We start from the raw sequence: 57,671 nt of genomic DNA on the forward strand, positions 1-57,671 counted from the left end.
TTATGAAAAAGGTGATCAGGGTAGCGGTATTATCAGCAATGTCAACTGCAACCGTTTTCATGCCGCTAAATACAACGTTTGCGGATATGGCATGGAACTTTACTCACTCTATCACGAGAGAAACAGATGATATGATGAGGAAGATGCGTAAAGAAGCAGATGATGCGATAAGGGAAATGGATAAGGAAATTGATATCTCGCGTTCCAGTTTTTCTCGCTCCCGTTGTTCTGATAGAAAACGTGGCTTTTTTCCTGATGATTTCCAAAAATTTATGGATGATTTCGACGGCTGTTCTAATGACAACGACAAAAGCAAGAAACAACAACAACAACATCATCATCATCATCAACATCATCATCATCATCATCATCATCATCATGTTGAAAACAAAACATATCATCACATTGAGCGCGAAAAAACAAAACACAGTAATATTCATATAGACAACTCAGGTGATGCTTTAGCGGTGGGTATTCTTGGTACAATTTTAAAAAAATCAGAACAGCCACAGGTGGTTTATCAAATAGTACCACAAAATCAGGTAGTTTATCAAAAAGTTCCGCAAAATCAAAGAGTTTATCAAGTGCAGCAAACGGTGGCATATAAGCCACTCCAGCAATCATTAGAATCTGATTGGCTTAACTATTGCAAGAAAAAATACCGTTCCTTCAACCCTAAAACAGGAACTTTTCGAGACCGTAATGGTTTGGAACACATTTGTTATGCCCCAATAAATTAACTTCTGTTCTACTAAAAAAGTCTTAAATGGCACAAAAAAACGCTTCAAAGCGTTTTTTTGTTTGCTCATATATTAAAATCTTGAAGAAAAGGATTATTTTGGCGCTCATAGCCTATGCTACTTTTAGGACCATGCCCACAGATAAAACAAACATCATCGCCTAAGGGTAAAACTTTTTCTCGAAGAGAGTGCATCAATTTTTCATGAGAACAGAAGGGGAAATCAGTGCGTCCAATAGAACCACGAAAGAGCACATCACCCAAGAGGGCTAAGCGTTCTTTTTCATTGAAATAAATAACATGACCAGGAGAATGTCCTGGGGTGTGAAAAACCTTAAACACATGTCCAGCAAAATGAACGCACTCACCATCTTCTAACCATTGGTCAGGAATACAGATGCACGCATCAGTGATGCCGTAATTTCTTGCGCTTTCGCTCACGGCATCCATCACAGGCTTATCATCGCGATGTGAACCGATAATTTTTACATTAAGCGCCTCTTTCGCTTGCATTGCTGCTCCCACATGATCAAAATGACCATGTGTTATCCAAATAGCCTCAACGATAACGCCATTCTTTTCGATTACGTCTTGAATCCGCGGCCAATCACCACCGGGATCAACGAGAACCCCCGTTTTACATTCACTATCAAAAAGCAAAGTGCAATTTTGTTGGAATGTCGTAACTGGAATAATATGTATATTAAGACTACCCATAATATCCTTTTCAAAAATAACTTTTTTAAATTTATAAATAAAACTTTCTCTCCTTTAAGGTAAAGGTGCTGCTCGACAGCTTTATACAACTTATGTAAACTTGCATTTTGTGTAAACTAAATTTTTGTCAAGGTTTTTAAGAATGTCCGATCATGTTCAAGTTTTGTGTGATGACGCACCTCACCTTCTTGTGATTGATGACGACACTCGTATCCGCAATCTTTTATTTCAGTTTCTCATTAAAAATGGATTTCGTGTTTCAGTTTCAGCCAATGCTAATGAAGCAAGACGACTGTTGGCAAGTTTAGATTTTGATCTTCTTATTGTTGATGTCATGATGCCTGGTGAAAACGGTATTGATCTTACTCATTCACTCCGCCAAACAAAGGATGTTCCTATCTTCATGCTAACAGCTTTATCAGAAATAGACAATCGTATCCATGGCTTAGAAGCAGGTGCAGATGATTATCTTGCTAAGCCTTTTGATCCTCGTGAGCTTCTCCTTCGTATCAATGCCATTTTACGGCGTGGCTTTCCCCCTCACCAACCAAAAATCGAGCAAATCGTTTTTGGACCTTATATATTTTCAATTTCACGGCGCGAACTCAAAAAAGGGGGAGAAGTTATTAAATTAACAGATAAAGAACAAGAAATGATGGTCATTTTTGCCGAAAATGCAGGCGATACAATTCCGCGCCATAAATTCGCGGCCGATGACAGCAATATAAATGAACGTGCCATTGATGTACAGATCAACCGCCTTCGTCGTAAAATCGAAAAAAACCCAGCACTGCCTATATGGCTCCAAACCGTGCGAGGAATAGGGTACAAACTCTCTATTGAATAGGCACAAGAATGATCAAGCCTTTAAGATTTTTTCTTCGATGGTTAACGAAAAAAATGCCTAAACGGCTTTATGCTCGCTCTTTGATCATTATTATCGCTCCCATGGTACTTCTGCAAACAGTCATTGCTTATGTCTTTATGGAACGCCATTGGCAAATGGTAACCGAGCGTCTTTCAATGGCTGTCGTGCATGACATTTCAGCCATTATTGATATTCTTGAAACATATCCACAACAAGATAACTATGAAGATATCAAGCGTATTGCACAACAACGCATGGGATTAAACATTTCTATCCTACCCCCTTCCCCTCTTCCCCCTCCAGGACCTAAGCCATTTTTTGCAATTCTTGACTATTTTTTAAGTGAAGAAATCACCCGCCAAATTAACCGTCCCTTCTGGATCGATACCGTAGGAGATTCTGATCTTGTTGAAATCCGTATCCACCTTGGTCACAACATCTTACGCGTCTTTGCTCCACGCAGCCAAGCCTACGCTTCCAATACTGCTATTTTTTTAAGCTGGATGGTAGGAACAGCTCTTGTTTTATTGCTGATAGCAATATACTTTTTGCGCAATCAAATTAAACCTATTCAACAATTAGCTGAAGCAGCAGAAAGCTTTGGACGCGGCCGTCCTTTACCAAAAGGATTTCAACCACAAGGAGCTGATGAAGTCCGTCGTGCTGGCATTGCTTTTTTACGTATGCGAGAACGTATTGAACGCCAAATCGAACAACGCACCATGATGCTCTCAGGAGTAAGTCATGATTTAAGAACCATTCTTACACGCTTTAAACTTCAGCTAGCATTAGTAAATACTGACTTTGATATTAAACCGCTTGAGCAAGATGTAAGTGACATGCAAAATATGTTAGAAGATTATCTTGCTTTTGCTCGTGGTGAAGGAAGTGAAAGTGTCAAGACTTTTGATTTAAATGCTCTTATGCAAAAATTCTCCGCCGATGCTCATCTTCACAAACGTCAATTTTCTTACACCATTGAAGGTCCTACAGAAATACAAGTACGTCCCCGTGCTTTCACACGCTTGGTCAGCAATCTTGTATCAAATGCATTTTGTTACGGCACAACCGTTAAACTAACAGCTAACTCTCAACAAGAATCTTTTATATTGATAATCGATGATAATGGACCTGGAATTCATGAAAATATGCGTACAGAAGTTTTTAAGCCATTCTTTCGACTTGATAAAGCGCGAAATCAAGATGCAAGTGGAACAGGACTTGGTCTTTCTATTGCTCAAGACATAGCACGCAGCCATGGTGGCAATATACAATTAGATGAAAGCCCACTTGGGGGATTACGCGCTATCATCGATATCCCCCTATGAGCAATATTTCAGCAAACCATCTGTAAAAATAACAGACTGTGTATTTTAGGCATTCCCTACAGTTTCAAACAAAGTGTACTGCAGTGCCTTGTAAGCACTTTCTCCCGACAAAGCAACCATCTGAAATGCAACATAATGGCTTTCACAGACTTTAAGTGCATGTATCAACAATGTTTCAACCTGTATATGAGATGGATGCATCCCACCAGCCAAAAGAAGACCTTGCCGATAAATAACTGAATTATTCCTTTGCCAGTAATCAAAATGTCCCAACAACAACTTTTCATTAATTGCTAGCAATAAGCGCTGTATTTCAGCTGTTCGAGCATTTTTAATAGAGAGATCAAACGAACAAGCCAAATGAAGTGCTTCATGCTCTTCCATCCATGAAAAAGCAAGACGATAATTTGCGCGCTTTCCTTCCACACAAACGCTAATTTCATCTTGCGCATCCCGCTCAAACGACCAATCATATTCACAGGCAATCTGTTCGATAAAGTCAACAGGGTGCTCTTTTCTCTCTGTGGCGCAAAATGCAAGCCTCATCACAATCCTCAATCATCTTAAAAACATTGTCAACAGAATATAAACCGCCTAAACTGTAACAATATTTTGCTACAATCAGGACCTTTACAACAAACAAATACACATAAAAACATCGACAGTACACAAACACCCAGAACACAATCGCGCTGTTTAGGGCAACCTGATAGTCATAAAACGAATCATCAAGTCTTTTCAGTGTATTGATACAATTTCATAGCGCCAGCCCCCCTGATTCAAAAAAATGTATTTTACCCAAAAAAAAATCAAAAATAAACAAATGCTCCGCTCTAACAGACTCAAGATTAAGCATTTTTTAGTTTCACGCATCATATTGAAAAATTGGGGATATTTTTTTGAAGATTCTTTTTTTAAGAAACTATCTTACTTTTTTGTGTCTGCGTTTTTTAAATCATCTTTTTTTAAATCATCAAGGCGCCTTTTCAAATCAGCATTATCAGCATGGATTTTCAGCACCATCTCCTTAAAAGTCTCAAACTCTTCGCGAGAAACAAGATCAAGTTTGTTTGCTATCTTTTCAGCCTGCACACGAAAAGCTGTTCCAGCTTCACGTCGTATACCTTGCGCGACGTCAGCAGCATCTGTTGCTAATTTTGCTAATTCATCAAGAATACGATTTGATCCATTACGCATAACATTTTTCCTTAAATTTTAATTACTAACGCACGCATTATAGCGTATTCTCATAACATTTAGATACTGTAATTTGTTCCTTTTACCCTATATTTTATATACTGTGCAGATTTTTCATGACGATTTTTTAAGATTTTTTAATATTTCTTTTATCACCATTTTTTTACCGCGATAAACCAGTGGAAATCTATCCCCCTTTCTGACTAGCCTCCCTACTGACTTGACCATTGCGCATTCATCTGTCATTTCTGACCATTAGAGTCACTTCATATTCATCTCGTATAATGTAAGATGCTTAATTCATGAACAATCTGTCTTGTCCAGCCATTGCTTTTCCGTCTTTTCTTGATCCTGTCATTATCCAGCTAGGTCCCATAGCACTTCATTGGTATGGACTTGGTTACGTGGTGGGTATTCTTTTTGCTTGGTGGTATGCGCAAAAATTATTAAAAAAAACATCTCTATGGTATAGAGACCACCCTCCTATGGATAAAGAAAAGATCGGAGATTTTGTTGTCTGGTCTGCCATAAGTGTTGTTGTCGGAGGGCGTTTAGGACAAGTTCTTGTATGGGATCCCATTTACTATTTTAACCATCCAAGTGCTATCATTGCCGTATGGGATGGGGGAATGTCCTTTCATGGCGGACTTATTGGTATTATCATTGCCATGATCTGGTTTGCCCGTAAAAATCATATTAACATACGAGCCATGTTTGATATCATTGCTGCAGGTGCTCCTATTGGTATCGGCATTGTACGAATTTGCAACTTCATTAACCAAGAGTTATGGGGCAATATTACTACACGTCCTTGGGCTGTTTGTTTTCCTCTCGATCCTCACTATCTACCGCGCCATCCAAGCCAACTTTACGAAGCTTTCATGGAAGGATTTCTTCTCTTCATCATCTTATGCCTTATCATTTTTGCCTTCAAAGCATTAAAGCGCCCTGGAGCTGTTGCAGGAACATTTATTATAGGCTACGCAGTAGCGCGCAGCATTTCTGAAGTTTACCGTGCGCCTCAAGAAGATCCAGAATGGTTTTCAACTCTTTTCCATTCTACTGGTTTTACCTATGGCATGGCTTTATCTCTTCCCATGCTTCTTTTAGGATTTTATCTTCTTCTCCATGCCTTTAAATATAAATCGACAGAAAATGGCCAATCTAAAAGAAAAAATTAAAGAAATTATTGCCCTTAATGGACCAATCACTGTTAGCCAATATATGACGTTGGCACTTACAGATCCTCAATTTGGTTATTATCAAACACAAACACCTTTTGGACGTACCGGTGATTTCATTACAGCACCTGAAATAAGCCAATTATTTGGAGAAATGATCGGGATTTGGGCTCTCGCAAGCTGGAACGCTCATGGTTCTCCTCGCCCTTTTATCCTCGCTGAAATAGGTCCAGGACGTGGAACTCTCATGGATGATGTTTTGCGTACCATTCAAAAATTATCCACGACAGCATTTGAATCTGCTGAAGTTTTTCTCCTTGAAATAAGTAAAAAGCTTGCAAAAGAACAAAAAAAGCGCCTTTGCCCTTATCAAAAACAAATCCATAGCATTGAAAATTTTAATCAAATTCCTTCAAAACCTCTCTTCCTCATAGCTAATGAATTTCTCGATACACTCCCTATCAACCAATATATTAAAGTCAATGGAGAATGGAAAGAGCGCTGCATTACAGTCAATCAAGATGGAGATCTCATCTTTATTGCTGCCCCGCATAAACTTCCCTCTTCTTATCTACAAACCTATTGTTCTAAAGTGCCTGACGGAACAATTTTTGAATATGCCCCCTTACGGCATCAATTCATGCAACAAATCAGCCACCATTTAGTGCAAGTGACAGGTTCTGCTTTGCTCATTGATTATGGTGCTGCTGATCTTGCATTTGGCGATACCTTGCAAGCACTGTCAAAACATAGATTTCGTGATATTTTTGATGCCCCTGGTGAACATGATTTAACATCCCATGTTGATTTTTCTTTTTTAAAAAACATAGCCCTTGAACAAGGTTGTTTTGCTGAAATCTTCGAGCAAAGAGATTTTCTTTTAAAAATGGGGCTACTGGAGCGCGCAAAACAGCTTGGAGTTGGCAAAAGTGCTCCTTTGCAAGACAAAATCCGCCAGGACATCGAACGGCTCGCTGGTCAAGATCAAATGGGAAAATTATTTAAAGTTTTACATTTCAGTGATAAAAACATCTCCATACCTCCCCAATTTTGATGATCGGCGCTTTTGTCAATAAGCACATCATTATCTGAAATATTCATTGACAAATATGAACATCTCCACCCTCACTTCAAATAATCTCCATAAGGAACTTTTATGAAATCTATCCCTCATCCCATTCTTGCAAAAAATCTTTCTACTTTACACCCCCATGGGATAGAACATGGTTTTTTTACTCGTCAAGGTGGTGTTTCAAAAAGCCTTTACCAAAGCCTTAATGTTGGCCAAAGCTCAAATGATCACCCTGAACATATTACACAAAACCGCACTTTGGTCGCTCATTATTTTGATGTTGAGATACAAAATTTAGTCACTGTCAATCAAATACACTCTTGTGAAGTCGTTGTCGTTGATAAAGCTTTTATCGGCTCCCCTCCTAAAGCCGATGCTCTCGTTACCACCACACAAGAACTCGTAATCGGCATTCTTACAGCAGATTGCGGACCCATTCTGTTTGCTGACCCACAAGCAGGTGTCATCGCTGCAACTCATGCTGGCTGGCGCGGAAGCTTAAATGGAATTATCGAGAAAACAATTGCTGTTATGGAAAAACAAGGAGCCAAAAGACAATCAATAACAGCAGTCCTTGGACCTTGTATTGGTCCCTATCACTACGAAGTAACAAGTGAATTTTACGACCAATTTATTGATTGCCACTGCAAATACCAAAAATATTTTATAAAAACAGACAAAATAAATCACTTTTACTTTAATCTGTGGGCATTCATTATGAATCAACTCATCGAAGCAGGCGTTAATGCTTCTTGTGTAGAGCTTTGCACCTACAAGGATGAAAAGCGTTTTTTCTCCTATCGCCGTGCAATACACCGCAGCGAACCTGATTACGGACGGCAAATTTCTGCTATTGTGCTAAAAAATAAAAGATGATCCTCTTTTATGCTTTAAAACAATACCAAAACTGCAAAACTAAACTTTTTACCCAAATGTAAAAATAAATCCCATTGTACTTTGCTTTGCTTTTTTACAAAATTATTTACCAGCCCATAAAATATGATAGCTTTTGCTCTGAGTCATTTTCAATGTTTGGTTATAATGATTGAAGGCAAGATGATACTCCCCTTCATTCATCTTAAATATGAAACATTCCCCATATTGAAAGCATTTTTTTATAAAGTAATAACCAAAAAGCTTAATCAATACGTATTTCTTTGCCTCATGGAGAAAAAACTTTGCTCTAAAAGAAACAAACTTTTGGAAAAAGAGAAAACATACCGCATAGCTCTTTAACAATAATCAATAAAATTGTAAGGCTTTTGTAATTGTTCTCTTGCAATTTAATAAAAAGAAATTAAAAACCGTGTCGCATTCCCACCATGATAATTCAGAGGTTCTACTATGAAACTTTTCTGCGGAAATTCTAATCCACGCCTAGCTGAAGATGTTGCAAATTATTTGAACATCCCCTTAGGAAAAGCCACCGTAAAACGTTTCGCTGATCAAGAGATTTTCGTAGAATTGCATGAAAATGTGCGTGGACAGGATGTGTTTGTTTTGCAATCTACATCCTATCCAGCCAATGATCACTTGATGGAATTACTCATCATGATTGATGCGCTTCGTCGTTCTTCGGCACGTCGCATCACAGCTGTTATCCCTTATTTTGGCTATGCCCGCCAAGACCGTAAACCTGGTCCGCGTACTCCCATTTCCGCAAAACTTGTTGCCAACCTGATTACTGAAGCAGGGGCCCATCGTGTTTTAACATTGGACCTTCATGCAGGACAAATTCAAGGTTTTTTTGATATCCCTACGGATAATCTTTATGCTGTTCCCGTCATTTCTCGCGATGTCAAAGTGCATTATTCTCTTGAAAATGTTATTGTTGTTTCACCTGATGTGGGTGGTGTTGTACGCGCACGCTCGCTCGCCAAGCGTTTGAACAGTTTGCTTGCTATTGTAGATAAACGTCGTGAACGTCCCGGTGAATCAGAGGTTATGAATATCATTGGAGATGTATCGGGAAAAGATTGCCTTTTGCTTGATGATATTGTTGATTCAGGTGGAACTTTATGCAATGCAGCAAGTGCTCTGCTTAAACATGGTGCCAATAGTGTCACGGCTTATATCACGCACGGTGTTCTTTCTGGTAATGCAATCGAACGAATTACTAATTCAGAGATGAAAGAATTGGTTATTACAGATTCAATTATGCCAACACAAGCTATTGAGAAAGCCCATAATATTCGTGTTTTGCCCATTGCCGACCTTATTGGGGAAGCAATTGCAAGGACAGCAGCAGAACAATCGGTTTCCAGCTTATTTGGTTAAAGGGGTTCCTTGGGGTCTCCTGGTGCTGTTTCAACACCAAGATCAGGAAATGCAACAATACGTTGGCCACTAAAATGCGTATGAATAACAATAAGACCACGCTCTTCAAAGTAGGTTAAAAGTCGGCGTGCACGGCTTAAAGAATGAGTCCCATAAAGACGTGCTAAAAATGCATCGGATGGACATGGCTTTCCCCCTAATGCAGCCTGTGCTACATTCAAGAAGACTCCTTGGACATCTTCTTCTAAACTTTCTGATATCTGCAAAATATGTTTCCAATGTTCACTGACAGCCGTTTGTTCATCAACAAAAGCCTGAGCAATAGCCAATTTACGCCGAAATTGTGAAAGATTAAAAGGAACCTTTGACATACCATGGATACGACAACGAACTGAAAAATCTTGATAAAGCACCGCTGTTGAACGATAAAAAGCCTCAGAATCTTCAAGAATTTCCCGAATAATATGTTCTGCTTGGCCGTCACACTCAACATCAGAAAGTTCAGGAAATAAACTCGGGGTTTCTTCCAACAACTCTTGTTTTTTATGCACTACCTCCTCTAACATCTCGTGCATTGATTTTTCCCTCATCGGCTCTCGTGTTTGTTTAAATGGCTTTAAAATTTCCTCTGGTGAAGCAGTAAAAACGAGCTCTTGCACATCATCCCGCTCTGTTGGAAGTGGCATTAATTTAGGGCTAGAAGAGCGTGCCAAAGTTTCAACAGAACCGATAATGATTGGTAAGGGACGTCGTGATAAAGCGGGACCTAAAGCTATAAAATTCCCCCGCTCAAGATCTCTAAACATTTCCGCTTGGCGGCGCTCCATTCCCAAAAGATCAGCAGCGCGCACCATATCAATATCTAAAAAAGTCCGCCCTATTAAGAAGTTTGAAGCTTCAGCAGCAACATTTTTGGCCAACTTAGCCAAACGTTGTGTCGCAATAACACCAGCAAGACCACGTTTACGCCCTCGACACATAAGATTGGTCATAGCACTAAGAGAAATCTTACGTGCTTCATCAGAAACTTCTCCTGCCGCAGTTGGAGCAAACAATTGTGCTTCATCGACAACGACAAGCATAGGATACCAATAATCACGTTCCACATCAAACAGTGCCCCAAGAAAAGCCCCTACAGCACGCATCTGTTGTTCAGTATCCAAACCTTCAAGATTAAATACCACTGAAACCCGATGTTGTCGAATGCGATGGGCAATACGAGTCAATTCTAATTCACTACGTTGAGCCTCTACAATAACATGACCAAATTTATCTGCCAAAGTTACAAAATCGCCTTCTGGATCAATTACACAATGCTGCACCCACTTAGCACTTTGCTCCAAAAGACGGCGTAAAAGATGTGATTTCCCTGAACCGGAATTACCTTGTACAAGAAGACGTGTCGCCAATAATTCTTCCAGATCAAGAAGTGCTGGCATCGATTTATGCAAAGCACGACTCTCTGACATCTCACCCAAGGCAATCTCAACCTTCATAACATCTCCAGTGTTTGATTTTGAACATATCAGTGCCAGCGCATATTGGCTGATTCTCCATCCACACCGTAATTTGTAACATTTCCTCCTTTTTAACGGTAGAAATCATCGATTTTTCCCACAACTCTTGCATCTATGAATAGTTTGAATTATAGAACAAACTTCTGTGTAGACACCCTTGGAGGCAACGCAGAATGGAGCGATCGCTGTTGATTAGCGCATATCTTCATATCCATGCAAAAACTATTACTGTTTTTGAAGGATCTCCAATCATGTAAAAAGGACTTAAATTATGAGCAAAAGCTACACTCTTAAGGCCGAAAAACGCGAGCGGGTTGGTAAGGGGTCCTCCCGTGAACTTCGCCGCAACGGTCTTATTCCTGCTGTCATTTATGGTGAAAAACAACCTCCTTTGGCAATAACAGTTCCCTATAAAGAAATTTTCTACAAAATTCATGCCGGTGGCTTTCGTACCACCATTGCAACGATTATTCTTGACAAGCAAAAAATTATGGTTTTGCCAAAAGATTATCAATTAGATCCCGTGCGTGACTTTCCCCTCCATGTAGATTTCTTACGCATTTCAGCAAAATCCGTTGTAGAAGTGAATATTCCTGTCCACTTCCTCAATGAAGATACAGCACCTGGACTTAAAAAGGGTGGTGTCCTCAATATTGTTCGGCACGAAATTGAATGTACGGCTCCAGCAAGTGCTATTCCTGAAGCTATTGAAATTGATCTCGCCAGCTACTCTATTGGTGATTCTATTCACATTTCAGCAGTGCAACTGCCAAAAGATGTAACTCCCATCATCCAAGATCGAGATTTTACCATTGCAACCATTGCAGCTCCTGCTGGCATGGATGTCAGTGATGAAACTTCTGAACAAGAAGATGATGAAGAAGATACGCAAACTTCATAAAACTCAAAAGGCGGGAATTTTTTCCGCCTTAATTTATGAGACATTACCCTTACTCATACTTTGACTGAAGATACACATGTGGCTTATTGCTGGTCTTGGCAATCCTGGTTTACAATATCAAAATAACCGCCATAATATCGGTTTTATGGCTGTTGATGCCATCTATCAGTCCTTCTCTTTTTCTCCATGGACGAAGAAGTTTCAAGCAGAAATCTCTAATGGTTTCATAAATAATGAGAAAATTTTTCTTATAAAACCGCAAACTTTCATGAATCTCTCTGGTCAAGCTATCGGTGAAGCTTTGCGATTTTATAAATTAGATCTGAAGAATTTGATCATCATTTATGATGAGTTAGACCTGTCACCAGGAAAAGTTCGTATAAAAATTGGTGGAGGAAATAATGGGCATAATGGTATTAAGTCTATTGATGCCCATTGTGGTACTAACTATTGTCGTATACGCATAGGAATTGGTCATCCTGGAAGCAAAGAACTTGTTCATCAACATGTTCTGGGAAATTTTGCCAAATCTGATCAAGAATGGTTATCCCCTCTCTTAGAGACAATTGCAAAAAATATCGCTCTCCTTATAAAAGATGATAAATCCCTCTTTATGAATGAAATTTCACAAACGATAAAAAACAATCAAAACCATTGACTTGCGTATCACAGTCGCGTGAAGCATATGGATAAGAACTCTTGAAAAAAGAAAAAAATGCCTCTTATACACTTTCTCAAAGGCAAAATCTGTTGGCAACCTGAGAAGATAGAAAAAAATAAGAATACAAGATTGTATACACTTTTGAAAAAGAAAGGCTTATATTCTCTTTTGAGAGAAAGAGAAGATTGAACAGCAAACCAAAATACTCAAACGGCTCTCTCCAATCTTCTCCCCCAAATTAAAAAAATTCATTTGGCTGAATGGTCGACTGTAGCGGATCATAGCCATTTGATTGTTGACTATAAACTGTAGGAATACTCCTATTGTTTTGTAATACCACAACACGCGAACCAACGGGAACACGATCATAAAGATCAATAATATCTTGATTAAGCAAACGAATACACCCACTTGAAATAGCACGCCCAATTGACCACGATTCGTGTGAGCCATGAATACGGAAAAGTGTATCTTTCCCATTTTTGAACAAATAAAGTGCCCGCGCACCTAATGGATTATCGGGTCCTGGTGGCATTCCTTTCCCAAGATGACCATAACGTTCTGGTTCTCGAGCCATCATAGCTGCAGTAGGAGCCCAATTTGGCCACCGACGCTTGCGCTGTACAACCCCTTCACCTTCAAATGCTAAACCTTCCTTACCGACCCCAATCCCATAACGTAAAGCCTTTCCATTTTCACCAATAAGGTAAAGAAAACACTCTTGCGTATCTACAACTAATGTTCCAGGTGGATAAGAAGTATAATAAATCACTTCTTGTCGCCAAAACTTTGGATCAATTGTCGCAAGATCAACAGCAGGTAACAAATAGGTTTCATTCGTTACAGGACCATACAAAGCCTGTATTTCTGGTGGAATGTATCGAACTTGTTGAAAAGGAACCGATGACATATCTGACTGATGTGTAGCACATCCAGCTAAAGCCAAAAGTGCTGCAATTAAAAAGGCACAACGAGATAACACTCTTCTATTTTCTCCGATTAATTATTTATGCAGATTTGCATACCATGAAAAACTTAGCACATTATTAACATTAATTCGAAGTTTTCTTATCCTTGAGACTAAGGAGAGCATTAAGATAAGAAGAACTAAGGTAAAAAAGCAGATTATCTGTTACTTTAGACTTTTTTCTCACTTATCGCAACACAAAGACTATAACTCTTCTGAAAATATGCTATAAAAAAGGAGCTATCTTGACTATAAAATCAAAAGAAAAGAAAGACTCTCATGGGCTTTAAATGCGGTATTGTCGGATTACCTAATGTTGGGAAATCAACTCTTTTTAATGCATTAACAAAAACAGCCACTGCACAGGCTGCCAATTATCCTTTTTGTACCATTGAACCCAATACCGGTGAAGTTGCCGTTCCAGATTTACGAATGGAAAAAATTGCATCAATCGCTGGTTCAAAAGAAATAATTCCTACACGCATTAACTTCGTCGATATTGCGGGGCTTGTACGAGGAGCTTCAAAAGGCGAAGGTTTAGGAAACAAATTTTTAGCCAATATTCGCGAAGTCGATGCCATTGTTCACGTTTTACGCTGTTTTCAAAATGAAGATATTACCCATGTAGAAGGACGTATTGATCCTGTTTCTGATGCCACAACCGTGGAAACCGAACTCATGCTTGCCGATCTTGAGAGCATTGAGCGACGAATCGTACAAATCCGTAAACGTGCAACCGGAAAAGACAAAGAAGCTCTCACAATTTTACCCATTATGGAAAAAGCATTAAACATACTGCAACAGGGAGCCCCTGTCCGGTTATTACTCAAAGATATCTCTTCCGATGAACACCACATTCTTAAGAGTTTAAATCTTTTAACCTCCAAGCCTGTACTTTATGTTTGTAACGTAAGCGAAAATGACGCCGCTCATGGAAATAGCTTTACCCAAACAGTTGAAAAAATGGCAACAGAGCAAAATGCGCAAAGCATTATCATTTCTGCTTCTATCGAAGCGGAAATCACACAACTGAGTGATGCTGAAGCATCAGAATATCTCAATGCTCTAGGACTCTTTGAACCAAGTTTAAATCGCCTTATTCGTGCTGGTTACCATTTACTTGATCTCATCACTTACTTCACCTGTGGGCCTAAGGAAACACGAGCATGGACAATTACGCGTGGTACAAAAGCTCCCCAAGCAGCTGGCGTTATTCACTCAGATTTTGAGCGCGGTTTCATTCGTGCCCAAACCATCAGCTACAATGACTATATTGCTCTGGGTGGAGAAAGCGGTGCAAAAGAAGCAGGAAAAGCCCGCGATGAAGGAAAAGAATACATTGTGCAAGATGGCGATGTCATGTTATTTAAACATAATACTTAAATCCTCACTCTGTCTTAATAGTTTATCTTGAAAACTTTGTAATAGGTCCTTGGAATCTTGTCGCAAAAGCTCCCAAGTGTTTTTTGAACAAAAAAATGTTGCTAGCATATTATTATGATAGCAACAGTTTTATCCATTAAAGAATGGGAATATAAAATTAGCGTGTCCAACGCCCTTCGTATTTAAATGTTGGAGCGTCCTTTAAAGAATCCTTTGTCGCATTTGTAATGAGTTTCCATTTACCATAATCATTTGTCATCTGGATTGTTTCTGGAGAAACGACCACATAACTCTCACCTATGCCAAGAAAACCACCAACAGCAACAACAAACCCTGCAATATTATTTTCACGTAAAATAATATCTTTTACTTCACCAATATTTTCATCTTCTATATTATATACATTGGCGCCTATAAGGCTGGAAGCAACAAAATCCGTTGCTAAAGGTGTCACATAACGCACAGACTTATCTACCCCCACCTGTACAATACCCGTCGAAGAGATCATTTCAGGTTTTGAAGGCACTTCAAAAGACTGAGCGTAAGTACTAGAAACCATCAAAATTGACATAAGAGTAGTACATGCAATTTTTTTCATTTTAACATCTCCGTTTTTACTTTGCTTTTACTTTATAAAACCTCAATGCATCATAAACAGATTTGTTCCTTATGCTCTTTATACTCTATGCTCTTTCAAGCCTTGTCGCTTTATCATTTTCTCTTTATTTCGTCTTTTGTTTCTTTCTCTAACTCTTCTTCTAAACCACACCAAATACGATTTTTTAAAATATAAACAAGCCCTGCAAAAACGATTAAAAATAAAATAACACGAAAACCGGTTTTTTTACGAATTTCCATATGAGGATCGGCAGCCCACATCAAAAAAGCAGAAACATCGCGCGCGTAATGTTCAATGATTTCTGGGGTTCCATCTTCATAAGCAACCATACCATCACTCAAAGGAGGAGCCATAGTTAAAGAATTACCGGCAATAAAATAAGGATTATACCAAGAACCCTCAGCAATTTTCATATTTTCTGGCGCCTTCTGATATCCTGTTAAAAGAGCTGTAATATAATCTGGACCCGCTGTATCATAATGAGACAATACATCAGTAATTAAAGCAGGAAACGGCAAAGATACACCACGTGCACGTGCCATCAATGACAAATCTGGAGGATAAGCACTATTTAAAATAAATCTTGCTTCTTCTTCATGTGCAAAGGGAGAAGGGAAATAATCCGTTGCAACCCCAGCACGTTTAAAAAATTTTCCTTCTCGATTAGGACCATCGCGCACTTCATATTGCCCCGCCAAAGCTTTAATCTGTTCTTGATCATACCCAAGAGCTCTTAAATTGCGAAAAGCCACATATTTTAGCCCATGGCAGCTAGAACAAACTTGTTTATAAACCTTTAATCCACGCCTCAATTGCGCCTTATCATAAAGCCCAAATGGACCTGAAAAACTCCATTCTTGTTTTTTAGGAATCCTTAAAGGAAAAGAAGTAAATTCCTCCTCCTGATCAGAGGCATCTCTCGCTAAACTCTGAGCAGAAAAGCTCATAGCAACGATAACAATCAGTCCGACAAAAACATTTACCATAGTCTCTTTTTTTTCTGTTTTAAATCTTGCATAATTGAAGAAGGAAGAGAACATTTTTTTTCAAAGGCTGGCAAAGTCGGCAAAATAACCAAAAAGAATATAAAATAATAAACCGTAGCCAATTGCGTCCATAAAAGGATTTTGTCATTTATTTCTCTTGACCCCAACCAACCAAGGAAAACGACATCAATAACCAACGCCCAAAAGAAAATTTTATAAACAGGTCGATATCTTGCTGAACATATTTTAGAGCGGTCTAACCATGGCACAAAAATTAAAATGCAAATCGAACTGACGAATAAAACAAAGCCCACAAAAGTGGAAGGGAAAATACCAATATCAAAAGTTATAGCACGAAGTATCGCATAAAAAGGCAAAAAATACCATTCTGGAACCACACGAAGAGGTGCTTTTAAAGGATCTGCCACATTATAATTTTCAGCCTGCCCCATATAATCGGGCATATAAAACAAAAACCAGGCAAAGAAGATCAGAAAAACAGTAATAGCAAAAATATCTTTGATAAGCGCATAAGGTGAAAATGGAACCGTTTCCTTATCTGATTGTATAGCAAGACCCGTTGGATTGCCTTGCCCAACACAATGGATTGCCCAAATATGCAGCCCCACAAAAAGAAGCAAAACAAATGATAAAACATAATGGAAAACATAAAAACGATTCAACGTTGGTTGTCCTACGCCATAACCACCCAGAAGTGTCTCATGCAACCATGTCCCCACCAAAGGTATCGTTTTTAAAAGCCCTGCAATCACTGAAGCCGCTGAAATAGACATCATCCCCCAAACAAGCACATAACCAAAAAATGCTATTGCCATCATGATGATATAAATTAAAATACCTGTAACCCACACCATCTCTCGCATATTTTTATAAGAACCATAATAAAGTCCACGTGCCAAATGGATATAAACAGCAATAAAAAAAAACGAAGAGCCTACAGAATGCCATGGACGAAAAAGCCAACCAAACTGCCCTTCACGTCGAAATCGTTCACTAGTTTCAAAAGCCAAATGAATATCTGGAACATAATGCATAGCCAAGACAATACCAGTCAAGAGCTGTGATAAAAGCATAATGGTCAAAATACCGCCAAATGTGTAAAAGTAATTAAGATTACGCGGAACAGGAAAAATAACAAATGTATTATAAAAAAAACGAGGAAGAGGAAAACGCTTATCAAACCAACGAGCAAGAGCATTTTTAGGATAATAAGGAGGAAACCTTGTCATAACCTTATCCTATTTTGAGCAAAGTATCAGAAAGAAATTGGTAAGGTGGAATAGCCAAATTATAGTTAGCTGGACCTGACCGCACTCTTCCAGCGGTATCATAAACAGACCCATGACAGGGACACAACCATCCTCCAAATTTACCCGATTGCCCAAGTGTTACACAGCCTAGATGCGTACAAAGATTAATAACAATAAGCCAATTTTCACGTCCTTTACCTGCTGAACGCGCAAAATCTGTTGCTTCTTTTTCACCTTCAAGATTAGGATTGCGCGCTTGACGATCTTTTAGAAGACTCAATTCAGTAGCGCGCGCATCAGCAATTTCTTTTGTCGTACGATTTCGAATAACAACAGGCTGTCCTCGCCACTTTACTGTCACCGACATCCCCTCTTCAATACCAGAAAGATCAACCTCAACAGAGGAAGATGCCAAAATAGCTTCATCTGGACGCAACTGACGGATAAAAGGCCACGCAACCGCTCCCATTCCAACTGCTCCTGCAACAGCTGTTACCAAAAACAGAAAATCCCGCCTCGTTTGCTCACTCATGGCCTTAACTTAAAGAGACTATTTGCTAAAACATTCTTCTACCATACCCTCTCCCATTGTACAATGCTTGATCACTCAGTTGCCTCAACCATGAAACCATCCCCGTAAAAAACTCCTGCCATTTGTATGGTCTATACAAAAACTGTTTTGTAATGATAATTCATCGTTTTACAGAATAAATGAAATCCTGAAACACCGTAAGTTTCTTTCATTTCAAACCTATTCATATTAATCAATCAAAATTACTCCCCTTCCTGTGAAAAACGGAGATAGTGTGTAAATAAACACTCCTAAAGAAAGAAACATAGTCTTGTTATGACCAGGTCTCAGTAAATAAGTTGAGCTTATCGATTATTTCTTTAACACATTTACAGCATCTCTCCCTCCCTCAATTCCAACTGGTTGAATGAGTATTTTTTCCGCTTCTGCTTTTGCATAAAAAGCATATTTTGTTGATTTTCATTAAAATGGATGATCTAACCTTATTAAATATCCCACTTTTCAACATAATGAGCCAATCCATTTTATGTATCGCTCAATAAAAGGAAGTCCCTAATAGGGAGCTTCTCTCTTATCCCAAACAAACCTGTGTACATAACTTTTTCCCTGAAATTTAAAGTGAATAAAAATTAAACCTAAAAAACATGTATTTCTCAAAGCATATTTTTCGAATAAATTGTGGCGCTTCTTTACAAAGTCGAAAGAAAAATCATATTACAGAGAACATGACACTTCATATAGCTCTTTTCCAACCTGATATCGCTGGTAATACTGGAACGATTTTACGTCTTAGCGCTTGTTTTGGTTTACATGTGCACATTATTGAACCCGCAGGCTTTAATCTGTCGGATCGTAATCTCAAACGCGCAGGATTGGATTATCTCGAATATGCTTCCTTAGAACGACACATTGATTGGCAACATTTTATAAGCTCCATGAAACACTTTAACCGCCGTCTGTTGCTTTTAAGTACAAAAGCAAAAACATGCTATACGCAGATATGCTATCAAAAAAATGATGTTTTACTTTTTGGTCGTGAAACAGCTGGGGCTCCCGATTATGTTCATGAAGCTGCCGATTACACATTGAAAATTCCTATGCAACCACAGGCACGCTCTCTAAATCTCGCCATGTGCGTAGCCATAACAACGGGAGAAGCATTACGCCAAATTGGTTATCATGAAAGAAACTGTAATCTATAAAAACACAACAATTCCCTTAAAATAATTAATAAAACAATAAAAATGCATGAAATATGGTTTTAAATAATTAAAAAAATCTTTTTATAGAATATAAAGTGCATAAAGTTCACTAATACTTTTGGAACAACTTACAGAATGCCTATAAAAAACCATAAATTATCACGAAAAACAATATAAACATATCAAGAACAGTTAGAGCATATAACGCTTATCATTTTCCAACAATCAGGTGCTGATAAAATAAACATTTCTTAGTGCCCATCACATCCATTTCACATCACCACCTATGAATAATTAAATACTCCTCATAGTAAAAATCCATTGGATATCCCCCTCTTTATGCTCATACAAAGTGCAAACCGCTATCATTATTCTCTTTATTCGTTTTCACTTTCGAGAATCCTTATCTTTGAGATGGTTCATAAAAGACATTTTTTCTCTCTGTAATCATTTTTCCTCACACGGCTTCCCCACTTGTAACGTGTAAGGCTATAATTTTGATTGATGTGATATGAACAGGTTTGAAATAACCTTACAATATTCGGAGCTCTTGTTTCACATGAAAAATAATGAATTATTATTATAAATCAATTTTTTCTAATAATGCATGGCGATCCATTAAAAATCCGCTTTCGACCCATATCATTTCTAACTCTTTAAGCTTTTTTCCTAAAAGCACACCTTTAGCAAAACCTTTCTTTATTAAATCGTTACCATTAATGGGAAAAGTTGGAATCTGCCATTTTTTGGCAAGCTGATGAAGCTTGACATAATCCTCTGCTTTTTGCAAAGCATCACTTTTTTCCAGGTTATCGAGATGTGATGCAGCGACAGACAACGATAATTGATCTAAAACTGGCTGTCGTCCATGAAAATAAATCAGTTTTTGCACAAAATGATCAGAACAGTTTTGGTTTATTATTTCTAACTCTGCCCATTCTTTTAATCGTGTTGTTTCTTTATGGGAAAAATGCAAGCGCTGTGCCATTTCATGAAGACGTATGGGGTCAGGAGGAAGAAGGCTTTCTAACCGTAACAATGGATCAACTTTCCAATCAAGAGCCTGTTCTGTCTTCACCAATGCGTGAATTGCATCAATACCCCATCGTTCTGTTTCAGGAAAAATGAGTGCCAAAATTCTGCTTTGTCGCATCCATAAAAGAGCACGCGTTGGATCAAACGCCGCAAGAAGCTTTTTCATTTCTGCCCAAATACGTTCAGAAGAAAGTTTTTTTAAACCGTGTTTTAAACGAACACATGCCTTCAATCCTTGTACATCAGGTCGCCCTGCTCCATACCATGCAAAAAAGCGAAAAAAACGTAAAATACGCAAATAATCTTCGCAAATACGATCTTCTGCAATCCCAATAAAACGAACTGTTTGGCTAGCAATATCACTCAAACCTCCCACATCATCATAAAGATTGCCAGCAGCATCACAATAAAGCGCATTTATCGTGAAATCCCGCCGTTCAGCATCTTTTTTCCAATCACGACCAAATGCCACTTTTGCATGACGACCATCTGTTTCAATATCGCAGCGAAGCGTTGTAACCTCATAAGAACATGAATGAGCAACTACTGTTATTGTACCAAAAGCAATCCCTGTAGGAATAGCTTTAAATCCTGCTTCTTCTACACGTGCAATAACCTGTTGCGGCAAACAGGTTGTTGCAATATCAATATCACTAATAGGCTGCCCTAGCAGTTGATTGCGCACTGCTCCCCCTACAATACGCGCCTCTTCTCCCTCCAAAGACAAAACACGAAGAAGTGTTTGGATATCCCTTTGTTGTAACCACGCAACCTGTTTGAAGTCCTGTCTTATATTCACCCTTTAACCTTTCAAAAAAGTTGTCTTCATTGCTTTAAAGATCTCTCTTCATACAACAAAATTTTTAAGACATCCCTTATAAAACACGTCTATTCCTTCCAAAAAACTTTTCTCTTCTTGTATACGAATATGAAAAAAATGGCATATGATACTTCATTTCTTCTCATTTTCTGTTACAAACAATAAGATATCCATTATCATGCAGAGAAAATTACCATTTTTGCGACAAACGCCTTAAGGAAGAAATATGAGTCAACATGATCCATCATCCAATTCTGTAAAAAAGGTCAATATCAATCATGAGGCTCAAGTCATTATTGATGATATTGATACGGCACACAAAGAATTGGATATTTTACAACAAGAAATTGACAAAGTTATTTTTGGGCAAAGTCAGGTAATCGAATATGCTTTAATCGCTATTTTTGCTGGTGGTCACGCCCTTCTTGTCGGTGCTCCAGGACTTGCAAAAACACGTCTTGTTGAAACATTGGGAACAGTCTTAGGACTTGATGAAAAACGCATCCAATTTACTCCTGACTTAATGCCATCGGATATTATTGGTTCTGAAATTATGGATTCCGATAAAGACGGTAAACGTTCTTTTCGATACATTCAAGGTCCTATTTTCACGCAACTTCTCATGGCCGATGAAATCAATCGTGCTTCTCCACGGACACAGTCAGCCCTTTTACAAGCTATGCAAGAATATCATGTTACTGTTGCAGGTAACCGTTATGATTTGCCAAAACCTTTTCATGTTCTTGCAACGCAAAATCCTCTCGAACAAGAAGGGACCTATCCACTTCCTGAAGCACAACTGGATCGCTTTTTGATGCAAATCGATATTGACTATCCTGACCTCACAACAGAGCGACGGATCATTTTAGAAACAACAAAAGAAAAGAAATCAAATGCAAAACCAATTTTGTCCGCCAAAAAATTGCAAAAAATTCAAAATATCGTTCGCAAAATGCCTCTTTCAGAAAATGTGATCGAAGCTATTTTAAAAATTGTCCGCTCAACTCGCCCTCATAAAGACAATAGCCTTGCTAATACTTATGTTTCTTGGGGACCTGGTCCACGGGCATCACAAGCCCTTTCACTTTGTGTTCGCGCCCGTGCTCTTTATTATGGACGCTTAGCCCCATCACTTGATGATGTTGAAGCATTGGCCTATCCCGTATTACAACACCGCATGGCTCTTAATTTTTCTGCCCGTGCTGAAGATGTAACTGTAAAAGATATTATCAATAACCTTGTGAAAGATGTTCTTTGAATGGCTATTGGCAAAAAAGTTTTACAAAAGCCTCCATTGTCACTGGCAAATGAACTGCATAAGGATACTGGCAAAATGCCATATTTCCTTTTACAAGCACGTCATATCGCTAATACACTGATAACCGGATGGCATGGACAACGCAAACGCGGTAATGGGGAAAACTTTTGGCAATTTCGTCCCTATGTTGAAGGAGAATCCATTACCCGCATTGATTGGCGTCGCTCAGCGCGTGATGAAAATACATATCTCCGCGAACACGAATGGCAAATGACACAAACCGTTTGGCTCTGTCCTGATCAAAGCGCATCAATGCATTACTGTTCGCGCTTTTCTAAAATCTCTAAAGGTAATCATGCCATTATTCTTACCCTTACCCTAGCATCACTTCTTGCTCGCAGTGGCGAACATATTGCTATTCCAAACTTAATGTCCCCCACAATGACATCCAATGTCGTAGAGCGAATAGCCTTTGCTTTAGAAAATCATTCAGATGAAAATTCATTTCCGGATTTTTCAACGATTACACGCTTTTCACATGTCGTTATAATGAGTGATTTTCTCGACTATCCTGAAAAAATCATCCAACATTTAACCGTTTTAACTACAAAACAGGTGACAGCTCATTTAATTGAAATTTCTGATCCCGCAGAAGAAAGCTTTCCCTACGCAGGTCACACAGAATTTTTTGATCCTGAAACGAAAGAGAAACATGTTTCCACAAAAGCAGAAGATCTTCGTAAGAGCTATTGTAAACTATATCACGCAAGGCGACAAGAGTTGGCAAATTTTTGCGCACGTCAAGGATGGTCTTATCACGTTAGTACAACGGATCAACCTTTAACAGAGACCATTTTTCATCTTGCAAATACAATGGGCGACTCTCCATTGCAAAAAAGGAGGGCCCTTTGAGTTTTGCTGCTCCCTTTCTGTTACTAGGGCTTTTGTTCCTACCGGTTATTTGGTGGCTGTTGCGGGTAACTCCTCCATCTCCGCGTAAAGAGCTTTTTCCTCCGTTACGCTTCTTACCCAAACCAACTCATCATCAGGAAACAGCAAAACATACACCTTGGTGGTTGCTCTTGTTGCGTTTAACCATAGCGGCACTTGTTATCATAGCGTTAGCACGCCCCACGTGGGATCAAAAACCAATCAGCTTTTCCGGATCTCAACCCCTTGCACTCATTATTGATAATGGTTGGGCTTCTGTAAAAGAATGGAAAAAACGCATCTCTATCGCTGAAATGCTCCTTGCTCAGGCAGAAAAACAGCAAAAAAATATTTATCTTATTGCAACGGCTGAAAATGATATCTCCAATATAGAGCCGCAACCCGCCAAGATTATAAAACAGCATTTAATGCATTTGCAACCGCGTCCTTGGCCTGTCAACCGTGTGCACGCACTGAAAAAACTCAGAAAAATAACCAAAGGAAAACCTCTTGATGTTGCTTATTTAAGTGATGGATTACAAACAAATGAAGATGAGCAAGCTTTTGCTTTGCTTGAAGAATTAAAACCTGAAAAACTCTTATGGTATTTGGCTGATATTTCCGATTTAATCGGCATAACATCCGTAGAAAATAACGATGGAAGCATGGTCGCGCGTATTATCCGCTCAACAACACACGGCAAAACTTCCGCTACACTCAACCTCTACGATTCAAACAATCAACTTCTCGGTCAATTTACGAAAAATTTCTCTGAAGGAGAAACAACAGCTCTTGTTCCTTTTGATGTACCACTTGAACTACGCAATGATATCGCTTGGATAAAAATGAATAATCAAAACCATGCTGCTGCAACCTTCTTGGTAGACAGCCATAACAAGATAAGCCGTGTTGCTCTTCTATCACCCGATACCAATGAAATGGCACAGCCTTTACTTTCTCCATTTTATTACATTATCAAAGCATTACAGGAATATACACAGCTTATAACCGCCGGTGGAAGAGAGCTTTCAACGGATATTGATTATTTGCTTAAACAAAATCCATCTGTTTTCATTATGAGCGACATGGTTAACATACCTGAAAAGGCAGAAAAAAAACTTTCTGATTTTGTGAATAAAGGGGGAACACTCATCCGCTTTGCAGGAGAAAAACTCAGTAGTGCAGAACATTATGATAGTCTCCTTCCGATACCGCTACGTCAGGGGCAACGTTTCCTTGGAAGTATTATGTCTTGGACGAAACCACAAAAGCTTGCCCCTTTTGCAAAAAATAGCTTTTTCTTTGATCTTCCTTTCCCAGAAGATGTCACTGTCTCGCGCCAAATCCTCGCAGAACCAACCCCAGATCTTTTTGAAAAAACGTGGCTTAGCCTTTCGGATGGAACCCCTCTTATTACCGCAGCAAAACGTGGTAAAGGAACCCTCATTCTCATTCATGTTGCTCCTGACCCCACATGGTCTAATCTTCCTCTTTCTGGCTTTTTTGCACAAATGTTGCAAAAACTAATCACATTAGGGTCTAACGAAAACACAAACCTAACACACAGAGAAAAAAGAACAATGGTACAAAACCCGTGGCGAACCATAACCGCTGACGGACAATTACAAGTACCGCCCTCTCATGTTGTTCCACTGGTCTTTGACTCTCAAAATCCACCCCATCCTTCCTATAATACTCCCCCAGGACTTTATGGTGTTAAAAGCGATTTTTATGCACTCAATCTCTTAACTCATTCGTCGCACTTGATGAAACAATCATCATTGCCAACTTCTCTTAATAAAAGCCCTTTATCTTACGATACAAAAGAAAAAAATCTTATCGGTCCACTTTTAGGATTAGCCATCTTATTATTCGCCTTTGACAATTTTCTCATTTTATGGATGGGAGATATTTTTTCTTTCATGAAACGGCGTAATATGTTTCTCCTCCCTTTTATAAGTCTTATTGTCTTGTTTTCATATGATCCAACTCTTCATGCACAAACGAAAGAAAATCATCATGATAGTGTACAAGCTGCTGGTGCAACACATCTTGCCTATGTTATAACCAATAATCATGAAATTGATACAACGAGTAAACGTGGTCTAGAAGCGTTAAGTCAATTTATCGCAGAGCGCACAATGCTTACCCCAGGCTCTGTTACAGCACTTGATCTCGATAAAGATGAACTCTCTTTTTATCCTCTTATTTACTGGCCAATTGATGTTAAGAGTCCTATACCTACCCCCAAAAGTCTTGAAAAAATAAATAACTTTATGAAACATGGGGGAACGATTTTATTTGATACACGCGATCAGATAAAAAGTAATCTTAATCTTGAAGGAGATGCCACTCCAGAAACGCAACGATTACGAGATATCTTAAAAGAGTTAAATATTCCATCCATTGAGCCAGCATCAACGGATCATGTTGTTGCACGTTCTTTTTATATTATGCCAGATTTTCCTGGTCTCTACCGTGGTTCACCTTTATGGATTGAATCCTCATCAACAAACAAAAAAAATAAAAATTCTCTTGCTAGCGGTGATAATGTAAGTTCTCTTCTCATCACCGCCAATAACTTTGCCGGTGCTTGGGCACTCGATGAAAAAGGGACATGGAAATATCCCCTTGTTCCCAATGATCCAATGCAACGTCTATGGGCATTTCGTGCAGGTTTAAATATTGTCCTTTATGTTCTTACAGGAAACTATAAAGCGGACCAAGTTCATGTTCCAGCACTCTTGGAACGCTTTAAAAGAGAAAGAAGGCAATGATATCATTTTTCACTTTTCAGCCTTTTTTACCACTCATTTGGATTCTGTTCTTAAGTGGAATATCGATGCTTTTTGTCGTTGTTGGTCTTGTTACGCAACGTCAAGGTTCTTTATTTCGTCTGATGGCATTAAGCGCCCTCATCCTTGCTTTGCTCAATCCAATGATCATAAAAGAACAGCGCGAACCACTGAAAAGCACAGTAGGTATTGTCATTGACCGCAGCAAAAGCCAAACATTTGGAACACGTACAAACGACAGTGATGAAGCGCGCGCGCAATTAACGCAAGCATTGGCGCATTATCCACAATTTGAACCACGCTTTATTGAAGCTGGAAAACTTTCTGATAATCAGTATGCGCCCTCAACGAATTTGTTTGATGCTTTAACACAAGCAGTATCTGATGTGCCGCCCTCTCGTTATGCAGGAACCATTTTTATCACCGATGGACAAGTACATGACATCCCTGACCTATCAGACCTTCATCATAAAGCACCTCTCAATGCTCTGATTACAGGACACTCAGATGAATTTGATCGCCAAATCAAGTTTATTTCTCCTCCACGCTTTGCCCTTGTCAACAAACCACAAACGCTCTCCATTTTGGTAGAAGATAAAGGCCCCGCCAAAAAAACAATACCACAGAAAGCAAATATTACACTAAGCGTCAATGGACAAGACATTGGCCATTATTCTGTAACTCCTGGCGTGATTTTTCAAACTGAAATTACCCTTCCTCATGCTGAAAAAAATATTATCCAAGTGATAACCGATCCACACAAAGGTGAACTAAGCTTTGAAAACAACCGCGCCATAACAATCATTGAAGGAATCAGAGAAAATTTACGCGTTCTTCTTATTTCAGGTGCTCCTTATAATGGAGAACGGACATGGCGAGACCTTTTGAAAGGTGACTCCAATATTGATCTTGTTCACTTTACTATTTTACGTCCTCCCACCAAAGCAGATAATACGCCCTTAAGCCAATTATCCTTGGTGGTCTTTCCGACAAGAAAACTCTTTGTTGAAGAGATTAATAACTTTGATCTCATCATCCTTGATGGCTACCAGCACTCTGCTGCTCTACCCTTAATCTATTATGATTATATCGCCCAATATGTACAAAAGGGGGGGGCATTGCTGATGGTAACAGGACCTGAATTTACAAAAAACAACTCACTTGCGAAAACACCTTTAATCAGCATTCTACCGGCATTGCCCAATGGAACTATTATTGAAAAGCCTTTTCGCCCCACATTAACCAAAGAAGGTGAGCGCCATCCTGTCACAAGGGGCCTTGCAACACTTAACCTTCCAGCTTCTCAATGGGGGCAATGGTTGCGACAAATTGCTATTCAAAACATAAATAACGGAATCGCCCTCATGAAAGGAGCCGATGAACAACCACTTTTACTTCTCGCGCATGTTGGTAAAGGACGTGTAGGCATGTTGCTCTCCGATGAAAGTTGGCTTTGGGCACGAGGTTTCGAAGGCGGCGGTCCTTATGCAGCTCTTTATCGTCGTATTGCCCATTGGCTCATGAAAGAACCAGAGCTTGAGGAAGAAAAATTAAGTGCAACCAGCAGCCATCATCATTTAACAATTCGCCGCCAAACTCTAAAAGACCATCCAGAACCCGCTGAAATAACCTTTCCCTCTGGAAAAAAAGAACATATCACTCTCACCAAAGAGCAAGAAGGTCTCTTCAGCGCAACTGGGACCACTGATGAAACAGGAATTTTTACCATTAAAAATGGCGATTTAACAATACTTTCTTCTGTAGGGATGCTCGATAATCTTGAATTGTTTGACTTAATTTCAACACAAGAAAAACTAGCCCCCATTATTAAACACACCGGTGGTTATATCGGACGGTTACATCCTGAGGGAAAAGAAAACATTCATCTTCCTCCATTCAAGCTGATTCAATCAAAAATAAACCCGTCTTCTTCTCCAGCACATTCAATTGTTCTGAAAGAAGCGACAGAAACCCGTTTAATTAATACCTTTTATTTTTCGATATTTTCTGGTTTCTTGGCGCTGCTTGCTTGCCTTTTACTGTTGAGCAGCATGTGGTATCGTGAAAGCCGTTGAAAAATCTGAAATTTCATATAATAGTCTTAAAATTCAGCTTATTTTTTTGTGTATTTTCTTGTCTTTTACAATTAGATAAAAACATTGATCTATAATGATAATTTATCATTATTGTCATATTGAGTTATTATTCCCTGTAAGATTTTTCTTTTTTGTAATACTTTCTATATTAAATTAATTAAAATCACTCGCTTGCACATCATTAAAAGAGATCTGTATGAATAAACACCTTTGAAGAAAAGAGTAAAGTACCTCTTATGAATCCTCTTAAAGCAAGGATTTTCACAAAATTTGGAGGGAATAGTATGATGGTTTTACTTTGCACCTTGTATAAATGTAAAATGGTGGCGCATAATAAGCCTTATAAACGAGGCTTTTCATAGCATTGAGAACTTTCGTGAAATGCGATCAAGCGCACTGGAAAATATTTCTTCAAAACAAATATATGAATGTACAACACAATGATACTTTATTTGGGATATTCCTCTTGAATCGTTCTGTTTTGCGTGAAAAAATCTCCCATTAAAAGCAATACATGGCAGCCAAAAACCGTAAAAATTCCTGATAAATACAATACATTCTTTTGCATTTTATACTGAATAATTAGATTTTTTATGATAATGTGTGGTCGTATGAAAGCTGTTTAAAAGTCTTAAAACTTTATGACCATCATTTTAAAGTCTATCCCATCATAGAAAAAACATATCGGCTGCCAAGAATGATATGTTGTATTATGTTGTTCTTTTCATAAAAAATACAATACAGCGTTAATTCTTCAAAGAATTTTCTCATATTTTCAACAAGCTATTTTTCATTTTACAATCCTTCTTGCCTTTAAGTATCAACTTATCTTATGCTTATTCTCTAAATCATTTTTAATACTCTACGAGCTTTTATGTTTTATCTTGCCCATATATCGGATGTACATCTTTCCCCTCTCCCGCAACCTTCCCTTTTTGAACTTTCTGGGAAGCGTCTTACCGGTTATCTGAATTGGCAAAGAAAACGTAAGAGTCAAATGGTAACAAATGTCCTAGAAACTTTAATAGATGCCTTAAACAAAAAAAAACCTGATCATCTTGTGATCTCTGGTGATCTTGTTAATCTTGCTCTAGATAAGGAATTTGAACAAGCACATCGTTGGCTACTTAACTTAGGACAACCTCAAGATATTTCCTTGACATTTGGAAATCATGACGCCTATGTCCGCGGTGCTTTCCAAAAAGCATGTACTCTTTTTAAACCTTGGATCACAGGTGATGTCCCTCAAAAAAGCGCCTTTCTTTTTCCTTATATGCGCATTCGCAAAAATGTCGCCATCATAGCAACTTCTTCAGCCATCGCGACACCACCTTTTCAAGCTTCTGGTTATTTTGGTAAAATGCAAGCGCAAACTTTACCGCTCTTTTTAAAGGAAGCAGCACAGCGTAACCTTTTTCGTGTCGTCATGATTCACCATCCCCCCTTTCCCAAGGCAACATCTTGGCATAAAAAACTACGAGATATAAAACGTTTTCTAGACGTTATCAAATATCACGGTTGCGAACTTATTCTTCACGGACATACTCATTTACCCACATTGAATTACATTGAAGGACCAATTAAAAAAATTCCTATTGTTGGTGTTCCTTCCGCATCACAAGCTTTTGGTGATAAAAAACCACCCGCAGGCTTTAATTTATTTTCCATTGAACGCTTACAAAATCAATGGCACTGCCAATTGCAACGTTATAGCATTATCAACCCCCAAAACGAGATTGCATGTACTGAAACAATTAATCTTTAAACACCTTCATAGTTGCCAAAACAACCAAAAACGAAAATATTTTTATTTCATATCCCTTTGGAAATCATAATTTTTATTTCCCTTTTTCTCCTTAAAAGACAAAGTTTCACTTTCTCTGTCGATAAATCAATTTCTCTCAGAGAATTCCATCTGCTACCCCTCTTATATAACTGGCTTTACAAACTCATTGGTCTACTTCCTTCCCGTCCTAAAGGACGAAAATTTCTACCACACCTGATCTATAAATAATCCAGATTCTTGTCGCACGGATTCCACCTGCTAATTGTGCATGTAATTTACTTCACAAAGCTCTACACACAAATCATGCCTTGAATTTTATCATACACTCCTCCAAAAGCATCTAATGCGTAAAATCCTTATATCACTACAGTGATGGTATTTTATAGAATAATAGAGAAGTTCATTCAGCTTCTATACCTGAAAATCAATGACTAAAAAATCACAATAGTAACTAAAATATATAATTTCAATAACCCAACCTACTTGTAATTCACAAACAAACGATGCTGATTGATTTATCGTAAATAGATTTGAAATTATTCCCTCCTATTTCACTCGACATTTATTATTGTACATTTACAAGATTTATAAAAAATAATAGATTCTATTTCGATAACAGGCATAGGTAAGAATGTTTTTTATGCCTCGATAAATTTCTAATTTGCTATCTATTTTTCCTATAAATTACTTTATAACATCACATAAAATATCTAGTAATAATAAAAATTATAATATGAATTTTCATTATTATTGAGTTATGTTGATGATGTAATTTTACGTACTTTAGAAATTTTTTTGCGATTTTTTTGTTATTAAATAAAATATTTTACGATAACGAAAAACAGAAAAGTCGATTGTATGAAAGGTATTTCAAATAAAACAAAACGCCATTAAGTTGCCAATTCATGGTTTGTTAAAAAAGCATCTTTTAAAGCACCCAAATCCATTTCCCCACGGCACCTATAAATGATGTAATGATAAGTCCATTTAGTAGCACCATCTTTACATTTATGAAAAAACAAACTAGTATCAAATCTCACACTTCCCCCCCCCAATCTAGCGACAGCCTTTGGCACTTGAGATGGTTCATAAGAGGCATTTTTATTCTTTCTTTAATGTTTTTTATCTCACAGCTCTCCCTTCTTTGACGTACAAAAAACATGCTTTTGATTGGTTCAACATGGTATAGGTTTAAAATGAGAAAATCTTATGATACTTGGGGCTCTCACTTAACATGAAAAAAGTAAATTATATTTACAAATCAAAGTATTGTTCGAATAAAATAGTGGCTCTTTTGAGTGAAGGATTTTTTCCAGAACATATCTAAACAATAAAAGCCTCATTCGAAAATGAGACTTTTGAATTTTTAATTCTGCAAAAAATTAAAATTTATAAGCTACACCCACGCGGAAATCGTTTGTTTTGTAGCCCATTTCAAATTTATCATGCACGAACTTCTTTTTACCAAAATCTGAATAACGGTATTCTGCACGCACAATAACATTATCAGTCATTGCAAAATCAACACCACCTCCGAGGGTATAACCAATCATGGTCTTTTTTTCATCATGCAACCAATCAGAAAAATTAACTGCTCTGTTGTTGCTGTCAGCAACTAACCCAAAAATATTCTGAAGCTGCGTATAAGCAATCCCTCCAGAAACATAAGGCATCACACGCTCAATCGCAAAACCAACTTTCACCCGCGTAGCACCAGCCCATTTTTGTTTTAAAGTATGGCGTACAGCTTCAATAGGTATTGTCGAATCCTCCTCATGAGAATCTCTTGTTAGATTTGTTTCTTCTGAAGAATCTTCTTCAGTTTGACTTTTTTTTGGTCGATTAATATCTTTTGTACTCTTTTTATCAGACCACATAATATCCGTATCAATACCTATAATAAAACCATTATCGATATCAATATTGGAACCTGCATAAACTCCCCCTATAAAACCAGAAAGTTTAGGTAAATCCTCCTTTCCAATTGGATTCCATATCCCCGTCTCATCTTTTAAATAACTTGCAGTTGTTTTACCTGAAAAGCTACCAATCTGTCCTCCAAGATAAAATCCTGTCCAAGAAAAAGCAGGAGCTGCAATAACAGGAACAGGCTGTTCAGGAGTAACGATATCCGCCGCCTGTACTACAGAAATTGAAATTAAAGAAAAGATAGATGTTGAGACTAAATACTTAGTAATCATAATTGCTCCTTTAAAAGCTAATGTGATACATAAATAATAGTAAATAGTTTCACAGTTTTTTTTTAAAATCTATAGCAAAAATGACACAGTTATAAAAAAATAAAAGTAGTTTTAATAAATAATATTATAAAAAAAATTAAATATGCTTTATATTTCCATTAATTATTAAATATTAGCTTTTATATCTTCATATTAATCATGATTATCCACAATTATACAAATAATTATAATGTAAATTTTTTGAAAAAATGAGATATGTAATCAATAAAGATTTTTATCATATTGATTTTAATATTTTGGTATTATTAGTGTAATGAGACATAATCTCTATAAGTTTTTATATAAATATGTACGATAAAAACACTCTTGCATATATTCTTATGTTGAATATCCCTTAATTCATAAATGTATCTGATATACCGCTGCTTAATAAATGACCCATATGCTTTTATCATATACAGGAGATAAGATTCATAAAGAATATCATTCACTAAACTCGTCACTCATCGCTTTTTGTATAAAGAATGACACCTAGAATAGCACATTTAACAGAGAAATTTTTTCATCACACTTGAGAAACCAGTAGAGAACTTCACTCTAACCCTCTCAAGCGTTTAATGAAATAAAAGACAAAAATTAATATATAAAAATCGAATTAATAATTTTTATTATTCTTATAGAATTATTTTAATGTTTCAGAATTTTTGTAAAAACTGAACAGACTAATTGCCCAGTTTCTGCAATTAATTTTTCAACACGAAGCAAATCAGGTTCCCCAACACTATTTAACAAAAGGTCACTTAATCCAGGTGGCATATCATTGGGATCAAGAGAATCATTTAAGCAAAGCCGTATAATTTGACTCAAATTTGTATAAAGATGATAGGCATAATGTAAATCAGCAATACATGACTGATTAAGAAAACTGTTTGGTAAGTGATCTAAAATATCAGCTGTTGTTGCTCCAATTTGAAACTCAATGACATGCGTAATAAGAGAAAATTGAGCAATAAACTCCAAATCCATAATACCACCAGACATCGTTTTTAAATCCCATTGATTTTTTGGCGGCTTTTCTTTTGCAATCAAGGAACGCATTTCACATACTTCTTTTGCAACTTCCTTCTTATCACGAGAAATAGCAATAATTGCACACACTTCATTTTCTAGCTTTTGTAAAAAATCAGGATCTCCTGCAATGCCTCGAGCCCTTGTTAAAGCAAGATATTCCCATATCCATGCTTCTTGGCGATAATACTTTTTAAAAAATGGAAAAGAAACAGCAACAGGTCCTTTATTGCCTAACGGCCGTAACCTTAAATCAACGACATAAAGAACACCTTGGCTTGTAAGAGTGGATAAAGCAGAAATGAGGCGCTGTGCTAAACGCGTATAATATTGAGAGATATAAAGAGGCTTTTCTCCATCAGATATTTCTGCATCATCATCGTGTTCATAAAGCAAAACGAGGTCAACATCGGAATCTGCTGTTAATTCGCGACTTCCAAGCTTCCCCATACCCAATATGCCAACACGCCCCCCTTTAATACTACCATGAAGACGAGAAAATTCCTCTTGAACGGCAGCAAATGTTTTTGTAATCATAAGATCAGCAAGCGCAGTAAAAGCAAAACCCGCTCTTTCTCCTGTAATTGCACCATTCAAAATTCGAATACCAATTAAAAAACGTTGTTCATCTGCAAAAATTCTTAAATGGTCGAGAATTTCCTCATAAGAAAGAATATTTTCAAGAAAATATTCAAGCCGTTTTTCTAAATACGTTTTTGTTGGTAATTCTGAAAGAATATTCGGATCTAACATTCCATCAAAAACATGGGATCTGCGTGTAATAATTTCTGCAAGACGTGGAGCAGCACCCATAATAAGGACAAGCATATCCAAAAGAGAGGGATTAGACTGTAAAAGACTAAAAAGCTGAATTCCTGAAGGTAAGCCCTGTAAAAAACTATCAAAACGCAACATCGCCTCATCAGCTCGTTTTGTCCCACCAAAAGCTTTCAAAAGAGCTGGTGTTAATTCCGTTAATCTCTCGCGTGCTTCGGCTGATTGCGTTGCTTTATAACGACCACAATGGAGAGTACGCATAATACGACAAATATCACTTGCTCTTTCAAAGCCTAAACGGCTTAACGTTATTAATGTCTCCGGATCATCTTCTTCACCTGTAAAAACTAAATTACCAATTTCTAAACCAAGTTCTTGCTCATTCTCAAACAGTGCTGCATAATGTTTTTCAATAACCTGCAGTGTTTTTAATAAATCACGGATAAAACTGCTACTGTCCTGATAACCCATTAAATAGGCAACACTCGTGAATTGAGCAATATCATTTGGAAGAAGGTGTGTTTGTTCATCGCAAAGCATCTGAATACGATGTTCCACATTTCGAAGAAAAGCATAACTTTTTATAAGGCTATTTCTTGTTTTCTCACTGATCCAACCAAGCGTGTGAAGTTCTGCTAACATTGCCACTGTCTGACGTCCACGTAATTGAGGAAAACGCCCACCGGCAATGAGCTGTTGTGTCTGAACAAAAAACTCAATCTCACGAATACCGCCACGACCTAACTTTATATTATGCCCATAAGCTGCAATTTGACCGTAATTTTTATGCGCATGAATTTGACGTTTGATCGAATGAATATCAGCAATAGCAGCGTAATCTAAATATTTCCGCCACACATAGGGAAAAAGCTCTTTAAGAAAGTTAAAACCTGCCCTCTTATCGCCAGCAACTGGACGTGCTTTAATCATGGCTGCTCGTTCCCAATTTTGCCCACGCCCTTCGTAATACCGCAAGGCAGTCCTTACTGGTAAGGCCAAAGGAGTTGATCCTGGATCTGGACGAAGCCGAAAATCAAGACGAAAAACATATCCTTCCGCAGTGCGTTCTTGAATGATACGGATTAATCGGCGTACCATTTTAGAAAATACGTCAACACTTTCAGAAAGATTACCAATATGAGGTGATGTTTCATCAATGAAAACAATAAGATCAATATCAGAAGAATAATTAAGTTCCCCTGCTCCTAATTTTCCCATCCCTAAAATAATTAAACCACAGTCTTTTTCTGGATTCTCACGGCTTAATAAATTGATCTTACCATGATCATGCGCTTCTCTTAATAGAAAACGCAGCGCTACACTTAATGCTGCTTCACCCAAACGTGTCAACCAAGCACATGAAACTTCGTAAGTAAAAACACCACTCAAATCAGCTAAAGCAATGAGAACATGCGCTTCTCGTTTTTTGCGCCTTAAAGCAGCCATCAATGAAGTTTCATTTATAGTTTCATCCTTATCAATAGCCGTAATATCATCTATAATTTCGCTCAGCCTTGTTTCTATATCAACATTCAATAAAGCACTAAGATATGATGGATTGGCAATTAAAACCTCACGCAAAAAAGGAGATAAGGTCATAACTGAACTGATAAAATCAATCTGCGTTCCACTCTCTGAAATAAGGGAAACAAGCGATTCTAAACCTTCTTTCCTTGCTTGTTCTTCCATGTCTTTTAACCATTGGGAACCACTTTTATCGAGAGGGCGTAAAGGGAGAAGCTGTGTTTTTAAAAAAGCTTGTTTCGTCTGCGCTCCCTTGAAAAGCATTTTGCCTTCCTTTCTATTGCTTTATACTTTTAAAATAGTTGTTACGTATGAAAAGAGAAAAGTGAAGAAAAATATTTTTAAGGAAATAACAAAACAGCCCTAAGCCCTGGATTTGCATTTTCAAGTAACAATTCACCCCCGTGAAGCTTCATAACTGCTTTTGCTATGCTTAAACCAATCCCAAACCCAGGTTGTGTGCGGCTTTCTTCAAGACGAACAAATCGTTCTGTCACTTTTTCAAGTTTATCCTCTGCTATTCCTGGTCCATTATCGCTCACAACAACTAATAAATGTTCATCACGATATTCCATTGATAAGCAAACCTCCGCTTTCCTTTCACCTTTAGACGCATATTTAATAGCATTATCTATAAGGTTAAAAATTGATTGTGCAACAAGCTCACGATTCAACTTAAGCTCTTTATCAAATATATTCCCCAACCGAAGTAAAACACCTGACTCTTCAGCAAACGGTTCGTAAATCTCAACAGCATCTTCAAGGATCAGTTTCATGTTCATCATTTCAAGATGCTCAATTGCACTGCTGGCCTCAATACGTGAAATCATTAAAATCGCATTGAACGTACAAATAAGTTGATCTGATTCTGTAATAACCCTATCAAGGACCTGACGATATTCAAGCTTTGTCTTATTTCCTGAAAGCGCCTCTTCAGCGCGATTTCTAAGACGCGTTAACGGCGTTTTCAGATCATGAGCAATATTATCTGATACTTGACGTAAACCAATATTTAACTCTTCAATGCGGTCTAACATAACATTAAGATTAGTTGACAATCGATCAAACTCATCCCCTACTCCAGAAACAGGTAAACGCCCACTAAAATCACCATCCATCAGGCGCTGTGATGCAGCCGTTACATGATCAATCCTTTGTAAAGCTCTCCTTCCAACAAAAAACCATATAAGTAAAGCGCCTCCAACCATTGCAGCAAGTGCAATGATCACAGCTTTACGAATAACCACTGCAAAACGTTCTGGCTCATCCAAATCGCGTCCTATAAGAATCTTCATAGCATTAGGTAAATCAACAATAACCGCCAAAGCGCGATGTTCACTTGTTTTGCCATGTTCTCCAAAACGGGAATACAAAAAAGAGGTAGAAATAAAACCACTCTGATTCAAAAGACCTAATTCAATACGTGCTACATTTCCTGCTAAAATACGCCCCATAGAATCCGTGACAAGATAAAGAAATGCTCCTGGTTGTCTTGAACGATAATCAATAGTGCGCATTAATAAGGATAATCCCCCATAATTATAAGCATTTTCAATATACTTTAATTCTTCATGTAAAGCCTGTTCAGTTTGCTCTGTTAACAATGAAGCAGAAAATGCCGTCATATAAATAGAAAGCCCTGTTGCCACCAATCCAAACAATAAAATATAAAGTGCTGAAAGCCTTAGCGCCGTCGTGCGCATTATATTAATCAAACGATTCATGCTTTGTTATCTGGTGCTTTCAGCATATATCCAGCTCCACGCACAGTATGGAGAAGGGGAACATCAAAATCTTTTTCAATTTTGGCTCTCAAACGGGAGATATGGACATCAATGACATTCGTTTGTGGATCAAAGTGGTAATCCCAAACATTTTCCAAAAGCATAGTGCGTGTAACAACCTGCCCCGCATAGCGCATCAAATATTCGAGTAAACGAAACTCTCGTGGTTGCAATAGGATGTTTCGATCACCCCGCTTTACCGTATGTGCTAACCGATCAAGTTCAAGATTACCTACACAATACACAGTTTCTGCTTCTTTAGGATTTTTCCGCCGTTGTAAAACTTCAACACGCGCAAGAAGTTCAGAAAAAGCATAAGGCTTTGTCAAATAATCATCTCCCCCTGCACGCAACCCCGTTACACGATCATTAACTTGCCCTAAAGCCGACAGGATAAGAACCGGTGTTTCATTGCCTTTAGCGCGCAATTCAGCAATAATAGAAAGACCATCACGATGCAAAAGCATTCGGTCAACAACCATAACGTCATAATTTTCCGTGGTCGCTAAAGCGTACCCCGTATCCCCATCATAAGCAACATCAACAGAATGCCCTACTTCTAAAAAAGCCTTTTCGAGATAATGCCCCGTCTCATGATCATCTTCAATAACGAGTATCTTCATAAAACGTATCTCCATTATTTTATTATGTTGTAGGACAAACATTTAATAAACATTTGTCCTACAACTAAAGCCTTATTTTTTCAAAATTGGAAGAGCAACAAAACGATTTTGATCATTTGTTCGCACTTGTAAGAGTATAGCCTTTCGTCCTAACTGCTGAGCATTTTTGATTGTGCTAACAATATCAGAGACTTTTTTAACCGGTTTATTATTTACTGTCACAATGGTATCACCAGGGCGTATCCCTTTATCTGCAGCATCTGAATCGGTATCGACATCCGTTACGACAACCCCTATACCATCATCAGAAGGTATAACAATCAGACCATAATCTTCCAATGTTTCATCTAAATCACCCCGTTCATTTGAATGTTTTGAAGCCTCCTTCTTACTTTCATCTTCAGACATTGAAGCGAGTTTAACCTTGATACTTTCCTCCTTACCTGATCTCCAAATCCCTATGGTTACCGTTTCTCCTGGTTTAATATTTGCAATACGTTTCGCCAGATCACGTGCATCAGCAACCTTTTCATTATTCACTGAAATAATTACATCTCCCGCTTTAATACCAGCCTTTTCTGCCGGTCCTTTTAACGGATCAGTGACCAAAGCACCTTTGGCTTCTTTCAAACCTATTGAATCGGAAATCTCCTTTGTTACCGGCTGAATCTGAACACCTAACCAACCACGTTGAACTGAACCTTTTTCAATAAGTTGTTGTACAACCTGTTTTACAGTAGCTGCCGGAATAGCAAAAGCAATCCCAACATTTCCTCCAGAAGGAGTAAAAATTGCTGTATTAACCCCAACAACCTTTCCATTAAGATCAAACGTTGGACCACCAGAGTTTCCTCTATTAACAGCAGCATCAATCTGAATAAAATCATCATACACACCAGTGCCAATATCACGTCCACGTGCAGAAACAATACCTGCTGTCACAGTTCCACCAAGGCCAAATGGATTCCCAATGGCAACAACCCAATCCCCAACACGAAGCTTTGAATCATCACCAAAATCAACATAGGAAAATTTTCTTTTATCACTTACTTTTAACACGGCAAGGTCGGTTTTGGGATCTTTCCCAATAAGCTTTGCGTTCAATTCTGTACCATCATCAAGAACAACAGTATAACTTGTTCCGTCAGAAATCACATGATCATTGGTTACAATGTAACCATCAGACGAAATAAAAAAACCCGATCCAAAAGCAATAGGACGGAGTCTCCGTGATTGGTGGGGAAATTTATTTTTAGGTTTATCAAAATCATAAAACTCTTTAAAAAATCTTTTCAAAGGATGCTGGTCTGGTAATTGATCAAACCCTGGACCACTAAAAAAGTTGCTAAAGAACCTATCTTCTTTCTTTTTATTGCTCTTTACTTGTACTGCTACAACTGCTGGTTTCACTTGAGCAACAATATCGGCAAATCCCTGTTGTTGCATTAACGAAGTAAATACAGAACTTGCATGAGCCTTTGTCATCAACAAGCTTGATGTACATCCACTAAAAAACAGTGCACTTTCCAATATCGCAGAAAAACTCACTGCGACAAACGTTTTAAAGAAAGCCTTTTTAACCATTTACTCTATGCTCCTATTCAATCATACCTTTATTCCAATTGCGATCACTTATAAAATACTAGACCTTACCGTTTTCTGTCTAAATTATTAAAGTTTTGTAAGGTTTCAGTATACCCTAATATAATTATAATAAGATTGTATGCTCATTGCAGATGAGCCGATTTTTTCTTTTATGTAATATCTTTTTTAATGCAATGGCATTTTTGACTGTTCTTTTTCATTCAGATAACTCATTATTTTCTCATGATTATTCCGTTTTAAGTGAAAAAATATGATATTTGCGCCAATGATGATAATAATCAAAGGCGAAAACCATAAAAACCAAGTTATTTTATTCAATGGTGGTTTCAAGAGAATAAATTCACCATATCGTTCAACAAGAAAGTCAGTGACTTGCTGATTACTATAGCCCATTTTTAGCCTTTCCCGAATTAAAAGCCGTAAATCACGTGCTAGAGCAGCATCTGAATCATCAATTGATTGATTTTGACAAACCGGACAACGTAAATGTGATGAAATATGGCGTGCTCTCGCTTCAAGAACCTTATCCTTTAAAATCTCATCCGGCTCTACTGCTATTGCTAATCGAAAAGGAAATGTTGCAATTAAAAAAAATAAAATCCAAAGATTTTTTTTCATCTCAATGTTTTTTCCAAAAATTTAAAGCAAGCAGTACCCTATTGTACATGCCAATGCGAAACCAATATCCCAGAAGAGAAAGACATCCGCCTATAGCCATCATGAATGCCCCTAACCAAATACATATTACATAAGGCTTCCACCATATGTGTACAACAAGACCCCGATTATCGGTATGTCCTGGTACAATATATAGCTGCGATAAGCCATAATTTTGAAGACCAACTTCTGTTGTTGATGTATTTTGGCTTGAATAAAATCGCTTTGAGGCTGTTACATGACCCACAATGTTTTTATTTTCATATATTTTAAAATAAAACTCCATTGCCGAATAATTCGAACCAACACCATCATACACTGCATCAAAATGAAGCGTTTTATCCGCTATCGTCACCCTATCCCCTACGTTCATGATTAAAATACGTTCTTGCCCAAAACTTGCCACACAAACAATACCAAATAATGTAACACCTAACCCCATATGTGCTATTGCTGCACCAAAAGTAGACCATGGCAATCCAAGAAATCTCTTAACGCGTACTGAAAAAGCTCTCTTGCCATATCCACTCTTTCCCCATAGATCCGCTAAACTGCCTAAAAAAACAAATGCTGAAAGCCCAATCCCTAAAACTGCAAAAATATCACGCAAAGATGTCGCATAAAATATTATAAAACAGACGATACCAACCAATACAAAAACAAACCATAACCGTTCAAAAACTGCAAGAAAATCACCGCGTTTCCATGCCATCATTGTCCCAAACGGAACAAACAACAACAACAAAACCATTAGCGGTCCACAGGTAAGGTTAAAAAAAGCAGCCCCTACAGAAATTTTTTGTCCTGTTAATATCTCAATAAAATAAGGATAAAGCGTACCAATCAATACTGTTGCTGTTATTGTTGTAAGTAACAAGTTATTTAAAACAATAAACCCTTCACGTGAAATTGGTTGAAAAAAAATTCCTGTTTTTAAAATAGGAGTGCGCAAAGCAAAAAGAAGAAAAGCCGCTCCCGTAAAAAAAAATAAAAGCGCAAGAATTGCTTGCCCCCGTGCTGGATCAACAGCAAAACTATGAACAGAAACTAAAAGCCCCGAACGCACAAGAAAAGTTCCCATCAGAGAAAGGGAAAAAGTAAGCAGCGCTAAAAACAAAGTCCAACTTTTCAATATTTCTCGTTTTTCGAGAACAAGAGCAGAATGTAAAAGAGCCGTTCCTGAAAGCCAAGGCATAAACGAAACATTTTCAACAGGATCCCAAAACCAATAGCCCCCCCATCCTAGCTCATAATAAGCCCAATAGGAGCCAACCATAATACCCAATGTCAAAAAACACCAAGAAAGTAAAAGCCATGGACGAATCCCACGCGCCCAAATTCTATCAACATGTCCCATAATCAATGCCGCAACGGCAAAAGAAAAACAAAGTGAAAAACCGACATAACCTAAATAAAGTAGCGGTGGATGAATTGCTAATGCGATATCTTGTAAAAGAGGATTGAGACCATTTCCCTGTAATGCTGGTGGATTCACACGTAAAAATGGGTTGGATACAAAAAGAATAAATAAAAGAAAAGCACTTGTAATCCAACTTTGGCAAATTAAAACAAGCGTCTTAAAATCTTCTGGAAAATGTTGGCTAAAAAAGGCCATCAATGCACTAAAAAAAGCAAGACTTAAAACCCATAACAACATAGAGCCTTCGTGGTTGCTCCAAACACCTGTAATTTTATAGAGCATCGGTTTTTCTGAATGAGAATTTTCAACAACGTTCAAAACAGAAAAATCAGATACAACATAAGCATAAATTATCACTAAAAAAGATAAAAGCAGTAATGTAAAAGTGATATATGTTAGAGGAACAGCTGTTTGCATTAACAAACGCTCTCTCCACCAAACACCTAAAGCAGGTAAGAACGCCCCTAATAAGCTTACTGAAAATGCTGCAGCTAAAAAAATATGACCCAGTTCGACAAGCACAATCGAATTATTTCTCCATACCGTAATGTTTTTTCAAACGATCAGCTGTTTCTTTAGGCATATAAGTTTCATCATGTTTTGCTAAAATACGTGTCCCTATAAAAAAACCCTGTTTATCGAAATGCCCTTCTACAATCACCCCCTGACCTTCCCGAAAAAGATCCGGTAAGGCACCGTTGAAAACCACTTTTTCATGTTTTTTATTATCCGTTACAAAAAAAATAACGCCTCTCTCTCCAACATATTGAACAGTTTCCTTTTCAACAAAGCCACCCAAACGCAAAGGGCGCCCTGTTAAAATATCTTCTCTTGTAATTTCAGAGGGCATTCTAAAAAAACTGACCGCATGACGCATTGCATATACTATAAGACTTGCTGCAATTGTCATAACCAAACAACATAATAATATGATCAGCAAGCGCCTTTTTTTTCGCTGCTCTAAAATAACCTTCAACGAAGAAGAATTCTTTAAAGATTGACTTTTCATAGACACTCTACGAAAAAAATTTAAATACGTTATAATTAAGTATCAATATTTTATTTTTTTAAGAGCTTTGCACATCTTCTACATAGGTGCAACTTTTTATCCAATACCTCACCTTTGCTAACAAACTTATCAATATCTTTCTTCCTTTTTTAGTTTTACAACCAATTTTTATTTAACCTATAACCACTTATATCGCGCTCTTTACATTCTTCATTTCTATTCCTTAATCTTCTTCACAAACACCTACTTCTAAGAGATTACTTCTCTTGTCTTTCTAAACAGCACTTCCCTTTATATTTCATCATCTCAATTGGCGATGATTGCTTTTCTTTGTATGCTCACTCGATAAATCACGTAACTGAATCATCATTTTTTTTACACGTGATTGTCCTGAAAAATTTTCAGGCATTGTATCAAGAAAGCTTTGTAAAAATTGCACTGCCTGCGCAGTTTTTCCTGCTTGATGCAATGCATCGGCCAACAATAAACGTGGATAAAAATCTGTTGGCGCTAAATCTGCTGCTTTTTGAAAAGCATTTTGTGCTTCTTGTGTTATCACTCCCCCTTCATAACCAACCAATGCTAAACCATATCCTACAAGCCTTGGAGCTGTTTCTCCATTCAAACGAAGTGCGTCTAAATAAGTATTCACAGCCTCTTGAAAAAGGCTTTCTTCGAGATACCCTACCGCTAACGCATCTGCTAGCTTGCCATCATGAGGTGCACGGAAAAAAAGCACTTGTAAACGAATAAGCTTTTCTTGCTTACTAAGAGTTTTAGGATCCTTATCCATTAATTCGCTAAAAAAATAACTTTTCACTTCTGGACTGCCTGTCAGACCATAAATATTCCATGTCATAAGAAGAACAAATAAAATACTTAAAGCCTTAAGAATATTTCTTTTTTTATTATGCATATAAAGCTTGTTAAACTCAATCGTATGCTTATGACTTCTATAGCCATCCACGGTTTGAACTTTCCATTCTTTCTTTATATCATCGTCAAAACGTAGTGAAAGAAAAAGAACACTTGCCAGAAAAGTCAGAAAAAATGCTGCAAAAATTAATAAGAGCATATCATTTTTTTCCAATACGCACAGAGAATGACTCGCTTACATTTTACCATCTTCATGAGAAGAGTGATGTGAATTGATAAAAATTCATTTTTTCATGGAAAATATTATAAAATCTATTGTCCATTTTTCTTATATATATCAATTAAACAAAGGAACTAAAAACAATGTTTCCCTACTCTTTATGTATTATCTGAAAATACTGCTTTACAAACTTTATAGACATTTCTTGCTTAAGGCGAAAATATGTTATTCTCCCATCTTAGGTAATAAAACTTTTGCATACAACCCACCCAAATCAGAACGTGATAAAAAGAGCTTGCCACCATATTCACTGACCATATCTGAAACAATTGCTAGCCCTAAACCTGCCCCTAGTTTACTTTCATTAAACCGCCGCCCTCTTTTTAATGCTTCCTCCATTTTGTCTTCTGTTAAACCAGGGCCATCATCTTCTACAAAGATACTAAAATATTCTGTTTCTTCAACATTTTCTTCTAAACAACAAGAGATCAAAACCTTTGCTCGAGACCACTGAGTAGCATTTTCAATCAAATTCCCTATAATTTCTTCTAAATCTTCCTTCTCTCCAGAAAAAACAATATCATCAACATCCATAATAAATTGAATTTGTTTTTCAGGATTAAGCTTTTTCATAACTCGCACTAAACGTTCAAGCACACTGCGAACAGACGTATGATAGACAATACTATCGCATTGTGCTGCAATCCGCGCACGCTGAAGATAATGATTGATTTGAGCTTGCATTATTTGCGTTTGCTCCCTCAACAAACAAGCCTTTTCTCCGCGCATCTTATCTGTCTCATTCATAATCACGGATAGAGGCGTTTTCAATGAATGCGCAAGATTACCAACCTGTGTGCGAAATCGCTCAATAATACGCTGATTATTATTAATGAGAGCATTCATCTCTTGTACAAGCGGCATTACTTCGCTTACTAAATCCGTATTCACATAGTGAACTTTTCCTTCGCGAATATCATTCAATGCGCGTCGAATAAGCTTCAACGGTTGAAAACTAAAGAAAATAATAGCAATATTAATAAGGACACTCCCGATACCAAAACTCCAAAGAAAAATTTGCAAAGTTCGCTTAAATTCCTTTACCTGGGCATGAGCTTCATCGATATTCCCAACAAGCCGAAAACGTGCAATATGATTTTCATTATCAAGAACAACATCACTCTCAATCACTTGTAGCTTTTGACCATTGTTCCCCTTTATCCGATAAGAGCGAAAGAACTTATTGTCAAAAGGTATATCAACATCACTTGGTGTAAATATCTCGCCTGTTCCCAATGAGGGGGATGTCAATCTTCCTTTTAAATTATGGGATATCGCAACAACTTCCCAATACCATCCTGTTGTTGGATCAGAATAACGAATATCATCAATCCCAGCCCCTCCTCTCAAAGTACCTTCCGATGACACCGTCACTGTTGCAATAAGACTGTAGAGTTGAGCAGAAAGAATACGCTCTAGGCTTTGTTCAGTTGAACGTTTATAAAATAAAATACTTACTGCAGAAATCGATAAAAGAGAAATAACAACCCATAATGTTGATAAGACCATAACACGTAAACTGAGAGATCGAGTAATTACAAAAAAGAACCTCCTACACCAATTATTCTCTTCGAAAGTATTCATTAATCACCTAGCGTTCTCACGCGATACCCCATTCCTCGAATAGTTTCAATCAAATCCACTCCAAGCTTTTTCCGTAACCGACCTACAAAGACTTCCACCGTATTCGAGTCCTTATCAAAATCCTGATCATAAAGATGTTCAGTAAGCTCTGTTCTTGAAATGACCCTGTCACAATGATGCATGAGATACGAAAGCAGTCTGAATTCATAAGATGTTAGTTTAATCAACTGACCATCCACAAAAACACGAGACGTCTTCGTATCCAACAAAACATTTCCGCAACATAATGCACTTGTCGCATGTCCCGTAGCGCGACGAATTAATGCTCGTAAACGCGCCATCACTTCCTCCAAATGAAATGGCTTCACAACATAATCGTCAGCCCCAGCATCAATACCGTGCACCTTATCAGACCAACGGTCTCGCGCCGTTAGCATTAAAACAGGCATGGTGTGCCCTTCTTGACGCCATTTTTCAACAACACGAATACCATCAATATACGGTAAACCTATATCAAGTATCACCGCGTCGTAAGACTCTGTGCTCCCTAAAAAATAAGCCTCTTCACCATCGAAAGCACTATCGGAAACATATCCTGCACGTCTTACAGCTTCTGCTAATTGATGATGAAGATTCCGATCATCTTCAACGATTAAGATACGCATCACAACACCATCTGCCAAAGACTAATCAGCAGGAACAAAAAACTCAACACGACGTAACTTTTCCCCATTACGGGCTGGTACAACAATCACAATTGCACACATGCCCTTTCCATCCTGAACAACTGGGTTTGAACGGACGAGAACCCCGCTCTCTTGCGCAGCAACCTTCTTACCTACTTCAGCACACCCAGAAGCTAGAACAGAATCTGCTCCTAAAAAAGCTGCTATTATTACGAACAAGAATTTTTTTTTCATCATAAATATTTCAATAACCCACCTCTTCTCTTCCTTGATAAAGGATAAAAGAAATAATGGTTTTTTTGGGTCGATTTAAAAATCACAAATGGAAATAATTTATCCTCTATCTTACAGAAGAATGCATTAACATTACTTTAAATTTTAAAAAACTCAAAATAAAATATTTTTAATAATGAGAATAAAGTTTATTAGATAAAATAATAAAATCTTAATACACTACCTTACGAAAAATGAATAATTCTAAAATCAACTCTTTCTCTGTTAGCACTATAGCAAAAAAATACTTCTACTCCATATAATTATTGTAGATTTGTTTGGTTGTATTTCTTTGCCATAGGCTCTCTTTAAATGTTTGATTTTTTTAAAAAAAAGAAAAGGCAACACCGTAAGCCATTTCACAGTCCTGCTCTCATTGAATTAGACGCACGATTAGATACAGCGCTTTATCACATTCGTTCTGCTAACAGTTTTTTCTGGAAAAAGGCAAAAATCATCTCACAAAATTTTCATCTTCAAGGATGGAAACGTTTTATCGTTGAAGTTCTCGATGAAATACTGACATTAGGGTTGATGGGATTTACTCTTTTCACTATTTTGGGCATTTCTGTTTTTGAACTGACCAAAACAGATTGGTCTTCTCCTAAAAACTTTTCCATTCTTTTTCTAGATCGCTATGGAAATTCCATTGGACACCGTGGTGCACTGCCGGCGATCTCTGTCCCCGTTGAAGAAATGCCTGACACTGTCATTAAAGCGGTTCTTGCTACAGAAGACCGTCGTTTTTTCGATCATTGGGGTATTGATTTTCAAGGACTTACACGAGCAATTTCACAAAATATGCAAGCTAAAGGTGTAGTGCAAGGTGGTTCAACTCTCACACAACAATTGGCTAAAAATTTATTCTTAACAAACGAGAGAACCATAACACGTAAAATCAAAGAAGCTTATCTTGCTCTTTGGCTAGAAGCAAATTTTAGCAAAAAACAGATTTTGCAACTTTATCTTGACCGCGCCTATATGGGAGGAAACAATTTTGGTATTGCAGCAGCTGCAAAATTTTATTTTGGAAAAAACATACGTCATGTATCTTTAAGTGAATCTGCTATGTTAGCAGGGCTCTTTAAAGCTCCAACAAAATATGCTCCTCATAGTCATCTCTTTGCTGCTCAAACACGTGCCAATGTAGTCCTTTCTAATCTTGTTAATAGTGGCTTTATGACGAAGAGCCAGATTATCAATGCGCATCGCCACCCTGCTAGGGCACTTCCCCAAATAGAAAATAATCAGGCTGATTATTTTCTTGATTGGGCATTCGAGGAAGTCAAAAAAATGCGTAATCAACTTCCAAGCCATAGTTTAATTATTCAAACGACCCTTGATCCAAATATTCAAAAAGCAGCAGAAGAATCAATTGCATATCATTTACATCAATATGGTCAACAATATCGCGTAACACAAGCTGCCACTGTTATACTCGATAATAACGGTGCCGTATGCGCAATTGTTGGAGGACTAGATTATAAAAAGAGCCAATTTAACAGAGCGACACAAGGCGGACGGCAAACTGGTTCTTCATTCAAACCTTATGTTTACGCAACCGCACTAGAACACGGACTGTCTCCCTCAACAATCGTTTTAGATGCTCCCATCAATTGGGGGGGGTGGACACCAAAAAATAATTCTGGTCGTTATTTGGGGAAAATTGATTTAGCAACAGCTTTAGCTTTTTCCATTAATACAGTCCCTGTGTATCTCACCTATCAATATCTTCACCGCGATACCCAACCCATTATAGATCTCATCAAGAATATGGGGATTAACGCGCATATTTTATCACACAAAACGATGGTTCTTGGCACTTCCAACATGACCCCCATGGATCAAGCAACTGGCTTTAATGTCTTTGCGAATGGCGGGATAGCTGGTAATCGTCATGGGTTCACGCAAATCAGAACAATCGATGGACATGTGGTATGGGATTTCGAGCATAACGGAAATAAGTTACACCGAGTTCTCAGCAGACAATCAGCTGCCTATATGAACCAAATGATGGTGGGTGTCACAACACGAGGGTCTGGTAAGCGTGCTGCTCTGCCTATGACTCTTGTCGCTGGGAAAACTGGAACATCACAATCCTATCGTGATGCTTGGTTTGTTGGCTTTACAGGCAATTATACTGGAGCGGTATGGATGGGAAATGATAACTTTTCACCGATGAATCGTGCTTTTGGGGGTGGAGTTCCTGCCATGATATGGCATCGCATCATGCTTGCTGCACACCAAAATATTATGCTCAAACAACTCTATGGTGTTAAAGATTCTCTTCTTCCTTATCATCCCCCAATACTTTCCTCCCATGTAGATTCTGAATTTTTTCCCCCAACACCCTCTACGCTTTCTCCTGAAACATTGAATATTGTGCGATTGATTAACAAAGATCTGAAAAAACCATCTGCAATTTCTTTGAAGATGAAAACAACTGGAGATTCAACATTTTGAATTCAAAATATTCTATGATGTTTTTTAATATCACCATTTTCTTTTTTATCTTCGCTTTTTCTATTTTATGTGGAAAATTGAGTGTCGATTATGTACTCAATTCCTTTCATCATTTTGGACTCTTTAGAATTGGAAAATGGAGTGCTTATCCACAAATGGGAACCGCCAATATGGATCCTTATACCCGCGCCCGCACCGCTAAACAAGGCATTGTTTCACTCGGACGTACTGAAGGTATTCAATTCCAGATTTGGCAAGATAACCAAGGGCGTTCACTCCACTCTCGCTGTCATTATTTGCTCAAAGGAACCATCCCTGAAACCCGTTTTTTTACCCTTTATACAGCTGACAAATCCCTAAAGCCCTATACTTCATCCAAAGAAATACCTTTTGAACTCCATACGAACGCTGTTACTTATGAGCGTGATGGCTCATTACACATCAATATTTCACCTACACCGCAAGCCGGCAATTGGCTTGCAACAGTTAGTCAAAAAGAATTCGGGCTTATTCTTACCTTATACGATACCTCAATCATCTCTGCAACGGCATTACAAAAGCTTACAATGCCATCAATAGAACAAATTCCATCAGGACAAATAAATTGTGACTAGATTCATTTATATCGCCCTTCTTGCAATCATTGGCGCTATTATCGTTCATGTTTGCGTTCTCTTTCTAATCCCCTATTGGGCACAAAATAATATATGGACAGCACTTAAAAAATCCGGCGCCCCTTATCAATTTGTTGCTTTTACTCCCGATAATCCTATTCAACAATCTGCTGATCCACTCTTTCTTCTTAAAGTCTGCAGATTTAATCTTGAAAATGGACCTGTTCATTTAAAAGCTTTGAAAACACGACAATTTTGGTCACTCGCTGCTTACACCCACAACGGAATTATTTTCTATAGCCTTAATGACCGAACAGCCCCTGATAATACACTCGATCTTATTATTGGAAAACCAATACAAATAATAGAACTCAAAAAATCAAAACCTAAAAAAAATGCTAATTCAGTTTTGGTTGCTAAAAATTTGAATGAAGGTTTTGTCATTTTACGTATTTTTGCTCCTTCTTCACTTGCAAAAAAGGAAAGTGAATCTTTCCTTTCATCTGCGACCTGCCGCATATTTTATGAATAAAAACGGACTAACCTCTCATTTGTACAACACCTTACTTTCTGTACGAAATAAACGAAGCCTATCAAAATGGTTATCTTTTTCCTCTATTAATCGAATATTCAAATTCAGGTTTGTCTGATTGTAGATCCCTAAATTTTTTATTGAGGTAGAATGAAATCTCTATTGCACATAATCATATCCTATTTGATACGCATCATCTGACAGAAAAAACTCCCCGCAATCAGAAGAGAAAAATCAAAATTCTAAATAAATATGCTACTAACAACCGTAAAACTTGTTATTTGAGTTTATTTCTTTTTATTTACAAACGTTTCCATAAAGTTCGCATCAATGACATGATAAACTATAGAAGAAATACTGATTACCTTCAATAAAGTGCGAATATAATCGCTGGAAACTTATAAGACATTACGCATCCTTGACCTCAAAAATAAGTGCTTTATTTTTCTCTTGTAAGCAGAAGCTTTTTGCAAGATATGCACTCTGAAAAAACTTGGCTTATAGTTTACAATTGAGGGGAAAAAACTTCATGAAGAAGAGATATGTTCGGTTCGTTGCAAGAGCAGCAGTATGGTCCCCTCGATTTGGTGGATTGGCGTTCTTTATTTTATTATTTTCAGTCATTTTACAACGTTTTTCCGTCATTAACGTAACCGACTTCATAATTTTGATAGGTATCTCTACTGGCTGTGTGATTATTTCTCTTTTTCTTGCTGTAAAAGCACTTTACAGCTTATGGGTCTATGGAGCCCTAGGGGGAATGAAAGCTTTAAAAGGAATCATTTATTCATTAATAACTGCTACACCATTGATGTTATTTTTTGGACTTTGGTTTACCTTACCGGCTCTTTACGATATTTCTACCGATACACAAAGCCCGCCAGCTTTTTTTCGCACAATACGTCCCAGCGATGCTTTACCGCTCAAGAGTGTATTGACTGAACAAGCAGCAATACAGATCTCACAATGGCCAGAAATGTCAGGGCGCCGTTATGATGGCTCACCTGATCGTATTCGCGAATCTGTTCTCAATGTTTTAGCAGCCTATGATTGGCCTGTTGTAGCGCAAAGAGAATTCAAAGGCGAAGAAAATGAAATTTACATTGAAACAATGGCAAAAACTTTTTACCTTGGTTTTATTTCAGACATTGTCATTCGTTTAACTGATGAAGGGGATACCACTTTTGTTGATATGCGTTCTGCTTCTCGTTATTTGCCAAGAGATTTGGGGAAAAATGCTGCTTTTATTATCGATTTTATGGATGCACTTGATACAGAAATCGCCTCACTTCCTCTTTCTGAAGATAATGAGTAGAGGTTAGAAGTATAGTAAGTTACATTTACTAAATTAGCTTATTTCAAAAATAAATTTTGAGACGTGCGGAAACGCACAAAACAGTTATCGTCTCTCGACGGCCATAAGCATTACTGACAAGTTCTTTAAACACCCAAAAGCAACTTATAGCCTCTTTTTAGCGCGTGACATATAGATAAAATATTTGAATTCAAATTCTAAACTTAAATACTATAATTGATTTTACATATATTTTTTATGCTCAGAAATCGCATCATAAGAGTAGTCAAGAAGACTTCTCTAATAAGGAAATTAAGCATTTCTTACAGGCTTATTTTTCCAATGAAAATAGAAAAACCCACCCTCATCAAGAAAGATGAAATACATTTATCATAAAATATGATGCATATGTAATATAGTTACAGAAAAAATCAACAATAAAATACACCTAAATTCATCTATATTTTAAAATAAATTATTATTGCAATTTCATAAAAATTTATAATTACAAATAATAGAAACTTATTTAAATTAAAATCATTTTTTATAAAACATAATTTAAATATAAATGCTAATATCTAATATATTTAAACGCAACATAAATAAAACAAAACGTCAAAAATAACAAAAAGAACCACCCAAATGTCTTAATCGCTTCCTTTATACTATTTTTCCAACTGTCACCACTGTATCTATAAATTAATAAAAATGAAAATATAAAAACAAATACTGAAAATAAAATATCAAAAACATTATTATATAAAGATAATAAATAATCATTTTTCATATAAATAACGTATACAAATAAAAACTGTTATAGAAAGTAATATAACAAATATAATGAACAAAAATGTGCTTAATAACATTTTTTTCACAATTTCTTTGTTACTATAACCTTTAAATTTATACCGTAAAAACATTGCATAGAAAAATATAAATAAAGCACATGTATAAGATAATAATTCTGCAATAATACGAGTAATATCACTCATAAAAAAATCCAAATTAAATATATATAAAAACAATAAACATTAACATATATTAATTCATACAAAAATTAATAAATTAAAATAATATAAAAAATAATTTATTATTATTTAATTATTTTTTTTCATTAAATACTTTATATACATAATACAATTTAAATAAATATACTTAAACAAAAAAATGCAAAAAACAATTCATAAAATATATTAAAAATATAGATAACAAATAAAATTTCCAAATTAATAATGAATAATCATTGTTCATATAAATAACGTATATAAATAAAAAATGTCATAGAAAATAATATAAATAACAAAAATATTCTTAACAAAATTTTTTTCCAAATTTCTTTTTTACTATAACCTTTATATTTATAATATGAAAACAATGTATAGAAAAATATAAATAAAGCACCTATAGAAAATAATAATTCTATAATAATACTAATAAGCTCATTCATAAAAAAATCCAAAATAAAATATCTATTATCATACACAAAAATATCCCTGAAATCAGTTTAGCCATAGCTTTAAAGTATGTTTACAATATCACTGATCTCAGAAATATCTTACTAGCTATCTTCTAAATAAATTAGAAACAGCATCTCTCCACTTTACGGATGACATTGCTTGTACTTATCTTTAAAACCGCTAATAACTCCTCCTAATCCGCCTGCTACTACTGCTTCCGGACCACCTAATAAACCAATTAATGCTCCTGCGCCTCCCTTTATGGCTGCTGATTCAACATAATCGCTTACTTCACAACTTGGATTCGGATGGCATTCATTGTACTTATCTGCCAAGGCGTCACCAGCTCCTGCTAGTGCACCTCCTATTACGTCTCCTATGAGGCCGCCTGCACCTTCTGCTTGGGAATGAGCGCCTGCGCTACAATTATCTTCTTCTGGAAAAAGCAAAATTTTTAGATGTGAGTTAATAATTGAATCATGTAATGAGCATGCTATTTAGCAAAAAATCAAATATAATTTGTAAAAATATATAACTCATAATAAATAATAAAATAATGATAATAACGTAATTCTATATTATTTTAAAATTCCTATATATTTAACTAATAAAATTCCAAAATAATATAATATAAAAAACGTAATTGTTGATAATATTTTCCTTTTTATACTCCAGTTCTTACCTTTAGATCTATTGTAAAAAAAAATTGAAAATCCATATATAAACGTTACCAATAAGGCGCCAGTAAAATTATTCATAACAAAAAAATCCAAAATAAAATATCTATTGTCTTAAACAAAAATATTCCTGAAATCAATTACCATAGCTTTAAAGTATGTTTACAATATCACTGATCTCAGAAATATCTTTATCGTTATTTTCTAAATAAATTAGAAACAGTGTTCTTCCACTTTACGGATGGCATTGATTGTACTTATCTATCAAACCGATAGCAGCTCCTAATAATCCGCCTCCTACTACTCTAGGTAGACCAGCTACTGCACCCAGCCCCTCCTCCTAATAAGGCTCCCACGAGACCGCCTGTGCCTACTGTTTGAGCATAAGAGCCTGCGCTACAACCATCTTATTCTGGAAAAAGCCAACTTTTGGGATGTGAGTTACTACTTTAATCATCTGATGATGCATGCTATTTAGCAAAAAAATCAAATATAATTTGTAAAATGTATAAATTATGATAAATAATAAAATGCTGATAATAACGTAATTCTATATTATTTTAAAATTCCCGTATATTCAATTAATAAATTTGCAGCATAATATAGTATAAAAAACCTAATTGTTGATAATATTTCCATTTTTATACTCCAGTTCTTACCTTTAAATCTATTGTAAAAAAACATGCAAAGTCCAAATCCAATTGCTGTCATTAAGGAGCTAGTAAAAGTATGCATAACAAAAAATCCAGACTGAAATTTCATCTACTTTATGAATGATTTAATAGAGAGAGCAATAAAGTATAATTCAAATAATAAACTTAACTCAAATAAGTATAATTTTATATATAAATAATTTTTTATAAAATTCCCATATATTTAACTAATAAATTTCCAGCATAATATAATATAAAAAACATAATTGTTGATAATATTGTCCTTTTTATACTCCAGTTCTCACCTTTAAATCTATTGTAAAAAAACATGCAAAATCCAAATCCAATTGCTGTTACTAAGGAGCGAGTAAAAGTATTCATAACAAAAAAATCCAAAATAAAATATCTATTATCACACACAAAAATATCCCTGAAATCAGTTTAGCCATAGCTTTAAAGTATGTTTACAATATCACTGATCTCAGAAATATCTTACTAGCTATTTTCTAAATAAATTAGAAACAGTGTCCCTCCACTTTACGGATGACATTGATTGTACTTATCTTTAAAACCGCTAATAGCTCCCATTACTCCGCCTGCTACTGCTGTTTCCGGACCACCTAATAAACCAATTAATGCTCCTACGCCTCCCTTTATGGCTGCTGATTCGACATAATCGCTTACTTCACAACTTGGATTCGGATGGCATTCATTGTACTTATCTATAAAACCGTCAGCAGCTCCTTCTAATCCGCCTATTGCTGCTCCTTCCGGACCAAATAATGCACCAGATGCTAGTCCTATGCCTCCGTGTATAGCAGCTGCTTCAGTATAATCGCTTACTTCACAACTTGGTGCCGTATAGCATGCATTGTATTTATCTACCACAGCGTCACCAGCTCCTGCTAGTCCACCTCCTATTGCTCCATTGACAAAGCCAGAACCGACACCTTTCGGTCCAGAAAAAAGACCTCCAACTGCACCAGCAATACCTCCTATTACTTCTCCTATGATGCCGCCTGCACCTGCTGCTTGGGAATGGGCTCCTGGGCTACAATCATCTTCTTCTGGAAAAAGCCAACTTTTTGGATGTGAGTTACTACTTGAATCACCAGCTCCTCCTATTCCGCCGCTTACTGCTCCACCGAGTAAGCCAGCACCTGCACCTCCTGGTCCAGCAATAGAACCTCCAGCTGCACCAGCACCACCTCCTAATATTGCTCCTACAGTGCCACCTGTACCTGCTGCTTGGGCATAAGCGTCTGTACTATAATCATCTTCTGGAAAAAGCCAACTTTTTGGATGTGAGTTACTACTTGAATCATTTGATGAGCTTGAACTACCCATTTAAATCCTCCTTTCTTTAAATTATTAAAAATAACTGTATCATAATGATGCGGTGGGCAATTCTTTACTGTTCATTTTATAATAAGTCAAACATAATTTGTAAAAATACTTTACAAATAATAAATACATTATGTTTATATTATATTTATACAAAGTGTATATTTTGTATAAATATAATACTATTTACAATACTGTTTAAATATGCGACATCCATCGCTCTTTCTCTTAAACAAAATCATAAATTCAAATGAGTCATTCACAAGAAAAACCAGTATCATTCTCTTGGTTTACAAGAACAACAAAGAAATATATTTATTATGTCATCGAACTCAGTTGCGTTGCTGTTGTTTTGCGTTTGCTGGGCTTGGTAAATCCTTTTATTTTTCAATCGATTATTGACCGTATTCTCCCTTTTCAGCGTATTGAAAGTCTCTATGCTATCGTTGTCTTGATGGTTGCTATCATGCTGTTTAGCACTGCTCTTAGCACTCTTTCAGGCTACTTAGGAGCTTATTTAGCCAATCGGCTTACGCTAGAATTTGGACGGCGCATTTACACCCATCTTTTAAGTCTCTCCTTGCCCACTTTACGCCGTTGGCAAGTAGGAGAATTGTTTTCACGTATTGGGGAAGTTGATACAATTCGCGGTTTTTTAACAGGAACCATCGCCACAACCGTACTGAATGTTCTGTTTGCCATTATTTATATTGCTGCACTCTTTTCCATTAGTCCGAAACTTACCTTCATTGTCCTTATCATTTTACCTTTACAAATGGGTTCTTTAGCGTTGGTCGGTCCCTTCTTGCGCCGCCAATTACGCCGTGCTTTTACTCTGCAAGCTGTCCATAAATCGCGCCTTATTGAAAGTTTTACCAATCTTGAAGCCATAAAAGCACACGTAAAAGAAGCTGCTCATACAATACGCATGCAAGAAACTTTAGCCCGTAGTTTAGATCAAAGCCTTACAACCAGTAAATTACATCTTCTCAATGGAGCCACGAGCCATATTTTTGGTGATCTTTTCACTATTTTTATTATCTTTTTTGGTGCTCAGGCAGTTCTTCAAAACCAGATTACACTAGGGCAACTTATTGCCTTTCATCTCCTCGCTGGAAATGTTTCTGGTCCTATCTTAAGCCTTGCATCCCTATGGGAAGAATGGCAGCATTTGAAAATCTCTCGTCTTCGTTTGGGCGATATTCTTAACTCCCCTCCAGAATGGGAAGAAGAAAAGCCGCCTCTTCAACTTAGCGCTCCTCCTCATCTTGAAGCCAACGATCTCTGTTTTTCTTATGGAGATAAGTCCATTATCAATCATCTTGATGTCTGTTTACAACCTGGGCAACCGATTATGTTACTTGGTCCTTCAGGGTGCGGAAAAACAACCTTGGCGAAGCTTCTTTGTGGACTCTACCCCCCAACAAGCGGGAAGATATTGATTAACGCCCAACCTTTACAGAATTTTGATGTCCGTAGCGTGCGTGAAACAATCGCGTATTTTCCTCAAAATCCTTGCCTTTTTTCCGGAACCATTCTTGAGAATATGCTTCTTGCCAAACCAGATGCCACTAAAGATGAAATCGATGCTGCACTATATGTTAGTGCTTGCCATGATTTGATTGCTCAGTTGCCTCTAGGACTTAATACCCAAGTAGGAGAGCAAGGTGGTTTTTTATCGGGTGGTCAGCGCCAACGCTTGGCTTTGGCTTGTTTCTTTCTGATAAACCCAAGCCTGCTTATTTTAGATGAACCTACTTCCGCATTGGATGACACTGTCAGTGCACAAATTGTTGAGCATTTATATAAACTTTCACAAGATCGTATTGTTCTTGTTATTACCCACAAAAGTGACCTCTTTCCTCAGCATGCAAACGTCTTAAACTTTACTGATTTGGAGGCAAAAAATGGCAGATAAAGCTCCCTATTTGCGCCCTTTGTCACCAACGCTTCATATGGTTGTTGCTGTTTTAATTGCTTTATTTCTCTTTATTGTGATCGGCAGCTTTATCGCAAAAACAGAGATTGTTGCACGGGGACAAGGAAGTGTTATTCCCACCGCTTACGTTCAGCTGGTCCAAGCGCAAAATACAGGACGCATTGAGAAAATCCTTGTAAAAGAAGGGCAATTT

General features: G+C 37.2%; 46 protein-coding genes (1 of these 46 running past the window's edge). 22 read left to right on the top strand and 24 right to left on the bottom strand.

The genetic code is table 11. The features are described 5' to 3' along the window. The first annotated feature begins 2 nt into the window (after positions 1 to 2). The gene (locus ACFIJQ_RS01280; RefSeq protein ID WP_375628143.1) at positions 3 to 740 is read left to right on the top strand and encodes a BA14K family protein; all 738 of its coding nucleotides are present in this window, start codon (positions 3 to 5) and stop codon (positions 738 to 740) included. A gap of 65 nt (positions 741 to 805) precedes the next feature. Here ACFIJQ_RS01280 and ACFIJQ_RS01285 read toward each other — a convergent pair whose 3' ends face one another. Further along, positions 806 to 1,456: an MBL fold metallo-hydrolase gene (locus tag ACFIJQ_RS01285; protein ID WP_375628145.1), complete on the bottom strand. Its 651-nt coding sequence runs from the start codon at positions 1,454 to 1,456 to the stop codon at positions 806 to 808. Between the two features lie 142 nt (positions 1,457 to 1,598). Here ACFIJQ_RS01285 and ACFIJQ_RS01290 point away from each other — a divergent pair, with 142 nt between their 5' ends. Both ACFIJQ_RS01290 and ACFIJQ_RS01295 read left to right on the top strand, forming a co-directional pair. After that, positions 1,599 to 2,303 (top strand): response regulator, encoded by a 705-nt coding sequence (locus ACFIJQ_RS01290; protein ID WP_273788373.1) that lies wholly within the window; start codon positions 1,599 to 1,601, stop codon positions 2,301 to 2,303. An 8-nt stretch (positions 2,304 to 2,311) separates the two neighbouring features. Continuing rightward, positions 2,312 to 3,652, top strand: a complete 1,341-nt coding sequence (locus ACFIJQ_RS01295) for an ATP-binding protein (protein WP_375628147.1) — start codon at positions 2,312 to 2,314, stop codon at positions 3,650 to 3,652. A gap of 45 nt (positions 3,653 to 3,697) precedes the next feature. Here ACFIJQ_RS01295 and ACFIJQ_RS01300 read toward each other — a convergent pair whose 3' ends face one another. Together ACFIJQ_RS01300 and ACFIJQ_RS01305 are read right to left on the bottom strand one after the other, a co-directional pair. After that, positions 3,698 to 4,198: a YbjN domain-containing protein gene (locus tag ACFIJQ_RS01300; protein WP_012754893.1), complete on the bottom strand. Its 501-nt coding sequence runs from the start codon at positions 4,196 to 4,198 to the stop codon at positions 3,698 to 3,700. A gap of 381 nt (positions 4,199 to 4,579) precedes the next feature. Then, positions 4,580 to 4,849: an accessory factor UbiK family protein gene (locus tag ACFIJQ_RS01305; protein WP_012754892.1), complete on the bottom strand. Its 270-nt coding sequence runs from the start codon at positions 4,847 to 4,849 to the stop codon at positions 4,580 to 4,582. Between the two features lie 302 nt (positions 4,850 to 5,151). Here ACFIJQ_RS01305 and lgt point away from each other — a divergent pair, with 302 nt between their 5' ends. From lgt to ACFIJQ_RS01325, 4 genes are all read left to right on the top strand, one after another. Continuing rightward, entirely contained in the window at positions 5,152 to 6,030 is an 879-nt protein-coding gene (gene lgt / locus ACFIJQ_RS01310; protein WP_375628150.1) for a prolipoprotein diacylglyceryl transferase, read from the top strand. Next, positions 6,005 to 7,084: a class I SAM-dependent methyltransferase gene (locus ACFIJQ_RS01315; RefSeq protein WP_375628151.1), complete on the top strand. Its 1,080-nt coding sequence runs from the start codon at positions 6,005 to 6,007 to the stop codon at positions 7,082 to 7,084. The genes lgt and ACFIJQ_RS01315 overlap by 26 nt, the downstream gene beginning before the upstream one ends. Positions 7,085 to 7,186: 102 nt before the next feature. After that, positions 7,187 to 7,978, top strand: coding sequence for a peptidoglycan editing factor PgeF (pgeF, locus tag ACFIJQ_RS01320; RefSeq protein WP_375628153.1), 792 nt, complete (start codon positions 7,187 to 7,189; stop codon positions 7,976 to 7,978). Between the two features lie 468 nt (positions 7,979 to 8,446). Further along, entirely contained in the window at positions 8,447 to 9,379 is a 933-nt protein-coding gene (locus ACFIJQ_RS01325) for a ribose-phosphate pyrophosphokinase (RefSeq protein WP_012754888.1), read from the top strand. On the opposite strand, the gene ACFIJQ_RS01330 is transcribed toward ACFIJQ_RS01325, so the two are convergent. Then, the gene (locus ACFIJQ_RS01330; protein ID WP_273788378.1) at positions 9,376 to 10,875 is read right to left on the bottom strand and encodes an ATP-binding protein; all 1,500 of its coding nucleotides are present in this window, start codon (positions 10,873 to 10,875) and stop codon (positions 9,376 to 9,378) included. The genes ACFIJQ_RS01325 and ACFIJQ_RS01330 overlap by 4 nt on opposite strands. Before the next feature lie 292 nt (positions 10,876 to 11,167). Here ACFIJQ_RS01330 and ACFIJQ_RS01335 point away from each other — a divergent pair, with 292 nt between their 5' ends. Continuing rightward, on the top strand, positions 11,168 to 11,797 hold the full coding sequence (locus tag ACFIJQ_RS01335; RefSeq protein WP_273788379.1) for a 50S ribosomal protein L25/general stress protein Ctc: 630 nt from the start codon (positions 11,168 to 11,170) through the stop codon (positions 11,795 to 11,797). 76 nt (positions 11,798 to 11,873) lie between these two features. Then, positions 11,874 to 12,455 carry an aminoacyl-tRNA hydrolase gene (gene pth / locus ACFIJQ_RS01340; protein ID WP_375628155.1) on the top strand — a complete coding sequence of 194 codons (582 nt, stop codon included), beginning with the start codon at positions 11,874 to 11,876 and terminating at the stop codon, positions 12,453 to 12,455. A 241-nt stretch (positions 12,456 to 12,696) separates the two neighbouring features. Here the strand turns inward: pth and ACFIJQ_RS01345 are convergent, their stop codons facing one another. Beyond that, on the bottom strand, positions 12,697 to 13,440 hold the full coding sequence (locus ACFIJQ_RS01345; protein WP_012754884.1) for a L,D-transpeptidase: 744 nt from the start codon (positions 13,438 to 13,440) through the stop codon (positions 12,697 to 12,699). A 264-nt stretch (positions 13,441 to 13,704) separates the two neighbouring features. On the opposite strand from ACFIJQ_RS01345, the gene ychF reads away from it, so the two are divergent. Further along, on the top strand, positions 13,705 to 14,808 hold the full coding sequence (gene ychF, locus ACFIJQ_RS01350) for a redox-regulated ATPase YchF (RefSeq protein ID WP_273788380.1): 1,104 nt from the start codon (positions 13,705 to 13,707) through the stop codon (positions 14,806 to 14,808). A gap of 157 nt (positions 14,809 to 14,965) precedes the next feature. On the opposite strand, the gene ACFIJQ_RS01355 is transcribed toward ychF, so the two are convergent. From ACFIJQ_RS01355 to petA, 4 genes are all read right to left on the bottom strand, one after another. Then, the gene (locus ACFIJQ_RS01355) at positions 14,966 to 15,406 is read right to left on the bottom strand and encodes a PRC-barrel domain-containing protein (protein ID WP_012754882.1); all 441 of its coding nucleotides are present in this window, start codon (positions 15,404 to 15,406) and stop codon (positions 14,966 to 14,968) included. Between the two features lie 113 nt (positions 15,407 to 15,519). Next, on the bottom strand, positions 15,520 to 16,413 hold the full coding sequence (locus ACFIJQ_RS01360) for a cytochrome c1 (protein ID WP_375628158.1): 894 nt from the start codon (positions 16,411 to 16,413) through the stop codon (positions 15,520 to 15,522). Further along, on the bottom strand, positions 16,407 to 17,663 hold the full coding sequence (locus tag ACFIJQ_RS01365; protein WP_375628160.1) for a cytochrome bc complex cytochrome b subunit: 1,257 nt from the start codon (positions 17,661 to 17,663) through the stop codon (positions 16,407 to 16,409). Before ACFIJQ_RS01365 ends, ACFIJQ_RS01360 begins: the two co-directional genes overlap by 7 nt. A 4-nt stretch (positions 17,664 to 17,667) precedes the next feature. Further along, positions 17,668 to 18,216 (bottom strand): ubiquinol-cytochrome c reductase iron-sulfur subunit, encoded by a 549-nt coding sequence (petA, locus tag ACFIJQ_RS01370; RefSeq protein WP_273788383.1) that lies wholly within the window; start codon positions 18,214 to 18,216, stop codon positions 17,668 to 17,670. A 725-nt stretch (positions 18,217 to 18,941) separates the two neighbouring features. On the opposite strand from petA, the gene ACFIJQ_RS01375 reads away from it, so the two are divergent. Then, positions 18,942 to 19,418, top strand: a complete 477-nt coding sequence (locus tag ACFIJQ_RS01375) for a tRNA (cytidine(34)-2'-O)-methyltransferase (RefSeq protein WP_273788384.1) — start codon at positions 18,942 to 18,944, stop codon at positions 19,416 to 19,418. Between the two features lie 580 nt (positions 19,419 to 19,998). Here ACFIJQ_RS01375 and ACFIJQ_RS01380 read toward each other — a convergent pair. Further along, positions 19,999 to 21,252 carry a CCA tRNA nucleotidyltransferase gene (locus ACFIJQ_RS01380; protein WP_375628162.1) on the bottom strand — a complete coding sequence of 418 codons (1,254 nt, stop codon included), beginning with the start codon at positions 21,250 to 21,252 and terminating at the stop codon, positions 19,999 to 20,001. Between the two features lie 247 nt (positions 21,253 to 21,499). Here ACFIJQ_RS01380 and ACFIJQ_RS01385 point away from each other — a divergent pair, with 247 nt between their 5' ends. From ACFIJQ_RS01385 to ACFIJQ_RS01405, 5 genes are all read left to right on the top strand, one after another. Beyond that, positions 21,500 to 22,531 (top strand): MoxR family ATPase, encoded by a 1,032-nt coding sequence (locus ACFIJQ_RS01385; protein WP_273788386.1) that lies wholly within the window; start codon positions 21,500 to 21,502, stop codon positions 22,529 to 22,531. Next, on the top strand, positions 22,532 to 23,443 hold the full coding sequence (locus ACFIJQ_RS01390; RefSeq protein ID WP_375628164.1) for a DUF58 domain-containing protein: 912 nt from the start codon (positions 22,532 to 22,534) through the stop codon (positions 23,441 to 23,443). Next, the gene (locus tag ACFIJQ_RS01395) at positions 23,440 to 26,238 is read left to right on the top strand and encodes a DUF4159 domain-containing protein (RefSeq protein ID WP_375628166.1); all 2,799 of its coding nucleotides are present in this window, start codon (positions 23,440 to 23,442) and stop codon (positions 26,236 to 26,238) included. Before ACFIJQ_RS01390 ends, ACFIJQ_RS01395 begins: the two co-directional genes overlap by 4 nt. Then, complete coding sequence (locus ACFIJQ_RS01400; RefSeq protein WP_375628168.1) at positions 26,235 to 28,331, top strand: glutamine amidotransferase; 2,097 nt, start codon at positions 26,235 to 26,237, stop codon at positions 28,329 to 28,331. Before ACFIJQ_RS01395 ends, ACFIJQ_RS01400 begins: the two co-directional genes overlap by 4 nt. Before the next feature lie 895 nt (positions 28,332 to 29,226). Then, a complete protein-coding gene (locus tag ACFIJQ_RS01405) occupies positions 29,227 to 30,117 on the top strand; it encodes a metallophosphoesterase (protein WP_012754872.1) in 891 nt (296 codons plus the stop codon). 1,403 nt (positions 30,118 to 31,520) lie between these two features. Here ACFIJQ_RS01405 and ACFIJQ_RS01410 read toward each other — a convergent pair. The 12 genes from ACFIJQ_RS01410 to ACFIJQ_RS01465 form a co-directional block, all read right to left on the bottom strand. Continuing rightward, positions 31,521 to 32,339 carry an outer membrane protein gene (locus ACFIJQ_RS01410; RefSeq protein ID WP_273788391.1) on the bottom strand — a complete coding sequence of 273 codons (819 nt, stop codon included), beginning with the start codon at positions 32,337 to 32,339 and terminating at the stop codon, positions 31,521 to 31,523. A gap of 687 nt (positions 32,340 to 33,026) precedes the next feature. Next, positions 33,027 to 35,972: a bifunctional [glutamine synthetase] adenylyltransferase/[glutamine synthetase]-adenylyl-L-tyrosine phosphorylase gene (locus ACFIJQ_RS01415; RefSeq protein ID WP_375628170.1), complete on the bottom strand. Its 2,946-nt coding sequence runs from the start codon at positions 35,970 to 35,972 to the stop codon at positions 33,027 to 33,029. A 77-nt stretch (positions 35,973 to 36,049) separates the two neighbouring features. Continuing rightward, the gene (locus ACFIJQ_RS01420) at positions 36,050 to 37,432 is read right to left on the bottom strand and encodes an ATP-binding protein (RefSeq protein ID WP_375628172.1); all 1,383 of its coding nucleotides are present in this window, start codon (positions 37,430 to 37,432) and stop codon (positions 36,050 to 36,052) included. After that, positions 37,429 to 38,115, bottom strand: a complete 687-nt coding sequence (locus ACFIJQ_RS01425) for a response regulator transcription factor (RefSeq protein WP_012754868.1) — start codon at positions 38,113 to 38,115, stop codon at positions 37,429 to 37,431. The genes ACFIJQ_RS01420 and ACFIJQ_RS01425 overlap by 4 nt, the downstream gene beginning before the upstream one ends. 72 nt (positions 38,116 to 38,187) lie before the next feature. Continuing rightward, the gene (locus tag ACFIJQ_RS01430) at positions 38,188 to 39,699 is read right to left on the bottom strand and encodes a Do family serine endopeptidase (protein WP_273788393.1); all 1,512 of its coding nucleotides are present in this window, start codon (positions 39,697 to 39,699) and stop codon (positions 38,188 to 38,190) included. Between the two features lie 186 nt (positions 39,700 to 39,885). Continuing rightward, positions 39,886 to 40,338: a cytochrome c-type biogenesis protein gene (locus ACFIJQ_RS01435; protein WP_273788394.1), complete on the bottom strand. Its 453-nt coding sequence runs from the start codon at positions 40,336 to 40,338 to the stop codon at positions 39,886 to 39,888. A gap of 1 nt (position 40,339) precedes the next feature. After that, entirely contained in the window at positions 40,340 to 42,319 is a 1,980-nt protein-coding gene (locus ACFIJQ_RS01440) for a heme lyase CcmF/NrfE family subunit (RefSeq protein WP_375628175.1), read from the bottom strand. A 7-nt stretch (positions 42,320 to 42,326) separates the two neighbouring features. Next, a complete protein-coding gene (ccmE, locus tag ACFIJQ_RS01445; protein ID WP_273788396.1) occupies positions 42,327 to 42,806 on the bottom strand; it encodes a cytochrome c maturation protein CcmE in 480 nt (159 codons plus the stop codon). A gap of 301 nt (positions 42,807 to 43,107) precedes the next feature. Further along, positions 43,108 to 43,881 carry a tetratricopeptide repeat protein gene (locus tag ACFIJQ_RS01450; protein WP_375628177.1) on the bottom strand — a complete coding sequence of 258 codons (774 nt, stop codon included), beginning with the start codon at positions 43,879 to 43,881 and terminating at the stop codon, positions 43,108 to 43,110. A gap of 246 nt (positions 43,882 to 44,127) precedes the next feature. After that, complete coding sequence (locus ACFIJQ_RS01455) at positions 44,128 to 45,546, bottom strand: ATP-binding protein (protein ID WP_375625099.1); 1,419 nt, start codon at positions 45,544 to 45,546, stop codon at positions 44,128 to 44,130. Further along, complete coding sequence (locus ACFIJQ_RS01460; RefSeq protein WP_273788399.1) at positions 45,546 to 46,211, bottom strand: response regulator transcription factor; 666 nt, start codon at positions 46,209 to 46,211, stop codon at positions 45,546 to 45,548. Before ACFIJQ_RS01460 ends, ACFIJQ_RS01455 begins: the two co-directional genes overlap by 1 nt. Positions 46,212 to 46,232: 21 nt before the next feature. Then, the gene (locus ACFIJQ_RS01465; protein WP_375628179.1) at positions 46,233 to 46,469 is read right to left on the bottom strand and encodes a hypothetical protein; all 237 of its coding nucleotides are present in this window, start codon (positions 46,467 to 46,469) and stop codon (positions 46,233 to 46,235) included. Between the two features lie 348 nt (positions 46,470 to 46,817). Here ACFIJQ_RS01465 and ACFIJQ_RS01470 point away from each other — a divergent pair, with 348 nt between their 5' ends. The 4 genes from ACFIJQ_RS01470 (at position 46,818) to ACFIJQ_RS01485 (ending at position 51,429) form a co-directional block, all read left to right on the top strand. Next, the gene (locus tag ACFIJQ_RS01470) at positions 46,818 to 48,968 is read left to right on the top strand and encodes a transglycosylase domain-containing protein (protein WP_375628180.1); all 2,151 of its coding nucleotides are present in this window, start codon (positions 46,818 to 46,820) and stop codon (positions 48,966 to 48,968) included. Between the two features lie 17 nt (positions 48,969 to 48,985). Then, positions 48,986 to 49,582, top strand: coding sequence for a DUF1214 domain-containing protein (locus ACFIJQ_RS01475; protein WP_375628323.1), 597 nt, complete (start codon positions 48,986 to 48,988; stop codon positions 49,580 to 49,582). After that, a complete protein-coding gene (locus tag ACFIJQ_RS01480; protein ID WP_375628182.1) occupies positions 49,575 to 50,114 on the top strand; it encodes a hypothetical protein in 540 nt (179 codons plus the stop codon). The genes ACFIJQ_RS01475 and ACFIJQ_RS01480 overlap by 8 nt, the downstream gene beginning before the upstream one ends. Positions 50,115 to 50,643: 529 nt before the next feature. After that, a complete protein-coding gene (locus tag ACFIJQ_RS01485) occupies positions 50,644 to 51,429 on the top strand; it encodes a DUF1499 domain-containing protein (RefSeq protein ID WP_375628183.1) in 786 nt (261 codons plus the stop codon). 1,579 nt (positions 51,430 to 53,008) lie between these two features. Here the strand turns inward: ACFIJQ_RS01485 and ACFIJQ_RS01490 are convergent. Continuing rightward, entirely contained in the window at positions 53,009 to 53,314 is a 306-nt protein-coding gene (locus ACFIJQ_RS01490; RefSeq protein WP_375628185.1) for a hypothetical protein, read from the bottom strand. A gap of 1,418 nt (positions 53,315 to 54,732) precedes the next feature. Then, complete coding sequence (locus ACFIJQ_RS01495; protein WP_375628187.1) at positions 54,733 to 55,542, bottom strand: hypothetical protein; 810 nt, start codon at positions 55,540 to 55,542, stop codon at positions 54,733 to 54,735. Positions 55,543 to 55,789: 247 nt separating this feature from the next. Between ACFIJQ_RS01495 and ACFIJQ_RS01500 the strand changes: the two genes are divergently transcribed. Beyond that, positions 55,790 to 57,457 carry a peptidase domain-containing ABC transporter gene (locus tag ACFIJQ_RS01500; protein WP_375628189.1) on the top strand — a complete coding sequence of 556 codons (1,668 nt, stop codon included), beginning with the start codon at positions 55,790 to 55,792 and terminating at the stop codon, positions 57,455 to 57,457. Continuing rightward, positions 57,447 to 57,671, top strand: partial view of an HlyD family type I secretion periplasmic adaptor subunit gene (locus ACFIJQ_RS01505; RefSeq protein ID WP_375628191.1) — the start only. It continues 1,104 nt past the right edge of the window; the window shows 225 of its 1,329 coding nt (coding positions 1-225); the start codon lies at positions 57,447 to 57,449; its stop codon lies off the right edge, out of view. The genes ACFIJQ_RS01500 and ACFIJQ_RS01505 overlap by 11 nt, the downstream gene beginning before the upstream one ends.

This window comes from Bartonella sp. TT67HLJMS, from assembly GCF_042193375.1.
GTDB lineage: Bacteria > Pseudomonadota > Alphaproteobacteria > Rhizobiales > Rhizobiaceae > Bartonella > Bartonella grahamii.

Coding starts and splice junctions, on each gene's coding strand:
- ACFIJQ_RS01280 (WP_375628143.1), top strand. CDS start 3: ATGAAAAAGGTGATCAGGGTAGCGGTATTATCAGCAATGTCAACTGCA.
- ACFIJQ_RS01285 (WP_375628145.1), bottom strand. CDS start 1,456: ATGGGTAGTCTTAATATACATATTATTCCAGTTACGACATTCCAACAA.
- ACFIJQ_RS01290 (WP_273788373.1), top strand. CDS start 1,599: ATGTCCGATCATGTTCAAGTTTTGTGTGATGACGCACCTCACCTTCTT.
- ACFIJQ_RS01295 (WP_375628147.1), top strand. CDS start 2,312: ATGATCAAGCCTTTAAGATTTTTTCTTCGATGGTTAACGAAAAAAATG.
- ACFIJQ_RS01300 (WP_012754893.1), bottom strand. CDS start 4,198: ATGAGGCTTGCATTTTGCGCCACAGAGAGAAAAGAGCACCCTGTTGAC.
- ACFIJQ_RS01305 (WP_012754892.1), bottom strand. CDS start 4,849: ATGCGTAATGGATCAAATCGTATTCTTGATGAATTAGCAAAATTAGCA.
- lgt (WP_375628150.1), top strand. CDS start 5,152: ATGAACAATCTGTCTTGTCCAGCCATTGCTTTTCCGTCTTTTCTTGAT.
- ACFIJQ_RS01315 (WP_375628151.1), top strand. CDS start 6,005: ATGGCCAATCTAAAAGAAAAAATTAAAGAAATTATTGCCCTTAATGGA.
- pgeF (WP_375628153.1), top strand. CDS start 7,187: ATGAAATCTATCCCTCATCCCATTCTTGCAAAAAATCTTTCTACTTTA.
- ACFIJQ_RS01325 (WP_012754888.1), top strand. CDS start 8,447: ATGAAACTTTTCTGCGGAAATTCTAATCCACGCCTAGCTGAAGATGTT.
- ACFIJQ_RS01330 (WP_273788378.1), bottom strand. CDS start 10,875: ATGAAGGTTGAGATTGCCTTGGGTGAGATGTCAGAGAGTCGTGCTTTG.
- ACFIJQ_RS01335 (WP_273788379.1), top strand. CDS start 11,168: ATGAGCAAAAGCTACACTCTTAAGGCCGAAAAACGCGAGCGGGTTGGT.
- pth (WP_375628155.1), top strand. CDS start 11,874: ATGTGGCTTATTGCTGGTCTTGGCAATCCTGGTTTACAATATCAAAAT.
- ychF (WP_273788380.1), top strand. CDS start 13,705: ATGGGCTTTAAATGCGGTATTGTCGGATTACCTAATGTTGGGAAATCA.
- ACFIJQ_RS01355 (WP_012754882.1), bottom strand. CDS start 15,406: ATGAAAAAAATTGCATGTACTACTCTTATGTCAATTTTGATGGTTTCT.
- ACFIJQ_RS01360 (WP_375628158.1), bottom strand. CDS start 16,413: ATGGTAAATGTTTTTGTCGGACTGATTGTTATCGTTGCTATGAGCTTT.
- ACFIJQ_RS01365 (WP_375628160.1), bottom strand. CDS start 17,663: ATGACAAGGTTTCCTCCTTATTATCCTAAAAATGCTCTTGCTCGTTGG.
- petA (WP_273788383.1), bottom strand. CDS start 18,216: ATGAGTGAGCAAACGAGGCGGGATTTTCTGTTTTTGGTAACAGCTGTT.
- ACFIJQ_RS01375 (WP_273788384.1), top strand. CDS start 18,942: ATGACACTTCATATAGCTCTTTTCCAACCTGATATCGCTGGTAATACT.
- ACFIJQ_RS01385 (WP_273788386.1), top strand. CDS start 21,500: ATGAGTCAACATGATCCATCATCCAATTCTGTAAAAAAGGTCAATATC.
- ACFIJQ_RS01390 (WP_375628164.1), top strand. CDS start 22,532: ATGGCTATTGGCAAAAAAGTTTTACAAAAGCCTCCATTGTCACTGGCA.
- ACFIJQ_RS01400 (WP_375628168.1), top strand. CDS start 26,235: ATGATATCATTTTTCACTTTTCAGCCTTTTTTACCACTCATTTGGATT.
- ACFIJQ_RS01405 (WP_012754872.1), top strand. CDS start 29,227: ATGTTTTATCTTGCCCATATATCGGATGTACATCTTTCCCCTCTCCCG.
- ACFIJQ_RS01410 (WP_273788391.1), bottom strand. CDS start 32,339: ATGATTACTAAGTATTTAGTCTCAACATCTATCTTTTCTTTAATTTCA.
- ACFIJQ_RS01415 (WP_375628170.1), bottom strand. CDS start 35,972: ATGCTTTTCAAGGGAGCGCAGACGAAACAAGCTTTTTTAAAAACACAG.
- ACFIJQ_RS01420 (WP_375628172.1), bottom strand. CDS start 37,432: ATGAATCGTTTGATTAATATAATGCGCACGACGGCGCTAAGGCTTTCA.
- ACFIJQ_RS01425 (WP_012754868.1), bottom strand. CDS start 38,115: ATGAAGATACTCGTTATTGAAGATGATCATGAGACGGGGCATTATCTC.
- ACFIJQ_RS01430 (WP_273788393.1), bottom strand. CDS start 39,699: ATGGTTAAAAAGGCTTTCTTTAAAACGTTTGTCGCAGTGAGTTTTTCT.
- ACFIJQ_RS01435 (WP_273788394.1), bottom strand. CDS start 40,338: ATGAAAAAAAATCTTTGGATTTTATTTTTTTTAATTGCAACATTTCCT.
- ccmE (WP_273788396.1), bottom strand. CDS start 42,806: ATGAAAAGTCAATCTTTAAAGAATTCTTCTTCGTTGAAGGTTATTTTA.
- ACFIJQ_RS01450 (WP_375628177.1), bottom strand. CDS start 43,881: ATGCTCTTATTAATTTTTGCAGCATTTTTTCTGACTTTTCTGGCAAGT.
- ACFIJQ_RS01455 (WP_375625099.1), bottom strand. CDS start 45,546: ATGAATACTTTCGAAGAGAATAATTGGTGTAGGAGGTTCTTTTTTGTA.
- ACFIJQ_RS01460 (WP_273788399.1), bottom strand. CDS start 46,211: ATGCGTATCTTAATCGTTGAAGATGATCGGAATCTTCATCATCAATTA.
- ACFIJQ_RS01465 (WP_375628179.1), bottom strand. CDS start 46,469: ATGATGAAAAAAAAATTCTTGTTCGTAATAATAGCAGCTTTTTTAGGA.
- ACFIJQ_RS01470 (WP_375628180.1), top strand. CDS start 46,818: ATGTTTGATTTTTTTAAAAAAAAGAAAAGGCAACACCGTAAGCCATTT.
- ACFIJQ_RS01475 (WP_375628323.1), top strand. CDS start 48,986: ATGTTTTTTAATATCACCATTTTCTTTTTTATCTTCGCTTTTTCTATT.
- ACFIJQ_RS01485 (WP_375628183.1), top strand. CDS start 50,644: ATGAAGAAGAGATATGTTCGGTTCGTTGCAAGAGCAGCAGTATGGTCC.
- ACFIJQ_RS01495 (WP_375628187.1), bottom strand. CDS start 55,542: ATGGGTAGTTCAAGCTCATCAAATGATTCAAGTAGTAACTCACATCCA.
- ACFIJQ_RS01500 (WP_375628189.1), top strand. CDS start 55,790: ATGAGTCATTCACAAGAAAAACCAGTATCATTCTCTTGGTTTACAAGA.